Here is a 55,403-nt window from a genome sequence, read left to right as displayed (position 1 = left end):
TGGGCATGCTCGCGCAGTTGTGTCACCGACGCCTCGTTGAGGCGCCGCCCCAGGTCGGGCCGCTGCAGGTACTCATGGCGGTCGCTGGCTGCACTGTGCAGCAGCAGGCTGTCGCGGCCACGTTCGCTGAGCTGGCTGCGCAGGCCAGCATGGTCGAACGCCAGGTGCACGGCATCGCGGGCCTGGGCGTGGGCGAACTGGAAATCCAGCTGGGCAGCGGTCGGCAGGCTGGTGCCGCTACGGCCCAGGGCGATGCGCGCCGGGGTCAGGTTGCGCAGTGCCAGCCAAGGGTTGTCGGGGGTGGGCGTGTGTCGATCCATGGTCACCTCTAGGCCAGTTGCGCCAAGGCGTGGCGGAAGGCTGGCGGCAGGTTGTCGCCAAAGCGAATGCGGCCATCGGCCTGGGTGAAGATACCGGTGCGCTCCAGCCAGGCCTCGAATTCCGGCCCGGGCTTGAGGCCGAGGGTCTGGCGCGCATACAGCGCGTCGTGGAACGAGGTGGTCTGGTAGTTGAGCATGATGTCGTCAGAGCCGGGGATGCCCATGATGAAGTTGATTCCGGCGACGCCGAGCAGGGTCAGCAGGGTGTCCATGTCGTCCTGGTCGGCTTCGGCATGGTTGGTGTAGCAGATGTCGCAGCCCATCGGCACACCCAGCAGCTTGCCGCAGAAGTGGTCCTCAAGCCCGGCGCGGATGATCTGCTTGCCGTTGTAGAGGTACTCCGGGCCGATGAAACCGACCACGGTATTGACCAGAAACGGCTTGAAATGGCGGGCCACGGCATAGGCGCGGGTTTCGCAGGTCTGCTGGTCGACGCCGTGGTGGGCGTTGGCCGACAGTGCGCTGCCCTGGCCGGTCTCGAAGTACATCAGGTTCTGCCCGAGGGTGCCGCGCTTGAGCGACAGGCCGGCTTCGTAGCCTTCCTGGAGGACATTGAGGTTGATCCCGAAGCCGGCGTTGGCCGCCTCGGTGCCGGCGATCGACTGAAACACCAGGTCCAGCGGCACACCACGGTTGATCGCTTCGATCGAGGTGGTGACGTGGGTCAGCACGCAGGCCTGGGTGGGGATCTGGTAGCGCTGGAGAATCGCGTCGAGCATTTCCAGCATGGCGCAGATCGACGAGATGCTGTCGGTGGCCGGGTTGATGCCGATCATGGCGTCGCCGTTGCCGTATAGCAGGCCGTCGAGGATGCTCGCGGCGATCCCGGCCGGCTCGTCAGTCGGGTGGTTTGGTTGCAGGCGGGTCGAGAGCCGACCGCGCAAGCCCATGGTGCCGCGAAACTGAGTGACCACGCGGATCTTCTGCGCAACCAGCACCAGGTCCTGCACGCGCATGATCTTCGATACCGCAGCGGCCATTTCCGGCGTCAGGCCAGGGGCGAGGGCGCGCAGGCTGTCTTCGTTGGCCTCCTCGCCGAGCAGCCAGTCGCGCAGGCCGCCGACGGTCAGGTGGCTGACCGGGGCAAAGGCCGCGCTGTCGTGGGTGTCGATGATCAGCCGGGTAACTTCATCCTCCTCGTAGGGGATCAGCGCTTCGCTGAGAAAGTGCTTGAGCGGGATGTTGGCCAGGGCCATCTGCGCGGCGACCCGTTCACCGTCGTTGCTCGCCGCGACCCCGGCGAGAAAATCGCCCGAGCGCGCCGGGCTGGCCTTGGCCATCACCTCTTTGAGGCTGTCGAAGCGGTAGACCAGATTGCCCACCGTGTGTACGAAACTTGCCATACAGACTCTCCAGAGCGCCGCAGGGTCAGCTGCGGCGCGTAGCGGCGATCAGTGCAGGGCCTCTTCGGCCTTCTGGATCGCGGCGAATTCCTCTTCCGGCGTCCCCGCTACCAGGTGGTGGCGGCTGTAGAAAGCAAAGTAGGCAATTAATACTCCATAGATCACCGCTGCGCCAATCACCACGCGCGGATCGACCAGGAAGCCGGCAACCACCGCCAGACAGGCCAGCACCAGCGCCACGCCGGAGGTAAAGACGCCGCCAGGGGTACGGTAAGGGCGCTCCATTTTGGGGCGACGGATGCGCAGGGTGATGTGCGCGGCCATCATCAGCACGTACGACAGGGTGGCACCGAATACCGCGACCAGGATCAGCAAGTCACCCTGGCCGGTCAGCGACAGGGCGAAGCCGATGATCCCTGGGATGATCAAGGCCAGCACCGGCGCCTTGCTCTTGTTGGTCTGGGACAGTTTGCGCGGCAGGTAGCCGGCACGCGACAGGGCGAAGATCTGCCGCGAATAGGCATAGATGATCGAGAAGAAGCTGGCGATCAGGCCAGCCAGGCCGACCAGGTTGACGAAGCCGCCCATCCAGGTCGAGCCGCCGTACGCCTTGGACAGTGCCTCGACCAACGGATTGCCGGAGGCCTTGAGCGCTTCGGAGCCGGCACCGCCTGGGCCGATCACCAGGATCAGCAGGGCAAAGGCAAGCAGCACCAGCATCGCGCCGATCAGGCCGCGTGGCAGGTCGCGCTTGGGGTTCTTGGTCTCTTCGGCGGCCAGCGGCACGCCCTCGACGGCGAGGAAGAACCAGATCGCATAGGGGATCGCCGCCCACACGCCGATGTAGCCGAACGGCAGGAAGCTGCTGGCGCCGACGGCCTGGGTCGGGGCGATGTCGAACAGGTTGGCGGCATCAAAGTGGGGCACCATGCCGATCAGGAACACCACCAGCGCAATCGCGGCCACGGCGGTAATGATGAACATCAGCTTCAGTGCCTCGCCGACACCAAAGATGTGGATGCCGATGAAGATGATGTAGAAGGCCAGGTAGATCATCCAGCCGCCGATGCCGAACAGCGACTCGCAGTAGGCGCCGATGAACACCGCAATGGCCGCAGGGGCGATGGCGTATTCGATGAGGATCGCCGTGCCGGTGAGAAACCCGCCCCAAGGCCCGAAGGCACTGCGGGCGAAGCCATAGCCGCCGCCGGCGGTGGGGATCATCGACGACAGTTCGGCCAGCGAGAAGCACATGCACAGGTACATCGTGGCCATCAGCAGCGTGGCGAGGAACATGCCGCCCCAGCCGCCCTGGGCCAGGCCGAAGTTCCAGCCGGCGTAGTCGCCGGAGATCACGTAGGCCACGCCCAGGCCCACCAGCAGGACCCAGCCGGCGGCGCCTTTTTTCAGTTCACGTTGCTGGAAATAGTCCGTGCCGACTTTTTCGAAATCGACCGAGGAATTTGCCGGCGTACCGCCGGAATGATCGCTTGGCATAGGGTTCACCTGTTTTTTTTCTTGATGGCCGCAGGGACTGTCGGCCGCTTGGTGATTTGTATTGCAGGAAGCGCGCCAGAGCGGTTCTGGCCTTGGTTGTGGGGTCTGGTTTGGGTTTTGGGGTGTCAGTTGCGGCCTCTTCGCGGGGCAAGCCCGCTCCTACAGGGTTTTTGTCGATCACATGATTTGTGTACGACCCCAATCCTGCAGAGGGGTCGTGCCGATCACGAGATTTGTGTACGACCCCATTCCCGCAGGAGGGGCCATGTCGATCACGTGATTTGTGTACGACCCCATTCCCGCAGGAGGGGCCGTGTCGATCACGAGATTTGCGTACGACCCCAATCCTGTAGGAGCGGGCTTGCCCCGCGAAGAGGCCCTCAGCCTTAGAAGAAGCCCAACGGGTTGATGTCGTAGCTCACCAGCAGGTTCTTGGTCTGCTGGTAATGGTCGAGCATCATTTTGTGCGTCTCACGCCCCACCCCCGACTTCTTGTAGCCGCCAAATGCCGCATGCGCCGGGTACAGGTGATAGCAGTTGGTCCACACGCGCCCAGCTTTGATCCCACGGCCCATGCGGTATGCACGGTTGATGTCGCGGGTCCATACCCCAGCGCCGAGGCCAAACTCGGTGTCGTTGGCAATCGCCAGCGCTTCGGCTTCATCCTTGAAGGTCGTCACGCTGACCACCGGCCCGAAGATTTCCTCCTGGAACACGCGCATCTTGTTGTTGCCCTTGAGCAGGGTCGGCTGGATGTAATAGCCGGTAGCCAGGGCGCCTTCGAGTTTTTCCACCTTGCCGCCGGTAAGCAACTCGGCGCCTTCTTCCTGGGCAATATCCAGGTACGAGAGGATCTTCTCGAACTGCTGCTGGGACGCCTGCGCGCCGACCATGGTGTCGGTGTCCAGCGGGTCGCCACGCTTGATCTGCTTGACCTTCTTCAGCACCGCTTCCATGAACTGCGGATAGATCGACTCCTGGATCAGCGCACGCGACGGGCAGGTACACACTTCGCCCTGGTTGAAGAACGCCAGCACCATGCCTTCTGCCGCCTTGTCGATGAAGCTCGGCTCGGCCTGCATGATGTCTTCGAAGTAGATGTTCGGCGACTTGCCGCCCAGTTCGACAGTGGACGGGATGATGTTCTCGGCGGCGCACTTCATGATGTGCGAGCCCACCGGGGTGGAGCCGGTGAACGCGATCTTGGCGATGCGCTTGCTGGTGGCCAGTGCTTCGCCGGCCTCACGGCCATAGCCTTGCACCACGTTGAGCACGCCCGGTGGCAGCAGGTCGCCAATCAGCTCGACCAGTACCGTGATGCCCAGCGGGGTCTGCTCTGCGGGCTTGAGCACCACGCAGTTGCCGGCAGCCAGGGCCGGGGCGAGCTTCCAGGCAGCCATCAGGATCGGGAAGTTCCACGGGATGATCTGCCCGACCACGCCCAGAGGCTCGTGAATATGGTAGGCCACGGTGCCTTCGTTGATCTCGGCGGCGCCGCCTTCCTGGGCGCGGATGCAACCGGCAAAGTAGCGGAAGTGGTCGACGGCCAGCGGGATGTCGGCATTGAGGGTTTCGCGGACCGGCTTGCCGTTGTCCCAGGTCTCGCTGATGGCCAGCAGTTCGAGGTTCTGCTCGATGCGGTCGGCAATTCTCAGCAGCACATTGGAGCGGTCCTGCACGGACGTGCGGCCCCAGGCGTCGGCTGCGGCATGGGCGGCGTCGAGCGCCTTGTCGATGTCTTCGGCAGTGGAGCGGGGGAATTCGGCGATCAGCTTGCCGTTCACCGGAGACGTGTTTTCGAAGTATTGCCCTTTGACCGGAGCTACGAATTCGCCACCGATGAAGTTCCCGTAACGGCTCTTGAAGCTGATCTTCGAGCCTTCGGTACCGGGATGTGCGTAACGCATGGTGTGTCTCCTGGCTAGTTATGTTTGTTGGGGGAGTGAAAAGCGTAGAGCAAAGGTCGGGCCACTGCTTTGGGGCCCTTATAGATCAATGACTTGGCTCAATAGGAAGCAAGGGTGACAGTGCTCCCGTATCAGCCTTGGCACGGCTTGGGTGACACTTTGTACCGTTGTCGATACGTTGCAGGCCTTACGTGGCAGTGCGTCATTGCAAAGCCTTGCGCGGTGGAGGATGCTGACTTGAGGCTCTATCTGCGGAGAACAACAACACATGCAGAGCAATGCGTTCAGCCAACATGCCCATGACGTGCTCACGGTTGCCCGTGGCGAACCCAGTGGCGCGGCCAGCGACCCCTCCATCGCTCGCTCATGGTTGCGCTGCCTGGAGGACTATCACCTCGATCCGGCGCGCAGCCAGGCGCCCGTGGTGCTCGAGCATGGCCGCCTGCTGGAAACCCGCGAGCGTCTGCGCCAGGTGCTGCAGGTCGCCGGCAGCGAGATGAACAGCCTGCACCAGCAGCTGTCAGGCGCCGGTCACGCGGTGCTGCTTACCGATGCCCGTGGGGTGATCCTCAACTGCGTCACCGCGCCCACTGAGCGGCGCATCTTCGAGCGTGCCGGACTGTGGCTCGGCGCCGATTGGAGCGAGGCCAGCGAGGGTACCAATGGCATCGGCACCTGCCTGGTCGAGCGCCAGGCACTGACCATTCACCAGAACGAACACTTTCGCGGTCGGCACACTGGCCTGACCTGCTCGGCGAGCCCGGTGTTCGACCCGCACGGCGAGCTGCTGGCGGTGCTCGATGTGTCTTCAGCGCGGGCCGATGTTTCGCGGCAGAGCCAGTTCCACACCATGGCCTTGGTCAATCTGTCGGCGAAGCTGATCGAGAGCTGCTATTTCCTGCGCCATTTCGAGCACCAGTGGCTGCTGCGCTTCCACCTGCAGGCCGAATCCGTCGGGCTGTTCAGCGAAGGGCTGCTGGCGTTTGATGGCGATGGGCGGATCTGCGCAGTCAATCAGAGTGCCTTGAATCTGCTCGGCAGCATCCGCGGGGGCGTGCTGGGCAAACCGGTGGACATGTTCTTCTCCTGCAGTCATGACGCGTTGCTGGGTCGGGCCACGCCGCAAGGCAGCGCGGTCTGGCCGTTGCACACCCGTGACGGGCGCCAGGTGTTCGCCAGCCTGCGCGGCCAGGCGCATACCCCGAGCTGGACGGTGCCGGCGGCCATGCCGTTGCCAGGCAATCTACCGCAGGCGCAGGTGTGCCTGCTCGATCCCGCCTTGCAAGCTGACTTTGGCCGCGCCGTGCGTGTCTTCGAGCGTGACGTACCGCTGTTGCTGTGCGGCGAAACCGGCTGTGGCAAGGAGGCGTTTGCCCAGGCCGTGCACCAGGCCAGCCAGCGCCGGCACAAGCCGTTCGTTGCGATCAACTGCGCGTCGATCCCCGAGAGCCTGATCGAAAGCGAGCTGTTCGGCTATCGCGGTGGCAGCTTTACCGGCGCGCGCAAGGAAGGCATGCGCGGCAAGTTGCTGCAGGCCGATGGCGGCACCCTGTTGTTGGACGAAATCGGCGACATGCCACTGGCCTTGCAGACACGCCTGCTGCGCGTGCTCGAGGACCGCCAGGTGGTGCCGATCGGCGGCGAGGCGCAGGCGGTGGACGTGCGGATCATCAGCGCTACCCATCGCAATCTGCTGGAACGGGTCGAACAGGGCAGTTTCCGTGAAGACCTGTACTACCGGCTCAATGGCTTGGAGGTGCCTCTGCCGGCGGTGCGCGAGCGCAGTGACAAAGGGCAATTGCTGGACTTTCTGCTAAAGCAGGAAGCGGATGGCCTGCCCGTAGAGATCGACCCGGCAGCGCGCCAGGCGTTACTGGCGTTTGCCTGGCCGGGAAATGTGCGGCAGATGCGCAATGTGCTGCGCACCTTGCTGGCGCTGTGTGACAACCACAGCATCAAACGATCGGACTTGCCTGCCAGCATGCAGCGCACCGAGCGCCCTGTAGCAGCGGGCTTACCCCGCGAAGGCGTCGGCACAGACGACAATGTTCAACCTGCGGACGTCTTCGCGGGGCAAGCCCGCTCCTACAGCGGGCTAGCGCCTCTTGAGGACGCAGAGCGGAACACGTTGCTCGCTACGCTCGAGCAACACCGCTGGCACCTGACCAACGTCGCCAGCCACTTGGGCATCAGCCGCAATACCTTGTATCGAAAACTTCGCAAACACGGCATCGCGCGCACCGGCTGAGCGATTCAACGGGTGCGATTTCGCGCGCCCTGGGCTACCCTGCCTCGACGTTTTGCGAGGTCGATCATGCACATTCATATTCTCGGTATTTGCGGCACCTTCATGGGCTCTTTGGCAGTACTCGCCAAGGAGCTGGGCCATCGCGTCACCGGCTCCGACGCCAATGTCTACCCGCCGATGAGCACTCAGCTCGAAGCTCAGGGCATCGAGCTGACCCAGGGCTACGACCCGGCCCAGCTTGAGCCAGCGCCTGATCTGGTGGTGATCGGCAACGCCATGTCGCGGGGCAACCCGGCGGTGGAATATGTACTGAACAAAGGCCTGCCGTACGTTTCCGGCCCGCAGTGGCTGGCCGATCACGTGCTGCAAGGTCGCTGGGTCCTGGCTGTGGCCGGTACCCACGGCAAGACCACCACCAGCAGCATGCTGGCGTGGGTCCTGGAGCATGCGGGCATGAGCCCGGGCTTCCTCATCGGCGGCGTGCCGCAGAATTTCTCGGTGTCGGCGCGTCTGGGCGGTACGCCATTCTTCGTGGTCGAGGCTGACGAATACGACAGCGCCTTCTTCGACAAACGTTCGAAGTTCGTTCATTACCACCCGCGGACCGCGATTCTCAACAATCTTGAGTTCGATCATGCGGACATCTTCCCGGATCTGGCGTCTATCGAACGACAGTTCCACCATCTGGTGCGCACCATTCCGAGCGAAGGGCTGGTCATTCATCCGACCACCGAGCCAGCCCTGGAGCGGGTGATCGGCATGGGTTGCTGGACGCCAGTGCAGACCACCGGTGCAGGCGGCCAGTGGCAGGCGCGCTTGCTCAGCGCCGACGGCTCGCATTTCGAAGTGCTGTTCGACGGTGTCGCCCAAGGGGTAGTGCAGTGGGAGCTGACCGGCCAGCATAACGTCGCCAACGCCTTGGCGACCCTGGCGGCCGCGCGCCATGTCGGCGTAGTGCCGTCGATGGCCATTGATGGCCTGAGCGCGTTCAAGAGCGTCAAGCGGCGTATGGAAAAGGTCGCCGAAGTGCAGGGCGTGACCATCTACGATGACTTCGCCCACCACCCGACTGCCATTGCCACTACCCTTGATGGCCTGCGCAAGCGGGTTGGCGAAGCGCCGGTGATCGCTGTGATCGAGCCACGCTCCAACTCGATGAAGCTCGGTGCCCACCGCGATGGCCTGCCGGAGAGCGTCAATGATGCCGACCAGGTGATCTGGTACGCCCCAGCCAACCTCGGCTGGGACCTGGCGGGTACTGCCGCCCAGTGCAAGGTGCCAGCAGTGGTGGCCGACAGCCTTGAAGCAATCATCGAGCGGGTCAAAGGCCAGGCGCGTCCGGGCACCCATGTGGTGATCATGAGCAACGGCGGCTTTGGCGGCCTGCACGGCAAGCTGGCCGAGGCCCTGCAGTGAGCGGCCCGGAACGCATCACCCTGGCCATGACCGGCGCCTCAGGCGCGCAGTATGGTTTGCGCCTGCTTGACTGCCTGGTGCGCGAAGACCGCGAAGTGCACTTCTTGGTGTCCAAGGCGGCGCAATTGGTGATGGCCACCGAAACGGACGTACAACTGCCGGCCAAGCCCCAGGCGATGCAGACCTTCCTGACTGAGTACACCGGGGCTGCCGCTGGGCAGATCCGCGTGTATGGCAAGGAAGACTGGATGTCGCCGGTGGCCTCGGGCTCTGGCGCGCCGGCGGCCATGGTGGTGGTGCCGTGCTCGACGGGCAGCCTGTCGGCGATCGCCACTGGTGCGTGCAACAACCTGATCGAGCGCGCCGCGGACGTTACCCTCAAGGAACGTCGCCAATTGATCCTGGTGCCGCGCGAGGCGCCGTTTTCGACCATTCACCTGGAGAATATGCTCAAGCTGTCGCAGATGGGCGCGGTGATTCTGCCGGCGGCGCCTGGGTTTTATCACCAGCCGCAGACCATTGATGATCTGGTCGACTTTGTCGTCGCGCGCATTCTCAATCTGCTGAACATTCCCCAGGACATGCTGCCGCGTTGGGGTGAGCATCATTATGGGGTCGACGATTGAAATGGCCGCTGTTGGGGCTGCTGGTGCTGCTTCAGCTGGGTGGCTGCGCCACGGTGCGCACGCTCGATGCCAACAAGCCCGGCGCGCCGGTGGTGTATGCCGGGACGCGGCTTGATCTGTACGTGATCAATGGTGGGTGTTGTCCGGCAGACCGCTTTGGCGCTGAGGCGCCAGCGTATCCGCGACTGGACCTGCCGGGGAGTGCGCTGCTCGATACGGTGTTGCTGCCGTTGTCGCTGTTGACGGCGCTTGGGGTGGGCTTCAACGCTACGGGCGGGCTGTGAACGTGAGGCGGCTGCGGCCGGCCTCTTCGCGGTGCAAGCCCGCTCCTGCAGGAGCGGGGGCTCTGAAGATCAGCGCTGATCCTGTAGGAGCGGGCTTGCCCCGCGAAGAGGCCGGCAGATTACTACCTGCCTAACCTGCGCAACTCATCCGACTCAACCACGCGAATCCCGTCTTCCTCTTCCAACGCCAGCCGCCACAACGCCCGGGCCAGCGTGCACGCCTCGATCCCCCGGTACTTGCCCGGCATGAACCGCGCAAACGGCGCCGCCAAACGCTCACCCAAGCGCGGTTCGATCCGCTCCCCGAGCAGCAGCGACGGCCTGACGATGGTCAGTTGCGGCCAGTCCTGCGCCTGCAGCGCCTGCTCCATCTCGCCCTTGACCCGGTTGTAGAAGATCGACGACTTGGCATCGGCGCCTATCGCGCTGACCACCAGCAGATGCCGCGCGCCCATCTCCCTCGCGCGCTTGCTGAAGGCCACCACCATGTCCAGATCAACCTCGCGAAACGCCGACTCCGAGCCTGCCCGCTTGAGCGTGGTGCCCAGGCAGCAGAACGCGATGTCGACGCGCCCGCCCAGTTGCGGGAGGAACACGGCCGGGTCACCCACCGGGTTTTCCAGGTGCGGATGCTCGGCCAGGGGCCGGCGGGTCGGCGCCAGTACCCGGCTGATGGTGGGTTCGTTGAGCAGGCGGTCAAGCAGGTGTTCACCGGTAAGACCGGTGGCTCCGGCAAGCAGGACATGCTGAGGCGTCAAATACATGATGTCTCTCCCTTGTTACACACAGCTTAGCGGTTGGCCGGTTTTTTTTCCTGCCCCTGCGTGGCTGTCTGGGCTTCATTGCGCAAGGCTTCTTCGGCCTGTTGCTGGCGCAGTCGTTGCCAATGTGCCAGTACTGCCGGCGGGGCCCAGATTTGCGGTTCCGAGGCTTCGAAACCTTCCCTTGCTTCTCGTTCGGCAACGCTGGCGCGGGCCAGTTCAAACGCCTGTTTCAGGTCGTCGGTCTGGTTCAGCGCCTCGGCGAACAGGGCATCGCCAAAGTAGGTGAAATCGGCCTCTTCCGAGCAGCCGAACGAGACCCGGTCAGGCCGCGCGGCGGTCATTATCACGGTGCGCTCATCTTTCAGCGGCGCGATGTAGCCGCCCGAATAACAGGCGGAAATCACCACCACCTTGTCGCGATCTTTCAATGGCGCCAAAGCACTGGCCAATTCATCGGCGGAGAGGTCTGCCAGTTGCAGGCGGGGCTGGTCGAGCACCAGTTGATGATCGTGGCTGCCGTGGCTGGTCAGGTAGACGAATACCAGGTCTTCCGGGCCGCTGCGCTCGGCCAGGGCTTTGGCGGCGCGGGTGATGGTTTCGCGGGTGGCCATCGGCCGGTCGCTGAGGTGGTCGCGGTGGTTGACCAGAGTGACTTGGCCGCGGGCGCCAAAACGCACCTTGAGCATGTTGCTGACGTAATCGGCCTCGCGCAAGAACACGCTCTGCTGGCCATCGCCGGCCACGACCAGGCTGTACAGCTGGATGGGCGGCTGCGAATGCGGGAGCTTGGCCAGCGCGTCTTCAAGCAGCTTGCCCTGGTTGAGCAAGGCCAGGTCCAGCGGGTCGGGGAGCAGCTTGCCGTGCTCGTCACGCACGCGTACGCCCTTGACCCAATAGCCGGCCTCGATACGGCCGTTGGCCTGGATCAGGCGACCATGGCCCTGGTAGGCATCGTCGCTGAACCCACCGATGTACTGGCTGCCATCGGCCAGGTGTAGATGGCCTTCACCCGAGAAGCGCCATTCGCGAAAGCCGCCCTTGTAGCGACTGCCATCGCTGCCGAGCAGCTCACCCTGGCCATCCAGCGAGCCGTCCTTGAACTCACCGATCCACACGTCACCGTCGGCATTCTCGTAGCGGCCACGGCCTTGCAGGCGGTTGTCCTTGAACTCGCCGATGTACTGCTCGCCATCGACGCTGTCGTAGGTGCCGCTGCCCTGCAACTGGCCATCGATGAAACGGCCGCTGAACTGGTTGCCACTGGCATCGCTGCGCACCCCGGCGCCATTGGGCTTGCCCTTGGCGAACAGGCCCTGGTAGCGACTGCCGTCGATCAGCTCGAGTTGGCCGGCGCCTTCGTATTGGTCGTCCTTGAACTGGCCGCTGTAGACCTGGTCGTTCTGTTTGAGTGTGCCTTCGCCATCGCGTCGGCCATGCTTGAAGGTGCCGGCGTAATGGCTGCCGGGGGTGCTCAGGTCGCCCAGCCCGTCGAACAGGCCCCCGGCGAACTGGCCGCGATAGACTTCGCCGTTGCTGCCGTGCCACTCACCCAGGCCGTGCCATTGGCCATTGTTGAAGGTGCCGGCGTACCAGCTGCCATTGGGGTAGTCGATGCGGCCTTCGCCTTGCAGCAGGCCGTCGACCACCTGGCCCCGGTAGCGGCCGCCGTCTGGCAGGCGTGCGTCCGGTGGCGACAGCGGTTCGCCTTCGCCGCAGGCGGCGAGCAGGAGAGTGAGGGCGAGGGGCAGCAGCGGTCGCATGGCGGATCCCGGGCGATAGATCTGCCGAGTATGCCGCAGAATGCGCAGGCTGAGACAGGTGAATGGCGTTGCGATCGGTGTTGCCCCCTTCGCGGGACAAGCCCGCTCCTACAGGGGGGGTGTCGTTCGCAAAGTCCCTGAACAACACCGATCCTGTAGGTGCGGGCTTGCCCAGCGAAGAGGCCCGCTGCACCTCAAGCGGATATCAGACGAAACACAGCGACAACGGTTCGGCGATATAGGCCGGTTTCTCTTCGCCCTCGATCTCCAGCGTCGCGGTCACCTTGAGCAGCCATTGCCCAGGCTTCTTCTCGGTGGCGGCGGTCAGCTCGACCTTCAGCCGCACCTGGCTGTCGACTTTCACCGGCTGGATGAAACGCACGCTGTCCAGGCCATAGTTGACCACCATCTTCAGCCCCTCGGGCAGCACCAGGATGTCCTCCATCAGCTTGGGGATCAGCGACAAGGTCAGAAAGCCATGGGCAATGGTGCTGCCGAACGGCGTTTTGGCGGCTTTTTCAGGATCGACATGAATGAACTGAAAATCGCCAGTTGCTTCCGCGAACAGGTTGATGCGTTGCTGATCGATCTTCAGCCATTCGGAACGTCCAAGTTCCTTTCCAACGTACTGCGAAAGCGCTGCAACAGGTACATAGGGCATCGTGACTCTCCGGGTTGTCATTGCTGTTCGGGTGGTACGAATGTGCAAGATCAGCACGTCGCGGGGTTACGGTCAAGTTGCCATCTTTTCGGCGAATATCGGCTTATGGGTATCGGTAGCGTGCTTATAATGGCCGCCATGCCCGAAGGAGATGCTTATGCTGTTGCGTGGTTTGACCTGGCTGGTGTTGTTTCAGCTGCTGGGTACGGCGCTCAACCATCTGTTTGTGCCGATCCTGCCAGGGCCGATCATCGGCCTGTTACTGCTGCTGGTGTTTCTCATGGCCCGAGGCGAGGTGGGCAAGCCGCTGAACGAGGCTGCCTCCAGCCTGCTGCGCTATCTGCCGTTGCTGCTGGTACCGCCGGCGGTTGGCGTGATGGTCTATGCCAAGGATATCGCTGCAGACTTCTGGGCCATCGCTGGCGCACTGGTGCTGTCGTGCCTGGCAACGCTGGTCTTCGTCGGTGTGCTGATGCAAAAGCTCATGCATCGCCAAGGCAAGCCTGAGGAGCACTCATGAACCTCGACTGGCAAGGCGCGCTCGACGCAGTCATCCATCACCCACTGTTCGGCATCGGCATTACCCTCGGCGCCTACCAGGTGGTTCTGGCCGGCTATGAGAAGACCCGCTGGATCTTTCTCCAGCCGGTACTGGTCTCGATGTTGCTGGTCATCGGCGTCCTGCTGCTGTGCGGCATCGACTACAGCGAATACCGCAAAAGCACCGAGATCATGAACGTACTGCTGGGCCCGGCCACGGTAGCCCTGGCCGTGCCGCTGTATCTGAACCTGCGGCGCATCCGCCAGCTGTTCTGGCCGACATTTACTACGCTGGTAATCGGAGGCCTGTTCGCCACGCTGGCCTGCCTGTTGCTGGGGTGGTGGTTTGGCGCCGAGCACATGATCCTGATGACCATGGCGCCGAAGTCGGTGACCTCGCCCATTGCGATGCTGGTGGCCGAGCAGATTGGCGGCGTGGCGGCCCTGGCGGCGGTGTTCGTGCTGATCACTGGCGTAATCGGGGCAATTTTCGGCCCGGCGTTGTTGACTCGCTTCGGCGTGCACAGCCCGGAGGCGCGTGGCATGTCGCTGGGCGTGACTGCGCACGCGGTGGGCACTTCGGTGGCCCTGCAGGAAGGTGATGAATGCGGCGCTTTCGCCGCATTGGCGATGAGCTTGATGGGCGTGGCCACGGCAGTGTTCCTGCCGTTGGCGGTTAGCCTGGTGGCTTGAGGAGTTGTGATGACGCTACCGCTGTTTCCGCTCAATACCGTGCTGTTTCCAGGTTGCATGCTCGATTTGCAGATCTTCGAAGCGCGCTACCTGGACATGATCGGCCGCTGCATGAAACAGGGCGGCGGTTTTGGCGTGGTATGCATCCTTGACGGCGAGCAGGTCGGCAAGGCGCCACCGGGGGTGGCATCGCTTGGCTGCGAGGCGCTGATTCGTGATTTTGTCCAGCAGGACAACGGTTTGCTCGGCATCCGTGTCGAAGGGGTGCGCCGCTTCGAGGTCGCGCAGACCGAAGTGCAGAAGGACCAGTTGATGCTGGCCGAGGTGCGCTGGCTGGCCGACAGTGTCGACAGCGAGCTGACGGAGCACGACGATGACCTGCTGGCGCTGCTGCTCGCTTTGGGTGAGCACCCGATGGTCGCGGCGCTGGACATGCCACGGGCGTGCGATGGGCGTCAGGCGCTGGCCAACCAACTGGCCTATCTGTTGCCCTTTATGGAAGAGGACAAGCTCGAGTTGCTGGCAATCGACTCGCCGCAGGAGCGCCTGGCGGCGATTCAGAAGCTGCTGGAGCGGATTCAGGGCGAGCTGTTTGCCTGATGGCCGGCCTCATTGCGAAGAGGCCGGCACTGATCCGGCCTCAGTACTGATAACGCAGCAACGCCTGCGGCAGGGCATACAAGGCAAAAAATGCCAACAACGCGATACAGGCCGGCAACACCAGCCACCACACCCGTAACGGCAGGGCGGTCAGCGGCTGGCGGAATTGCACCAGCGTTAGTGCCAGGGCCGTTACACAGCAGGCCAGCAACGCCCCGGCGAGGATATCGGTTGGCCAGTGCGCGCCGAGGTATACCCGTGACAGGGCAATCGCCAGTGCCGGCAGGCAGCCCAGCAATATCCAGGTCAAGCGCATGCGCGGCGGTTGTCCGCGCCCGGCCAGCACGGCCATCACCAGGAAGAACGCAAACGACGCCGAGCTGTGCCCGCTGGGCATGCTGTAGGTGGTCAAGGGATCACTGAGCACCTCGGGGCGAGCCCGGGCAAACAGCCATTTCAGTGTGCCGTTGGCGCACGCTGTGCCCATCAATGCGCCGCCCGCGAACAGCGCATGCCGCCATTGCCGCGAGAGCAGCAGCAAGCCTGTCAGCAGTCCACCGAGGAACAACTGCGTGCGGAAATCACCCAGCCGAGTGACCAGCACCACGGCGCCATCGATGGCCTGGCTGCGGTGCTCCTGGACCAGTGTCATCACCCCCTGATCGAATTCATGCAGGTACGGCCAGCCGAGGAACAGTCCCGCCAGCGCCAGGAAGCACAACGCCGAGATCAGTCGCGTGCCATGGCGTTGGTCGCGAATGCTGCTGTTCAGGCTCAGGCCGACCAGCACGGCCAGGGTCCCGGCGATCACCCCGGCATCCAGCCAGAAGCCTTCGGGCAGGGGCAGGCGCATCGCTGCGCCGGTGGCCCAGCCGGGCAGCAGATACGCAATCGACCAGCCGGCACCGGCCACCAGGCTGACCGCGATGAAGCGCGGCAGGGGCATGTCGAACATGCCCGCGACCATCGGCAACATTGGTCGCAGCGGGCCGATGAAGCGCCCGACCAGCAGGCTGGCAATGCCGTAGCGCTGGAAGTAGCTCTCGGCGCTGCCGATCCACTCCGGATGATGGCGGATCAACGGCAGGCGGCGGATATTCTGGTGGAAGTATTTGCCGATGGTGTACGACAGCGCATCGCCGAGCAGGCCGCCGGCAAAGCCCAGCAGCAAGGTTTCGCCCAGGCTGAAGGTGCCACTGCCGGCCAGCACGGCCACCGCAAACAGCAGCACCGTGCCCGGCACGATGATGCCGGCGATTGCCAGGCATTCGATGCATGCCACCAGAAAAATTGCCAGGCCAAGCCACTGCGGGTTGGCGCTGAGCCAGCCGGTCAGGCTGTCGAGCCATTGGCCCATGAGTCAGCTTCCTTGTTTGAGAATGGAGAAGTCCCGACCTTCGACCTGGCCCCGACGTAGCGGGTTCCGAGTGCAATGGCGGGCGAATTGAGCATCGACGAAGCGGTACGGCAGGTGTTCGTCGCGGCCGTGAGGAATGCCCAGGCGCGCGCACTGGATTACCTCGGGCACCGCGATCGCGCAGTCTTCGACGAACAGTCGCTCTGGGTCGAAACGCTTGGCGTCCCACTGCGTCACCTTCAGGCCGAGGGCGCGACAGAGCAAGGTCTGCCCGGCGCACAGACGCTCGGCGGGGCGCAGGTTGCCACTGGCGTCGGGGTTGTTCAACTGCATTTGCGCCAGGCTGTTGGCGTCGGACACGGCGTCCTGCCAAGGGTAGGCCGACTTGATCAACACCGCGTTGCCGGGGCCGTGGGCGCTGAAATTGAGCGAGTCGCCGCCGCGGGCGTAGTACATATAGATGTGCCCGCCATCGAGGAACAGCGCCTTGCGCTTGTCGGTATAGCCGAGCGAGGCGTGGCTGCCCTTGTCGGTGAGGTAGTAGGCCTCGGTCTCGATGATTCGTGCGGCCAGCCAGAGATCGCCTTGGCGATGACGGATGACCTTGCCCAGCAGGGCCTTGGCCAGGGTCTGGGCGTCACGGTCGAAAAAACTGTCGGGCAGGGCACGGGCCGGGCAGGGTGAGGGGGCTGGCATGCTGGGCTGTTCGTGATTGAGTGGCGCGATCATAGCAATTATTCGCTTAATCGAGCCTGAACTGCCGTGTAGACCTGATTCATATGCCCGCCGCCGCTCCTACGGGTTATGCGGCGGATTTGGCGGCAAATTTCGTCAAGCAAAGTTACATCTTTCCTACCCATTCCCGTCGCCATCTTCTACCATCCGCCACCCGCCGCTGGGCGTACAGGGGCGTGCCAGTTATAATCAGCCGATTTCCCCTTTCGCCAAGACACCGAGCCCATGACTGAGTCCGTTCTTGACTACATGACCCGCCTGGGTCGCGCCGCCCGCGAGGCCTCTCGCGTGATCGCCCGTGCCAGCACTGCGCAGAAGAATCGCGCCCTGCAGGCCGCCGCCGACGCGCTGGACGCTGCCCGCGCCGAGCTTACCGCAGCCAATGAACAGGACCTGGCCGCCGGCCGTGCCAATGGCCTGGAGCCGGCCTTGCTCGACCGCCTGGCGCTGACCCCGGCGCGTATCGACGGGATGATCACCGGCCTGCGCCAAGTCGCCAGTCTGGCTGATCCGGTCGGTGCCATTCGTGACATGAGCTACCGTCCGTCGGGCATTCAGGTCGGCAAGATGCGCGTACCGTTGGGTGTGATCGGCATCATCTACGAGTCGCGGCCAAACGTGACCATCGATGCCGCGAGCCTGTGCTTGAAGTCGGGCAACGCGACGATTTTGCGTGGCGGCTCCGAAGCGATCCACTCCAACCGTGCCATCGCCACCTGCATCCAGCGTGGCCTGGCCGAGGCGGGCCTGCCTGCGGCCGTGGTGCAAGTGGTTGAGACCACTGACCGCGAAGCCGTCGGCGCGCTGATCAGCATGCCCGAGTACGTTGACGTCATCGTCCCGCGTGGCGGCCGTGGCCTGATCGAACGCATCAGTCGCGATGCCCGGGTGCCGGTGATCAAGCACCTGGACGGCATCTGCCACGTGTTCATCGACCAGCACGCCGACCTCGACAAGGGCTGGCGCGTGGCCTTCAACGCCAAGACCTACCGCTATGGCATCTGTGGCGCGATGGAAACGCTGCTGGTCGATCAGAGCGTGGCTCAGGACTTCCTGCCAGAGATGGCCCGCCGCTTCGCCGAGAAGGGCGTTGAGCTGCGCGGTTGCGAGCGCACCCGCGCGATCATCCAGGCCACGCCGGCCAGCGAAGCTGACTGGCACACCGAGTACCTGGCGGCGATCCTGTCGATTCGCGTGGTCGACGGCCTGGACCAGGCCATCGAGCACATCAATCACTATGGCTCGCACCACACCGATTCGATCATCACCGAACACCAGGGCCAGGCCCGGCGCTTCATGGCCGAGGTCGACTCGGCATCGGTGATGCTCAACACCCCGACCTGCTTCGCCGATGGCTTCGAATATGGCCTGGGCGCGGAGATCGGGATTTCCACCGACAAGTTGCACGCCCGTGGCCCGGTTGGCCTGGAAGGCCTGACGTGCGAGAAATACGTCGTCATCGGCGACGGCCAGTTGCGCGGTCAGGAGTCTTGCTGAGTTGAGCAAGGCCCAGGCAGTCCGGCGCGTCGGCATTCTCGGCGGTACTTTCGACCCGGTGCATATCGGCCACCTGCGCAGTGCGCTGGAAGTGGCCGAGTTGATGGGCCTGGACGAGCTACGCTTGCTGCCTAACGCCCGGCCGCCACACCGCGACACCCCACAGGTGTCGCCGCAACACCGCCTGGCCATGGTGCAAAGCGCTGTTCAAGGCGTCGATTGCCTGAGCGTCGATGCCCGTGAACTGGCGCGTAACACGCCGTCGTACACCATCGACACCCTGGAATCGATCCGGGCTGAGCTGGCGGACGATGACCAGCTGTTTCTGGTTCTGGGATGGGACGCGTTCTGCGGCCTGCCCGGCTGGCACCGCTGGGAAGAATTACTGCAACACTGTCACATCCTGGTACTGCAACGGCCGGACGCCGATGTCGAACCCCCTGACGAGCTGCGCAACCTGTTGGCTGCGCGCTCGGAGAGCGATCCCACCGCCATGTCTGGCCCGGCGGGGCATATTTCGTTCGTCTGGCAGACGCCGCTCGCGGTGTCTGCCACGCAAATCCGACAGCTGCTGGCCAGCGGCAAGTCGGTGCGGTTTCTGGTGCCGGACGCTGTACTGGCCTATATCGAGGCGCACGATCTGTATCGTGGGTCCAACTGACGGCGCCACTGGGCGCCTCATTCAATGAGTTGAACGAGTTTTATATGACCAAGCAAAAATCACTTATCTCGGCCGAAGAACTGGTCGAACTGGCCAAGACGGCACTGGAAGAGGTCAAGGCCCAGGACATCCAGGTCATCGACGTCAAAGAGAAGCACAGCCTGACCGACTACATGATCATCGCCACCGGTACCTCCAATCGCCAGATCAACGCGATGCTGGAAAAGGTTCGCGAGCTGGTCAAGGCCAAGGGCGTCATGCCACTGGGCGAAGAAGGCAAGGGCGAAAGCGACTGGGTGCTGCTCGACCTGAACGACGTCATCGTGCACATGATGACCGCCGCTGCCCGTCAGTTCTACGACCTCGAGCGTCTGTGGCTGGGTGCCGAGCAGAGCCGTGCTGCCGACGGCAAGCACCACAGCTCGGAAAACGGCCCGAACGAGTTCTTCGACAAGCTCAGCAACAAGCAATAAGGAAGCGCCGTGCGTCTGCGATTGATCGCGGTCGGCTCGCGCATGCCCAAGTGGGTCGAGGAAGGCTGGCATGAATATGCCAAGCGCCTCCCCTCTGAGCTGTCGCTCGAGCTGGTGGAAATCCCGCTGAACACCCGTGGCAAGAATGCCGACGTGGCCCGCCTGATCCGTCAGGAGGGCGAAGCCATGCTGGCCAAGGTGCAGCCCGGTGAACGCATCGTCACGCTCGAGGTTCATGGCAAGCCATGGAGCACCGAGCAGTTGGCGGTCGAGCTGGATCGCTGGCGCCTGGATTCGCGTACGGTGAATTTGATGGTGGGTGGGCCGGAAGGCCTGGCGCCGGAGGTGTGTGCGCGCAGCGAACAGCGCTGGTCGTTGTCGCCGCTGACCTTGCCGCACCCGTTGGTAAGGATACTGATCGGCGAACAGATCTACCGCGCCTGGACCGTGTTGTCCGGGCATCCCTACCACAAATGAGCCTCTAAGCCGCCCGATGTCGCAGCCGATTCGCCTCAAAGACCACGAGAAAGACGCCCGTCTGGTGCGCAACCGCGTCGTGGTCGGCGCTGTGGCGATCATGCTGTTGGTGTGCGTGCTGATTGCCCGGCTGTACTACCTGCAGATCATCCAGTACGACTATCACTCGACGCTGTCGGAGAACAATCGGGTGCACGTGCAGCCGATCCCGCCGACCCGCGGGCTGATCTTCGATCGCAACGGGGTGATCATCGCCGATAACCGGCCCAGCTTCAGCCTGACCATGACCCGCGAACGCGCGGGAAAATGGCAGGAGGTACTGGATACGATCGTTGAAGTGCTCGCGTTGACCCCCGATGATCGCGCGTTGTTCGAAAAGCGCATGAAGCAGGGGCGTCGGCCGTTCGAGCCGGTACCGATCCTGTTTGAGCTCAGCGAAGAGCAGATCGCCCGGGTCGCGGTGAACCAGTTCCGCCTGCCGGGCGTTGAAGTGGCTGCGCAGTTGGTACGGCACTACCCGCAGGGTGCGCACTTCGCCCATTCGGTCGGTTATGTGGGTCGGATCAACGAAAAAGAGCTGAAAATCCTCGATCCGGTCAACTACAGCGGCACCCACCATATTGGCAAGACCGGCATCGAGCGCTTCTACGAGGACGCCTTGCACGGCCAGGTCGGTTACGAGGAAGTCGAGACCAACGCCCGTGGGCGCGTGCTGCGGGTGCTCAAGCGCACCGACCCGATACCCGGCAAGGACATCGTCCTGAGCATGGATATCAAGCTGCAGGAAGCCGCCGAGATGGCCCTCGGCGGGCGGCGTGGCGCAGTGGTGGCGCTGGATCCGCGCTCCGGCGAGGTACTGGCGATGGTCAGCCAGCCGAGTTTCGATCCCAACCTGTTCGTCACCGGCATCGGCTTCAAGGCCTACGCCGAGTTGCGCGACTCGATCGACCGGCCGTTGTTCAACCGGGTGCTGCGCGGGCTGTATCCACCGGGTTCGACCATCAAACCGGCGGTGGCCATTGCCGGCCTCGACAGTGGCGTGGTCACGGCCGGCAGCCGGGTGTTCGACCCGGGCTACTACCAGTTGCCCAACTACGACCACAAATACCGCAACTGGAACCGCAGCGGCGATGGCTGGGTCGACCTCGACCTGGCGATCATGCGCTCCAATGACACCTACTTCTACGACCTGGCGCACAAGATGGGCATCGATCGCCTGTCGACCTACATGAACAAGTTCGGCCTCGGCCAGAAGGTCTCCCTGGACATGTTCGAGGAGTCCGCCGGGCTCATGCCGACCCGTGAATGGAAACGTGCCACTCGCCGCCAGGCGTGGTTCCCGGGTGAGACGCTGATTCTCGGCATTGGCCAGGGCTACATGCAGACCACGCCGTTGCAGATGGCCCAGGCCACCGCGTTGATCGCCAGCAAGGGCAAGTGGTTCCGCCCGCACCTGGCCAAGACCATCGAAGGCCAGCCACCGGTGGATGAAAACCCCATCGACGACATCGTCCTGCGCGACAAGGCCGATTGGACCCGGGTCACCCACGGCATGGAGCAGGTCATGCACAACGCCCGCGGCACCGCCCGGGCCGCTGCCGCAGGTGCCCAGTACCGGATTGCCGGCAAGAGCGGTACCGCCCAGGTGGTGGCGATCAAGCAGGGCGAGAAGTACGACCGCAACAAAGTCCAGGAGCGCCACCGCGACCACGCCTTGTTCGTCGGTTTCGCGCCCGCAGAAGATCCCAAGATCGTGGTATCGGTCATGATCGAGAACGGCGAGGCCGGTGGCCGCGTCGCCGCCCCCGTGATGCGGCAGGTGATGGACGCTTGGCTGCTCGATGAAAGCGGCCGGCTCAAGACCGAGTTCGCCCCCGCCACCGTCGCTCAGGAACTGGCACAGTGATGAATAATTTCGACCGCATGCTCTCCAGCGAGGACGTCATGCGTCGGCGCGCGAGCTTCTTGCAGCGTATCCATATCGATGGCCCGCTGCTGATCATCCTCCTGACCCTGGCCGCCGGCAGCCTGTTCGTGCTGTATTCGGCCAGCGGCAAGAACTGGGACCTGCTGATGAAGCAGGCCACCTCGTTCGGTATCGGCCTGGTCTCGATGTTCATCATCGCCCAGCTCGAGCCGCGTTTCATGGCGCGTTGGGTGCCGCTGGCGTATGTGGCCGGGGTACTGCTGCTGATCGTGGTGGACGTCATGGGCCACAACGCCATGGGCGCCACACGCTGGATCAACATCCCTGGGGTGATCCGCTTCCAGCCCTCGGAGTTCATGAAGATCATCATGCCGGCGACGCTTGCCTGGTACCTGTCCAAGCGCACCTTGCCGCCGGATCTGAAACATGTGGCAATCAGCCTGGTGTTGATCGGCGTGCCGTTCATCCTCATTGTGCGTCAGCCGGACCTCGGCACCGCGCTGCTGATTCTCGCCGGCGGGGCGTTCGTGCTGTTCATGGGTGGCTTGCGCTGGCGCTGGATCATCAGCGTGCTCGCTGCTGCCGTACCGGTGGCGGTGGCCATGTGGTTCTTTGTCATGCACGACTACCAGAAGCAGCGCGTCCTGACCTTTCTCGACCCGGAGAGTGACCCGCTCGGTACCGGTTGGAACATCATCCAGTCGAAGGCCGCGATCGGCTCGGGTGGGGTGTTCGGCAAGGGCTGGTTGCTGGGCACCCAGTCGCACCTGGACTTCCTCCCGGAAAGCCACACCGACTTCATCATCGCTGTGCTCGGCGAGGAGTTCGGCCTGGTCGGCATCTGCCTGTTGCTGATCGTCTACCTGCTGCTGATCGGCCGCGGCCTGGTGATCACGGCGCAGGCGCAGACACTGTTCGGCAAGCTGCTCGCGGGCAGCCTGACGATGACCTTCTTTGTATACGTGTTCGTCAATATCGGTATGGTCAGCGGCCTGCTCCCCGTGGTGGGTGTACCGCTGCCCTTCATTAGTTATGGCGGAACTTCGTTGGTGACGCTGCTGTCAGCGTTTGGCGTTCTGATGTCGATCCATACACACCGCAAATGGATCGCGCAGGTTTGAATAAGGTGAACAATTTCATGCAAGCAGTGCGTACCTGGCTAGCTCGTTGTGCGCCGTGGATCGGTGCGATGGGGCTGTTCGGCGCTGTCCAGCAAGCCCATGCCGGCGACTACGACGGCTCGCCTCAAGTGGCCGAGTTCGTCGGTGAGATGACCCGCGACTACGGCTTTGCCGGTGAACAGCTGATGGGCGTGTTCCGAGAGGTCCAGCGCAAGCAGTCGATCCTCGACGCGATCTCCCGGCCGGCCGAGCGGGTCAAGCCGTGGAAAGAATACCGGCCGATGTTCATCACCGATGCGCGCATCGCCCGGGGTGTCGACTTCTGGCGCCAGCACGAGGCAGTGCTCGCCCGTGCCGAGCAGGAGTACGGCGTGCCGGCCCAGGTGATCGTCTCGATCATCGGCGTGGAGACCTTCTTTGGCCGCAACACCGGCAACTACCGGGTTATCGACGCCTTGTCGACACTGGGCTTCGACTACCCGCCACGCGCCGAATTCTTCCGCAAGGAACTGCGCGAGTTCCTCCTCCTGGCGCGTGAAGAGCAGCTCGATCCGCTCACCCTCAAAGGCTCGTATGCCGGTGCCATGGGCCTGCCGCAGTTCATGCCGAGCAGCTTCCGCCACTATGCCGTGGACTTCGACGGCGACGGCCACATCAATATCTGGAACAACCCTGACGATGCCATCGGCAGCGTTGCCAGCTATTTCCAGCGCCATGGCTGGGTAGCCGGGCAGGGCGTGGTCAGCCGCGCCCAGGTGCGTGGCGAGCGCGCCGACGAAGGCCTGACGACCGGCATCGAGCCGGTCAAGACTGTCGCAGAGTTGCGAGCGCTGGGTTGGTCGAGTCATGATGCGCTGCGCGATGATCTGCCGGTTACCGCCTTCAAGCTTGAGGGCGAGAATGGTCCGGAGTACTGGATGGGCCTGAAGAACTTCTACGCAATCACGCGTTACAACCGCAGCGTGATGTACGCCATGGCTGTGCATCAGCTCTCGGAACAGCTGGTAATTGCACGGGGCGTCAAGTAATGCGCGTATTGGTTTGCTCTAACACTTTCAAGCTGCTGACCTGCGTCGCGGTAAGCCTGGTTTTGGCCAGTTGCTCGTCGAATCGGCCGGCGTCGACCCAGAAAAGCGGCAACGTAGTGCGCTCGCAGCCTGGGCTGGACATCAACCGTGCGCACAAAGACGGCGCGCCGTGGTGGGATGTGGATGTCAACAAGATCCCCGATGCTACGCCAACCGTGCACACAGGTAACTACAAGGCCAACCCGTACACAGTCCTGGGCAAGACCTACTATCCGATCCAGGATTCGCGCAACTACCGCGCCGAAGGTACCGCCTCCTGGTACGGCACCAAGTTCCACGGCCAGAACACCGCCAACGGCGAGCTCTACGACTTGTACGGCATGAGCGCGGCGCACAAGACCTTGCCGCTGCCAGCCTACGTGCGGGTGACCAACCTGGCCAACGGCCGCAGCGTGGTCCTGCGGGTCAACGACCGCGGCCCGTTCTACTCGGACCGCATCATCGACCTGTCCTACGCTGCCGCGAAGAAGCTCGGCTACGCCGAAACCGGCACGGCCCACGTTCGCGTCGAGGGCATCGACCCGCAGCAGTGGTGGGCCCAGCGCGGCCAGCCAGCGCCGCTGGTGCTCAAGGAGCCGCAAGTCGCCCAGACCCAGACCCTGCCGGCGAGCACCGGCAAGGTCGAGCAGTGGACGCCGCCGGCGCAGCAGCATGCTGCCGCGGTGGTACCGGTGCAGATCGCCAGCAACAGTGTGCCGAGCAACAGCGGCGGGATGTTCCTGCAGGTTGGCGCGTTCGCCAATCCGGATGCGGCCGAGCTGTTGCGTTCGAAGTTGAGCACCATGGTCAGCGCGCCGGTATTCATCAGCTCCATCGTGCGTAACCAGCAGACCCTGCACCGTGTGCGCCTGGGGCCGATGAGCAGCCAGGGCGAAGTGCAGCAGACCCAGGACAGCGTGCGCATGGCCAATTTGGGCCAGGCCAAGCTGGTCACGGATTGATCGACGGAACTGTCGGTTTTGTCATGAATTGGTGGGCTCTGCCATGTACAATGGCTGTTTTGCCCGGCAGGCCATAGGCCTGGACAGAGGGCCGCGTTGCGGCCCTTTCGCGACGCAAGGCCGCTCCCACAGGGCCCGAGTCGGTCAATGATTTCGCGGTGTACGCGGACATTGTGGGAGCGGCCTTGTGTCGCGAAAGGGCTGCGCAGCAGCCCCAAAAATTAGACTGACTGGGCGTTGGGCCTCGGCCCACGGAACATCAGACCATTAGCGATTTTCGAGAGACGGATGAACATCACCAACCTTGCCAAACGACTTTGCCTGCCCGTACTGCTGATGATCACTCCCGCTGCCTTCGCAGCGGAGCAGATGATGCCATCGCCGCCGCAGTTGGCAGCCAAGTCCTACGTACTCATGGACGCGTCCAGCGGCAACGTGCTGGTCGAGAACAACGGTGACGAGCGCCTGCCGCCAGCCAGCCTGACCAAGCTGATGACCGCCTACATCGCCACCCTGGATATCCGTCGTGGCCAGATCGGCGAGAACGACCCGGTCACCGTCAGCGAAAACGCCTGGCGCACCGGTGGTTCGCGCATGTTCATCAAGGTCGGCAGCCAGGTCACTGTCAGCGACCTGCTGCACGGCATCATCATCCAGTCGGGCAACGATGCTTCGGTGGCGCTCTCCGAGCACATCGCCGGTAGCGAAGACGCCTTCGCCGACATGATGAACAAGACGGCTGCCGACCTCGGCATGAGCAACAGCCACTTCATGAACCCGACCGGCCTGCCGAACCCAGAGCATTACTCGTCGGCTCATGACATGGCCTTGCTGGCCCGCGCGATCATCGACGAAGATCCGGCGCACTACGCGATCTACTCGCAAAAAGAGTTCTACTGGAACAACATCAAGCAGCCCAACCGCAACCTGCTGCTGTGGCGTGACAAGACCGTCGATGGCCTGAAGACCGGCCACACCGACGAAGCCGGCTACTGCATGGTCGCCTCCGCCGTGCGCGACGGTCAGCGTCTGATCGCCGTGGTGTTCGGCACCAACAGCGAGCAGTCCCGCGCTGCCGAAACGCAGAAGCTGCTGACCTACGGTTTCCGCTTCTTCGAAACCCAGACCTTCTACCAGAAGGGCACCGAGCTGGCTCAGGCCCCGGTCTGGAAAGGCGCCACCAGCCAAGTCAAGGCGGGCCTGGCCAACGACCTGACCATGACCATGCCTAAAGGCCAATTGAAGCGCCTGGCTGCTTCGATGACCATGAACCCGCAGCTGACCGCGCCCATCGCCAAAGGTGACGTGATCGGTAAAGTGGAAGTCAAACTGGACGAGAAAGTGGTCCACAGTGCAGACCTCATCGCCCTCGACGGCGTCGAGGAAGGTGGTTTCTTCCGCCGTATGTGGGATAGCATTCGTCTATTCTTCTACGGGTTGTTCAACTGATAACGTGACCTGCCACGCTCCCGCTCACTGACGCGGGAGCGTTGTTGTTGCCACGGCTTACGAGGCCGTTTCCGCCATGAGCGAACCTGACGTCAAGTCGCACAAGATCGAATTCCCCTGCGCCGATTATCCGATCAAGGTGATCGGCGATACCGTGGTCAATTTCCGTGACACGGTAATCGAGATCCTCAAGAAACATGCCGACGTCGACATGACGACCTTGGCCGAGCGCCAAAGCAAGGAAGGCAAGTACACCACGGTGCAACTGCACATCGTTGCCACCAGCGAAGACCAGCTACACGATATCAACAGTGCCCTGCGCGCTACCGGCATTGTGAAAATGGTGCTCTGATGCCCGCTTGCCTCGGTGTTCGCGATCTTGGCCTGCAGCCCTATGAACCGGTGCTGGAGGCTATGCGTCGCTTTACCGAGCAACGTGGCCCGGACAGCCAGGATGAAATCTGGCTGGTCGAACACCCCGCAGTGTTTACCCAGGGCCAAGCCGGCAAGGCCGAGCACTTGCTGGTACCGGGCGACATCCCGGTGGTGCAGAGCGACCGCGGCGGCCAGGTGACCTACCATGGTCCCGGGCAACTGGTGGCTTATCTGTTGCTGGATGTGCGTCGGCTTGGCTTTGGTGTGCGCGAACTGGTCAGCCGGATCGAGCGCAGCCTGATCGAGCTGCTTGCCAGCTACGACGTCCAGGCCGCGGCCAAGCCCGATGCACCCGGAGTTTATGTCGATGGGGCGAAAATCGCCTCGCTCGGCCTGCGAATCCGTCATGGCCGTTCGTTCCACGGCCTTGCCTTGAACGTGGACATGGACCTCGCGCCATTCCGCCGAATCAATCCCTGCGGGTATGCGGGGCTGGCGATGACCCAGCTGCGTGACTTGGCAGGTCCGATCGAACTCAACGAGGTCAGGACAAGGCTGCGCGGACAGCTGGTCAAGCACCTCGACTATGCTGAGCAGACGACCCTCATGGGCGGAATCGACTGAATATGACAATTGTGCAAGAAGCCGTGCCGAACCTGATCTCTACCCAGGATGTCACCCCGCGCGCTGCGCCGAAGAAGGTGGAAGCTGGGGTAAAACTGCGTGGCGCCGACAAGGTGGCGCGCATCCCGGTAAAGATCATCCCGACTGACGAACTGCCGAAGAAGCCTGACTGGATCCGCGTGCGTATCCCGGTGTCGCCGGAAGTCGACCGTATCAAGCAACTGCTGCGCAAGCACAAGCTGCACAGCGTGTGTGAAGAGGCGTCCTGCCCGAACCTGGGCGAGTGCTTCTCCGGTGGTACCGCCACCTTCATGATCATGGGCGACATCTGTACCCGTCGCTGCCCGTTCTGCGACGTCGGCCATGGCCGGCCGAAGGCGCTGGATGCCGACGAGCCGCATAACCTGGCCGTGGCCATTGCCGACCTGCGCCTGAAGTACGTGGTGATCACCTCGGTCGACCGTGACGACCTGCGCGACGGCGGTGCCCAGCACTTTGCCGACTGCCTGCGGGAAATCCGCAAGCTGTCCCCGGGTGTGCAGCTGGAAACCCTGGTGCCGGACTACCGCGGGCGCATGGACGTGGCTTTGGCGATCACCGCTCAAGAGCCGCCAGATGTGTTCAACCACAACCTGGAAACCGTGCCGCGCCTGTACAAGGCTGCGCGTCCGGGCTCGGACTACGACTGGTCGCTGGACCTGCTCGAGAAGTTCAAGCAGATGGTCCCGCACGTACCGACCAAGTCCGGCTTGATGCTGGGGCTGGGCGAGACCGACGAGGAAGTCATCGAAGTGATGCAGCGCATGCGCGAGCACAACATCGACATGCTCACCCTCGGCCAGTACCTGCAGCCGTCGCGTAGCCACCTGCCGGTGCAGCGTTTTGTCCACCCGGACACCTTCGCCTGGTTTGCCGAAGAAGGCTACAAGATGGGCTTCAAGAACGTCGCATCCGGCCCGCTGGTGCGTTCGTCCTACCATGCTGACCAGCAGGCGCACGAAGCCAAGATCAAGCTCTGAGCCTGATCTGAAGGACACATGCCGATGCGTGCCGAAAGGTGCCATCGGCATTTTTGTTTGGAGAGGGAGTTGCTTGATGGAACATCTTCAAAACCTGGCTGGAGCATTGCCCAAGCCGCTACCGGCCCATGCCTGCTTTGCCATTATCGCGCCAGCCGGGCCGGCGCGGCTTGACCCGGAAAGTGTCCGCCAGTGGTTTGCCGCGCGCGGTTACCAGTGCCGTATCTATCCCGGTGTGGCTGAGGCTCAGGGCTACCTGGCAGGTTCCGACCAACAGCGCCTGGATGACCTGCACGCGGCCTTTGCCGACCCCCAGGTAGACGCCATCCTGTGCATGCGTGGCGGTTATGGCAGCATGCGCCTGCTTGATGGGCTCGACTTCGAGCTGATCGCTCGGCACCCCAAGCCGCTGATTGGCTACAGCGACATCACCGCGCTGCATACGGCGATCAATCGGCACCTTGGTATGGTGACTTTCCATGGCGGCATGCTCAATGCCGATCTGTTAGGCGACAAGCAGGAGCCGACCCTCAGTTCGTTGTTGGCGCAGTTGAGTGGTCGGCTGGGGCAGGGCGCTGAAATCGTGCACCCAGCGGCGTACCCACTGACCACGGTAGTGCCTGGCGTTGCCAGTGGGCAGTTGGTCGGCGGCAATTTGTCCTTGCTCGGCGCGACCATCGGCACGTTGGCCGAGGTCGAGACTCAGGACAGCATCCTGTTTATCGAAGACGTCAACGAGCCGCTGTTCCGGGTCGACCGGCTGCTGACCCAGTTGCGTCTGGCCGGCAAGCTGGATGGCGTGCGCGGGGTGCTGGTAGGGGATTTTGCCGGGATTACCGTGGCAGCGATGACGCCATTGCTGCAGGACATCTTTGGCCCGTTGGACGTACCGGTGCTAGCCGGCTGGCGCAGTGGCCATTGTGATCCGAACGTATGCCTGCCGCTTGGCGCACGGGTGCGCCTGGACAGTGAAGGGCAGCGGTTGGTGCTCGAGCAAGGGTTGTTCAAAGCAGCACCAAGCCCGTAGCGCGCCGCATACCCTGTAGGAGCGGGCTTGCCCCGCGAAGAGGCCAGCCCAGCCACAGTGGCGTATGGCACCGGCTGGGCCGGTTGCCTACACGATATGCGTCATGCGGCGCCGTTACGCGCTTTGTTCTCTGCCAAGATCAACGCTGACGCAAGCCATCCAGCAGCTTGTGTGTCGGATAGCCATCGGCCGGCATCCCCTGCGCCTGCTGGGCATTGCGGATCGCCTTGCGCGTGTTGGCACCAATGATCCCGTCGGCATTACCCGCTTCATGGCCACTGGCATTGAGCAGGTTCTGCAGCTCGATGCGCTCGCTGCGACTAAGCGGCAGGTCTTCCTTGGGCCAACTGCCGGCAATGAAACCCCAGCCCGAGAAGCGGTCACCGAGCAAGCTTACCGCCAACGCGTACGACGACGAGTTGTTGTACTTGAGGATCGCGCGGAAGTTATCCAGCACCAGGAAGGCCGGGCCGCGAGCACCAGCAGGCAGCAGCAGGGCGGCGGACAGTTGATTGCTGCCGGCCGGCAGTTGCGTGCCGTTAGGCAGCTTCACGCCCAGTTGCAGCCATTCGCTGACTGTCTTGCGTTGCGCGCCATCGGCGATCCAGTAATCGAAACCGGCCGGTACCTGGACTTCGAAGCCCCACGGTTGACCGCGCTTCCAGCCCGAACTCTGCAGGTAGTGCGCAGTGGAGGCCAGGGCGTCAGCGGTGCTGTTCCAGATATCGCGGCGGCCGTCGCCATCGAAATCCACCGCGTGGGTGTTGTAGGTGGTCGGGATGAACTGGGTCTGGCCCATGGCCCCGGCCCACGAGCCGCGCATGGCCTCGGGCTGGATATCGCCGTTTTGCAGGATCTGCAACGCCGCGATCAGTTGGTCTTGGGCAAATTGTGGCCGGCGCCCTTCATAGGCCAAGGTGGCCAGCGAACGGATCACCGATTTGCTGCCCTGGAACTGGCCGAAGTTGCTTTCCATGCCCCACACCGAAACCAGCACCTGGCGGTCGACGCCATAGCGCTGTTCGAGGCGTGAAAGCAGCTCGGCATTCTGCTCGAGGAGTTTTTTGCCATTGCGCACGCGCAGTGGCGACAGGGCACCCTCAAGGTATTCCCATACCGGGCGGCTGAACTCGGGTTGGCTGCGATCGGCCTTGATCACGTCCATGTCTGGCGTGACGCCAACAAACGCGCGGTCGAACAGGCTGGCGCTGATCCCGGCTTGCAGGGCTTGTTGACGGAAACCCGCCTGCCATTGGGCGAAGGTCTGCAGGGGCTGGATTTCAGTGCTGACGTCGGGCGTGCTGACCGGCAGGGTCACAACCGGAGCGGGCTGGGCAGGCGCCAGCGGCAGGGCGTCGGCAGCGGTGGGTTTTTCCGCGCAGGCGACAAGCAGGATGAGGCTGGAGGCCGCGATCAGCTGGCGGGGTTGCCAGCGTGGGAACAGACTGAAGAGCATGCACAGATCCAGGAATTACAGGTCAGATGCCGACCATACCATGCCTGCGCTTTTGTTGCTTTCATGCGGCCAAAAAGTAAGAAGCCTCCCAATCTCTCGATTGGAAGGCTTCGCGGCGGTAGCTGCCTTTGCCCTTGTCTGGCTGTTCCTGGCGGCTGCGGAACAAGGGCTGGGCGACAATCGACTTGGCCTTGTTGGGGCCGTGCTTTTTCGGCTTTTTGCTCATGCTGGGATTCCCGTTGGGGTGGCTGGGTAACGGGGCGCACTGTAAGACCAGGCTCGGGTGAGGGCCAATTGATTGTGTGTATCGCAAGAGCGACACAAGGGAACGGTTTACGCCGAACTACTGTGGGAGCGGCCTTGTGTCGCGAAAGGGGTGCGAAGCGCCCCCAATCTTTCAGCCCTACTGCGAGGGCAATGCCAAGCGCTGCCCAGCCATCAACAACGCCAACCGCGCCAGGCTGGTCCACGGCGAGCCTTCGGCCTGGCCCTTGATCTGCGCATCGATCCGCTGGGCATCCTGGAGCAACTGCGCCCAGCGTTGTGCCGAGAGCCGTTGCAGGGCTTTACTGACCAGCGGCCTACGCTTGTCCCACACCGGCGGCCGCGCCTGGCTGAACGCTTTGTCCAACGGAATGCCCTGGCTGAACTGCTGGGCAATCCCCGCCAGCAAACGCAGCTCCCGGGCCAGCGCCCAGAGGATCACCGGTGGCTCGACACCTTCGCCGCGCAGCCCTTCGAGCATGCGCAGCGCATGTGCCGCTTCACCCTTGAGGATCGCATCGACCAGGCCGAACACGTCGAAGCGGGCGCTGTCGGCCACCGCCCCCTGTACCGTCTCGACGGTGATCTGATTACCTTCGGCAAGCAGCTTGAGCTTTTCGATTTCCTGGGCAGCCGCCAGCAGGTTGCCCTCGACCCGAGCAGCAATCAGATCGACTGCATCACGCTGGGCCGACAGCCCTGCCTGGGCCAGGCGCTGGTTGATCCACTGCGGCAATTGCTGGGCATCGACCGGCCAGATCTGGATGAACTGACAGTGACTGCCTTCGACCAGCGCCTTGCCCCACTTGGTTTTCTGCGCGCTGCCATCGAGCTTGGGCAGGCTGATCAACAACAGGGTGTCTTCAGCGGGCTTGGCACAGTATTCGATCAGCGCCGCCGCGCCCTTGTCGCCCGGCTTGCCCGAAGGCAGGCGCAGCTCAAGCAGACGCCGCTGGGCGAACAGCGACAGGCTGGCACCGGCCTGGAGCAGGCTGCCCCAGTCGAAATTGGCATCGGCACTGAACACCTGGCGCTCATCGAAGCCCTGTTGGCGGGCAGCAGCGCGAATGGCGTCGGCAGCTTCCTGACACAGTAGCGGGTCATCACCGCTGACCACGTAGACGGGTGCCAGAGCGCCTTGCAGGTGCTTGTTGAGTTGGGCGGGAGCGAGCTTCATGAGAAGAGGCGGGGCACCGTCGCGGTGCCCCGACCGGGCTTACTGGCCCGGTACTTCCATAGGCGATTGCTGAGGGGTTTCGTCGCGATAGCGCTGGGCCGCTTCAGCCGCTTGGGCTTCAGCCTTGGCACGCTGCTCGGCCTTGCTCTGCAGCTCATCAAGCTGTGCCGGGCTGAGCATCTGCAGGCGCACGACCATGCCCTGAACCAGTTCGCGGCGCAGCTCTTCGCGAACCTGCAGGCCGTTCTGGTCGGAGCCGGTCATGTTGCCACCGTCTTGCACGTAGGTTTTGCGCACTTCCAGCTTGTCGCTGAGCAGTGGCAAGTCGTTCAAGCCGAGGATGCTGTAGTTGAGCACCGTGGTCAGCTCATACTCGGCCGAGCGGCTGCCACCGGTGTAGGTCGCGGCGCGCGAGTTTTCTTGCTCGTTGGTCAGCACCAGGCGGTACGGCGCACCGCTGTGCACATCGACGCCGCTGTTCTGCAGGACGTCGCGCAGCTGGATGACGGTCTGGCCATAGGCATTACGCGCGCTGACATCCAGTTCCTTGATGCTCAACTCGGTGGTGCCGGTGCCGCGCAACTGGAAACCGCAGGCGCTGAGCATGACGGCCAGGCCCATTACCAGCAGATTGCGTTTGATCATGTTGTAGCTCCCTTGTGGGCCGATTCCGCCCGCCCGCAGTGGCTGCGGGCGGGCGTTGCCATCAGTTGGCGACGATGTTGACCAGTTTGCCCGGTACCACGATGACCTTGCGAATGGTCAGGCCGTCGGTAAAGCGCAGGACATTGTCGTTGTTGCGGGCCGCGGCCTCGATCTCTTCGCGGCTGGCGGCGGCCGGCATGTCGACCTGGCCACGCAGCTTGCCGTTGACCTGCACCACCAGCGTGACGGTGTCTTGCACCAGGGCGCTTTCATCAACGCTCGGCCAGTTGGCATCGATCACTGGCTGAGTGTGGCCCAGCGCGTTCCACAGCGCGTGGCTGATGTGCGGGGTGATCGGTGCCAGCAGCAGGGTGACCGCTTCCAGGCCTTCCTGGAGCAGGGCACGGTCTTGTGCGGTGGCCTGCGGGGCCTTCTCCAGCACGTTCATCACGGTCATCACCTGGGCGATGGCGGTGTTGAACTTGTGATGCTGGCCGACATCGGTGCTGGCCTGCTTGATGGCCGCGTGGATGGCGCGACGAATGACTTTTTGCGCGTCATCCAGCGCAGCGACATCCAGTGTGCCCGGCAGGCCCTGGCTGACGTGAGCCTGAGCCAGGCGCCAGACGCGGCGCAGGAAGCGGCTCGCACCCTCGACGCCGGAGTCGGACCACTCCAGGCTCATGTCGGGCGGCGAGGCAAACATCATGAACAGGCGGCAGGTGTCAGCGCCGTAGGCATTGATCATCGACTGTGGGTCGACGCCGTTGTTCTTCGACTTGGACATCTTCTCGGTGCCGCCGATTTCCACCGGCAGGCCGTCGGTCTTCAGGCGTGCGCCAATGATCTTGGCCTTGGCATCACGCTCGATCTCGACATCGGCCGGGTTGAACCAGTCCTTGCCGCCATTGCTGGCAACCCGGTAGTAGGTCTCGGCAACGACCATGCCCTGGGTCAGCAGGTTCTTGAACGGCTCGTTCGAGGTGACCAGGCCTTCGTCGCGCATCAGCTTGTGGAAGAAGCGCGCATACAGCAGGTGCAGGATCGCGTGCTCGATGCCGCCGATGTACTGATCGACCGGCAGCCAGTGGTTGGCCGCTTTCGGATCGACCAGACCCTTGTCGTAGTTTGGCGAGGCATAGCGGGCGAAGTACCAGGACGATTCGACAAAGGTGTCCATGGTGTCGGTTTCGCGCTTGGCCGCAGTGCCGCATTTCGGGCAGGTGCACTCATAGAACTCGGGCATCCGCGCCAGGGGCGAGCCAGCACCATCCGGCACGACGTTTTCGGGCAGGGTGACCGGCAGTTGGTCTTCCGGTACCGGCACGTCGCCGCAGGACGGGCAGTGGATGATCGGGATCGGGCAGCCCCAGTAGCGCTGGCGGCTGATGCCCCAGTCGCGCAGGCGGAACTGGGTACGCGACTTGCCGAGCTCTTTGCGGATCAGCGCGGCTTCGATGGCGTCGAACGCGCCCTGGAAGTCCAGACCGTCGAACTCACCGGAGTTGATCAGTTGGCCATGCTCGCCGTAGGCAGCCTGCCATTCGCTGCTGACGTCGTCGCCGGCGCTGGTGCGCACCACGGCTTTGACGGGCAGGTTGTATTTGTGGGCGAACTCGAAATCGCGCTCGTCGTGGGCCGGAACTGCCATGACCGCGCCGTCGCCGTAATGCATCAACACGTAGTTGGCGACCCAGACTGGCAGTTTTTCGCCCGTCAGCGGGTGCTCGACAAACAAGGAAGTGGCCAGGCCTTTCTTCTCTTGAGTGGCCATGTCGGCCTCGGCAACGCTACCGCCCTTGCATTCGTCGATGAACGCTTGCAGCGCAGGATTACCCTGGGCAGCCTGGGTGGCCAGCGGGTGCTCGGCGGCTACCGCGACATAGGTGGCGCCCATCAGCGTGTCGGGACGGGTGGTGAAGACCTTCAGTGCGCCTTCATGACCAATGCTCGCCTGGTCGTAGGGGAACTGCACTTCCATGCCGCGCGACTTGCCGATCCAGTTGCGCTGCATGGTCTTGACCTGTTCAGGCCAGCCCGGCAACTCGTCGAGGCTTTCCAGCAGCTCGTCGGCGTAGTCGGTGATGCGGAAGTAGTACATCGGGATTTCGCGCTTCTCGATCAGCGCGCCCGAACGCCAGCCGCGGCCATCGATGACCTGCTCGTTGGCCAGGACAGTCTGGTCAGCCGGGTCCCAGTTGACCGTACCGTTCTTGCGGTAGATCACGCCTTTTTCGAACAGGCGGGTGAACAGCCACTGTTCCCAGCGGTAGTAGTCCGGCTTGCAGGTGGTGACTTCACGCGACCAGTCGATGGCCAGGCCCAGGCTCTTGAGCTGGGTCTTCATGTAGTCGATGTTTTCGTAGGTCCACTTGGCCGGGGCGACGTTGTTTTTCATCGCCGCGTTTTCTGCCGGCATGCCGAAGGCATCCCAACCCATGGGCTGCAGGACGTTCTTGCCGAGCATGCGCTGGTAGCGGGCAATCACGTCGCCAATGGTGTAGTTGCGCACGTGGCCCATGTGTAGCTTGCCGCTCGGGTACGGGAACATCGATAGGCAATAGAAGGTGTCTTTGCCTGGCTGTTCGGTAACAGCGAACGATTGTTGCTCGTCCCAGGATTTCTGGGCGGCGGCTTCTATGTCACGGGGCGTGTATTGTTCGTGCATGGCTACTTTTGGCTGAGAGAGAAGAGACCTTGTTCCCGGCAGCGGAACCTCGCTGCGTCCGGCACTCCGGTGTCGGTGAGAGTGAACGCCGTAGCATACATGAGCGCCGCGCGTCGTGGGAAACCGTATTGCGCCAAGGCGCCTTGCGGGCCGTTGGTCGCAGCGCTTAGCTGCTTTTCGCAGTGCCGCTAAGCTCAGGTGTGGGGGAGATATTCTTATCTTCGATGAGGTGAACGGATGGGAGAATCGCAGCTTTCTGCTAATAAACCGGAGCTCTACGAACGCCTGATCGATCGCCTTGGCCTGGCACTTGAAGCCGCCAGGACCTCGGTCAGACTGCGCGACGAGATGCCAGCCGAACTGGAGTTGCGCGGCCTCAGCCATGCAGAGTTCGAAGTGATCAAGGCTTACCTGGAATCCCTCCCGGAGAGCCGCAACGCCTGCGCCGCTGCCCACCCGCAGCCGGAGCCGTCGTCAGCAAAGATCGTCTGGCTAAAGGACAAGAAACGCCCCGCCACGCGGGCGAGATCCAGGACGCTGCCGTTGCGATAGCCGTTCAGGATTCCAGGCGCGGCTCGTCCCGCGCCGGCTCTACTCCTACACATCCCATGATCGGCGCCCGCTGCAGGCTTGTTGCCAGGCGCCGATCCTTTTAGTCTGCACGCCTTCACAGGAGGTGTGCGTCGTGCCGATTCGATACTTCATCAAACAATGGCTGATGCCGCCGGGGCTGCTCTTCCTGCTGTTGCTGGCTGCCTGGTGGTTGCGCACGCGCCGGCCGCGGTTGGCCCTGGCCTGCTTCGTGATGGGGCTGGGCGGGTTGTGGTTGATGAGCCTGCCGTTGGTGGTGGAGCGGGTCGCACGCCAGTTGGAAACCGAGGCGCCGCTGACCCAGGAGCAATGGTCGGGTCTGGCCGGGCGGGCCGATGCGATCGTGGTGCTTGGCGCTGGCCGTGAACGCGGTGACCTCGCCTGGGGTGGGCAGGACCAGCCGACCGGTACCGCGCTGGAGCGCATGCGCTATGCCGCGCAGTTGGCCAAGGCCTCAGGGTTGCCGGTGCTGACCAGTGGCGGGTTGCACTACGGCACGCCGCCGAGCGAGGCGCAGTTGATGGCCGATCGGTTGCGCGCGGACTTTGGCGTGCAGGTGAAGTGGCAGGAAGAGGCCAGCCGGACCACCTGGGAGAACGCCCAGCTTAGTGCCGAGCTGCTGCAGCCCCTGGGTATTCGGCGGGTGGTCGTGGTGACCCAGGCGTGGCACATGCAGCGTTCGCGTTGGAGCTTCGAGCGCGCCGGGTTTGAGGTCGTGGCGGCGCCGGTGGGGTTTCTCGGGCAGGATCATGCGCGGCCGTTTGCCGGATTGTTGCCCGATAGCCGGGCGGTCTGGCAGAGCGGGCAGTTGATGAATGAATTAGTGGGGTTGGTCGGCTATCGGCTGTTCTACTGAAGTTCTTTGCAGGTCATGCCGGCCTCTTCGCGGGGCAAGCCCGCTCCTACAGGGGTACCGCCAATCCTGTAGGAGCGGGCTTGCCCCGCGAAGAGGCCGGTGTGAACGCCACCGTCAAACGGTCTTGGCAATCCGCCCCGCCAGCAACGCCCACCCCATCAACAGCACACAGACAATCGCCAGCGGCCACGAACGCCATTGCAGGTACGGCGTCAGCTGCTGCATAGGCACCACCTCGCCATACAAGATCGCCTGCTGAAACTGAGGGATCTGTGCCGTAATCCGGCCAAACGGATCGATCAGCGCAGTGACGCCATTGTTGGTCGAGCGGATCATCCAGCGGCCGGCTTCCAGTGCGCGCATCTGCGCCATCTGCAAGTGCTGCAGCGGGCCGATCGAGGTGCCGAACCAGGTGTCGTTACTTATGGTCAGCAGCAGGTCACTGCGCGCGGCCAGGCTGGCGGCAAACTCCGGGTAGACCACCTCGTAGCAGATGTACGGGGCAATCTGATAACCCTTGGCCTGCAGCAGGGGCTGGTCTTGCGGGCCGCGGGCGAAGTCCGACATCGGCAGGTTGAAGAACTCGATCGCGCCGCGCAGCATGTCCTGCAACGGCACGTACTCGCCGAACGGCACCAGCTTCTGCTTGAGGTAGGTGCCATCGCCTTCACCGGCCACGGTGATGCCATTGTAGTAACGCCGCTGATGGTGCACCACTTCGCGCACGGGTACCCCGGTAATCAACGCCGAATGCCGCTCAGCAGCGAATCCGCCCATCATGCTGATGTAGCCCTGGGCCTGATCCTTGAGCACGGGCACGGCAGTCTCTGGCCAGATCAGCAGGTCGACCGGCTTGGAGCTGAAACTCATGTCGCGGTACAGGGCGAGCTGTGCATTGACGTGGGCCGGGTCCCATTTCAGATCCTGCTCGACGTTGCCTTGCACCGCCGCAACCGTCAGCGGATCGCCCGCCGGGCGGGTCCAGGCGTGGTTTTTCAGGGCCATGCCGATGATCCACGGCGCCACCAGCAGCACGGCTGCCACAGCCAGAAACGAAGGCCGCGCGCGCAGGCGGTGCAGGTTGCACAGCAGTGCGGCGCTGAGCGCCAGGGCAAAGGAAATCAGCCAGACGCCACCCAGCGGTGCCAGCCCGGCCAACGGGCCGTCGAGCTGGCTGTAGCCAGAATAGAGCCAGGGGAAGCCGGTCAGGAACCAGCCGCGGAACGCTTCCTGCAGCAGCCACAGCGCGGCGAAGCACAAGGCGTCGGCCAGCGGCGCCTCATTGCGGCGCAGCCAGCGCGCCCAGAGCCAGGCGGGCAGGGCGAAGAACCAGGCAATCGCGGCAAAGAACGCCACCAGCAGCACGATCGCCAGCAGCGGCGAGGCGCCGCCGTAGGTGTTCATGCTGACGTAGATCCAACTGGTGCCGGCGCCGTACAGGCCGAAACCGTAGCACCAGCCACGGCCCATGGCCTGGCGTGGGCTCAGCTCGCGCAGGCCGCTGTAGAACAGGCCCAGGGCGAGCAGGGCCAGCGGCCAGAAGTCGAACGGCGACAGGGCCAGCAGGGTAGACGCGCCGGCCGCCATGGCCAGCAGGTTACCGGGCCAGCCGGGGCGGGTGATCCAGCGCATGGTTTTCCTTAACGGGTAATCGGGGTCAGGCGCAGCAGGTGTACACGCCGGCTGTCGGCGTTGAGAATGCGGAACCGGTAAGCGCCGATCTCGGTGGTTTCGTTGCGCTTGGGCAGGTGGCCGAAGGCACTCATCACCAGCCCGCCAACGGTGTCGAACTCATCGTCGGAAAACTCGCTGTCGAAGAACTCGTTGAAGTTCTCGATAGGCGTCAGCGCCTTGACCAGGAAGTCGCCGCTGGGCAGTGGCTTGATGTAGCTGTCTTCTTCGACGTCGTGTTCGTCTTCGATGTCGCCGACGATCTGTTCAAGCACGTCTTCGATGGTCACCAGGCCGGCAACGCCGCCGTACTCATCGATAACCACGGCCATGTGGTTGTGGTTGGCGCGGAACTCGCGCAGCAACACATTGAGCCGCTTGGATTCGGGCACGAAGGTCGCCGGACGGAGCAGGTCCTTGATGTTGAAGCTGTCGCCGTTCTCCTTGAGGATCAACGGCAGCAGGTCCTTGGCCAGCAGGATCCCGAGCACATCATCGTGGCTTTCACCGATCACCGGATAGCGCGAGTGGGCGGCGTCGATCACCGACGGCAGGAACTCACGGGGCGACTGGCTGGCCTTGATGCTGATCATCTGCGAGCGCGGCACCATGATGTCGCGCACCTGCAGGTCAGCGACCTGGATGGCGCCTTCGACGATGGTCAGCGCTTCGCTGTCGAGCAGCTTGTTCTGATGGGCTTCGCGCAGCAGCTCGAGGAGCTCCTGGCGGTTTTTCGGCTCATGGGCAAAAGCCTGGGTCAGTTTCCCCAGCCAGGACTTTTGCCCGTTGCTCGATCGGTCTTCGCTCATGGCGGTTACTCGTGTTCCTTGCAGTTATCGGTGTGAGGGAGTTCGTCGTCGGCGTACGGGTCGGGATGACCCAGTTCTGCCAGCAATGTTCGTTCCAGGGCTTCCATTTCTTCGGCTTCGTCATCTTCGATGTGATCGTAGCCGAGCAGGTGCAGGCAGCCATGCATGACCAGGTGCGCCCAGTGTGCTTCGAGCGATTTGCCCTGTTCGGCCGCTTCGCGCTCGACCACCGGCACGCAGATCACCAGGTCGCCCAGCAGCGGAATGTCGAGCAGCTCGTCGGGAACGTCGGCAGGGAAGGAGAGCACATTGGTCGCGTAATCTTTGTGACGATAGGTGTGATTGAGCTCACGTCCTTCGGTTTCGTCGACCAGGCGAATGGTCATTTCCGAGTCCGCCGTGCGCTGGCGCAGGGCAAGTTCGCACCAGCGGCGGAAGGCGGCATCATCGGGGGCAGCGGCGTCCGTGGCCCGTTGCAGGTCGAGTTCAAGCATCGCGGGCAGGTGCCTCGGGCTTGGCCTGGCGGTTCTCGAAGCGGTCGTAGGCCTCGACGATGCGCTGCACCAGTGGGTGGCGCACGACGTCCTTGGGCTGGAAGTGGGTGAAGCTGATGCCCGGCACGTCCTTGAGCACCTCGATCACGTGTGCCAGACCCGACTTGGTGCCGCGCGGCAGGTCGACCTGGGTGATGTCGCCGGTGATCACTGCGGTCGAGCCGAAGCCGATCCGGGTGAGGAACATCTTCATCTGCTCGAGGGTGGTGTTCTGGCTTTCGTCGAGAATGATGAAGCTGTTGTTCAAGGTGCGACCGCGCATGTAGGCCAGCGGGGCGATCTCGATCACTTGGCGCTCGATCAGCTTGGCGACGTGTTCGAAGCCGAGCATCTCGTACAGGGCGTCATACAGCGGACGCAGGTACGGGTCGATCTTCTGGGCCAGGTCGCCGGGCAGGAAGCCGAGTTTTTCACCCGCCTCGACCGCCGGGCGCACCAGCAGGATGCGCCGCACCTGTTCACGCTCCAGGGCGTCAACGGCGCAGGCCACGGCCAGGTAGGTCTTGCCGGTACCGGCCGGGCCAACACCGAAGTTGATGTCGTTGGCCAGGATCTCTTTGACGTAACGCTGCTGGTTGACGCCGCGCGGGGTGATTTTGCCCTTGCGCGTGCGCAGCGAAACGCTGACCTCGTTGACGGCCGGGTTGTCGATGTTCTCGACGGCCGACTCCTGCAGGTAGAGGTGGACCGTTTCCGGCGACAGCTCGGTGGCCTTGGTCTCGCGATAGAGACGGCGCAGCAGCTGTTCAGCGGCGGAGGTGGTCTTGGAATCGCCGATCAGTTCGAACTGATTGCCGCGGTTGCGGATCTCGATGGCCAGGCGCTGCTCGATCAGACGCAGGTGCTCGTCGAACTGGCCGCACAAGTTGGCGAAACGGTGGGCCTCGAAAGGTTCGAGGATGAAACGATGGGGTTGTATGGGTGCGTTCAAGGTGGTTTAAGGCCGCTCGCCGGCAATAGAGGTGAACTCAAGAATAACCCTTGATTGCCAGTGGCGAAAGCACTGAAACGATCAAGGGTCGCAGCACGGCGTGAGGGGGGCGCTGCTATTGCCGACGCAAGGCCGCTGGCACAGGAATCGCACCGGGGTGCGCTCTGTTATGATGCGGGCCATTTTCAACCGTATGTGCCCAACGCCGATCATGAGCAAACGCGAACCCGCCATCTACAAGGTGATCTTCCTCAATCAGGGGCAGGTCTTTGAAATGTACGCCAAGCAGATCTACCAGAGTGACCTGTGGGGTTTTCTCGAGGTCGAGGAGTTTGTCTTCGGCGAGCGCACGCAAATGGTCGTCGACCCGAGCGAAGAGAAACTAAAGGCACAGTTCGAAGGGGTTATCCGCAGCTTTGTGCCGATGCACTCGATCGTGCGTATCGATGAAGTGGAGCGCTTGGGCACGGCGAAGATCAGCGAGGCCAAGGTAACCGGCAATGTGATGCCGTTTCCGATGCCGATGCCGGACAAGTAAGCGTCAGGGGAGCGGGGCGAAGGGGCTGCGGCCTTCGGCGCTCTGCAGCTCCAGCAGGTATTTGCGGAAGATCTGGCCCAGTACCTGGGTAGCGTGCTCGAGTTCGTCGCGGGGCATCTGCTCGGTGACTTCGTCGGCCAGGTCGAGGGCATCCTCGGCGCCGTTGACGGCGGCCATCTTCAGCAGGATGTAAGCCTGCACGTTGTTGGCCTTGACCCCCTCGCCGTGAAAGAACATCGAGCCGAGGCGGTACTGCGCCTGGGCGTGACCTTGCAGCGAGGCTTTCTGGAACCAGTTGAGGGCTTTGTCGAGGTTGCGCGGTGTCTGATCGCCATTGCCGGTGTAGAAGAACTCGCCCAGCTCGAACTGCGCCTGGGCATCACCAGACTCGGCTGTTTGCTCGCACGCCTTGAGGGCGCTCTGCTGGTCTTCTGGCTGAACGTTGAGAGTGCAGCGTCCCGTCGCCGGAATAAGCAACGAGTTACCGCCCTCCGCCGAGGCCAGCAAGGGCTGAAGAAGCAACAGGCAGCCCAGGGTCAGGGCGCGGCCGGTGCGGTTCATGGGGATCGACTTACCTCTGCAAAGCTGCGTCCGATGTCTCTGGTGGCACATTATGGGATAAGCAGCGCCAACCTTACAAAGTTTTTCCTGTACCGGCCTCTTCGCGGCGCAAGCCTGCGTCTGCAAGGGCGCGCTTGCGCCATGAAGAGGCTAGTACAGAGGTCACTTTACTTCAGCTTGGCAAACGCCCGCTCAGCCGCATCCAGGGTGATCTTCAGCTCGGTGTCACCATGCACGATGGAGGTGAAGCCCGCCTCGTAGGCGCTCGGCGCCAGGTAAACGCCACCTTCCAGCATCAGGTGGAAGAATTGCTTGAAGCGCTCGATATCGCTGGCCATCACGTCTTCGAAGGTGACGATGTCGTCGGCACCGGTGAAGTACAGGCCGAACATCGCCCCGGCCTGGGTGGTGACGAACGGCACGCCCGCGGCATCGGCGCGCTGCTGCAGGCCATCGAGCAGACGGCTGGTGAAGGCCGTCAGCTCGTCGTGGAAGCCTGGGCGGCTGATCAGCTTGAGGGTAGTCAGGCCGGCGGCCATTGCCAGCGGGTTACCCGACAGGGTGCCGGCCTGGTAGACCGGGCCGAGCGGGGCGATGCATTCCATGATCGCGCGCTTGCCGCCGAAGCAGCCGACCGGCATGCCGCCGCCGACGATCTTGCCGAAGGTCGACAGGTCAGGGGTGATCCCGTAGTAGCCTTGGGCGCCGCCCAGCGAGACGCGGAAACCGGTCATCACTTCGTCGAAGATCAACACCACGCCATGTTTGTCGCACTGCTCGCGCAGGCCTTCGAGGAAGCCCGGCGCCGGCGGTACGCAGTTCATGTTGCCGGCCACCGGCTCGACGATGATGCAAGCGACGCTGTCACCGACGTCGGCCAGGGTCTTTTCGACGGCGGCGATGTCGTTGAACGGCAGGGTCAGGGTGTGCTTGGCGAAGTCGGCGGGGACGCCAGCCGAGCTCGGTACGCCCTGGGTCAGCAAGCCGGAGCCGGCCTTGACCAGCAGGCTGTCGGAGTGGCCGTGGTAGCAGCCTTCGAACTTGATGATGGCATCGCGGCCGGTGTAGCCACGGGCCAGGCGAATCGCGCTCATGGTGGCTTCGGTGCCGGAGCTGACCATGCGCACCATTTCCATCGACGGCACCAGCGAGCAGACCAGGTCGGCCATCTCGGTTTCCATGGCGGTTGGCGCGCCGTAGGAGAGGCCGTGCTCGAGCTGCTTGCGCACCGACGCCAAGACGTCCGGGTGGCTGTGGCCGAGGATCATCGGGCCCCAGGAACCGACGTAGTCGACATAGCGCTTGTCGTCTTCATCAATGACGTAGGCGCCTTCGGCGTGCTTGAAGAACAGGGGGGTGCCGCCAACGCTCTTGAAGGCACGGACCGGCGAGTTGACGCCACCTGGGATGTGCTTCTGGGCTTGGGCAAACAGCAGTTCGGAACGGGACATGGGGCTTTCTCTCGAAATCAGGAAGCGAACAGGGCGTTGAAGGCGCGGGCGCGGCGGGTGACTTCCCGCCGGTCATCGGTGCCAAACAGGCCATGGATCACCGCCAGCAGGTCGGCGCCGTGGGCGACCAGTGGGGCGGCGTTGTCGAGGGTGATGCCACCGATCACGGCGATCGGCAGCTTGACCTGGGCGCGGGCCTGCTCCAGCAGCTCGAGGCTGGCGGCGGGCGCGCCGGGTTTGGTCACGGAATTGAAGAAACGGCCGAAGGCCACGTAGCTGGCGCCTTCGGCGGCGGCTTGCCGAGCCAGCTCCAGCTGAGCGTGGCAGGTCGAGCCGATGATGGCGTTGCGGCCGAGCAGGGCCCGCGCCGGGGTCAGCGGGCCGTCGGTCTGGCCGAGGTGCACGCCAACACCCAGGCGCGCGGCCAGCTCGGCGTCATCGTTGATGATCAGTTGAGTGCCGTAGCGCTCGCAGAGGCTTTTCAGCGCCTCGGCTTCACGCAGACGCTGGGCCTCATCGTTGCTTTTGTCGCGATACTGCAAAAGGCGTACACCGCCTTCCAGGGCCGCTTCGACATGCGACAGGAAACGGCCGGCAAGCAGCTGGCTGTCGGTGATGGCGTACAGACCGCGTAGCTTCATTTCAAGCCTCGTGTGCGTCAATCAGGAACAGAAGTCCAGGGGCAGCCGGCGCGGGACGAACTGGCCGCGGCCCAGTTGCTCGGCGTCACGCAGGGTTCGCCAGGTGTAGTCGAGGGCGCTGCGCACGGCGCTTTGCAATTGCTCGCCAAGCGCCAGGCGACCGGCCAGGGCGCTGGCCAGGGTGCAGCCGGAGCCGTGATAGCTGCCCGGCAGGCGCTGGCAGGTCCAGGTCTGGCTGCTGCCATCGCGGCTGTACAGGCGGTTGTGGATTTGCTCTTCGTCGCCGTGACCGCCGGTGATCAGCAGGTGTCTACAAAATGGCAGGAGTTTCTCGGCGCATTCGTCGGCAGTTCCTTGCGGCAGTTCGGCAAGGATCCGGGCTTCGGGCAGGTTCGGCGTGGCGATGGTCGCCAGGGGCAACAGGCGTTCGCGCACGGCGTAGCCCACTTCGTCCTTGCCCAGGCGGCCGCCACCGCCGGCGCGCAGCACCGGGTCGCAGACCAGCGGCAGGTGCGGGTGGGCTGCGAGCAGTTCGGCGACGGTGTCGACCATCTCGATCGAACCGAGCATGCCCAGCTTGACCGCGGCGACTGTGGAGTCGGTGAGCACGGCATTGGCCTGGGCCAGTACCCACTCGCGGTCGAGCACACGGAAGTCGGAAACATTGACGGTATCCTGCACGGTCAGGGCGGTCACGGCGGGTGCGGCGTGACAGCCTTGAGCGATCAGGGCTTCGATATCTGCCTGCAGGCCGGCGCCGCCACTGGGGTCGTGGCCGGAGAGACAGAGGACAACGGGGCGGGAGCTGTAGGTATTCATGGTCGGCGAGCTTACCACCAAACCTGTTTGTGCGAATCGGCCCCCGCGGGGATATTGCTGATCAAGCGGTCAGGAAACGTCTTGCTGTTGCTCTGAAAGACCTGAATTAGAGCTGTTTATTCAAAAAAGCAAGTGGCTGCTAGTAAGCCCCGGAGGCTATGCTAGAGTGCACGGATAACTCGATAACGAGCTCTGCCGGATCACGTCGTCTCAAAAGGAAGGGAGGCCAATGCGACGCGACCGGACAGACAAGCTGGGGCTGTATGCGCTATTTGCTGATTGTGCTTCTGGGCTGCTGGTCCATGCTCGCCGGGGCGGTCGATTTCGACGACGCCACCCGGCGCCTGCCGTTGGGCAACGTCATGCAGGTGTTCGAAGATCGCAGTGGCAGCGCCAGCATCGCCGAGGTGAGTTCGCCCGCATTCGCCTCGCGCTTTCGCCAACACCATGACGACGTACTCAACGCCGGTTACTCAAATTCGGTGTTCTGGTTACGCATCGACCTGCGCTACCTGGCCCCCGCAACGTCCGCTGCCCGCCCCTGGCTGCTGGAGCTGGCCTATCCCCCGCTCGATCACCTGGAGCTGTACCTGGCTGACGGCCGCGGCAGCTATCGTCTGGCCCAGCGTACCGGTGATGCCCTGCCGTATGCCAGCCGACAGATCCAGCAGAACAACTACCTGTTTGAATTGGCCCTGCAACCGGGCCAGTCGAGCACGGTCTACCTGCGCCTGCACAGCCAGGGCTCGGTGCAGGCGCCGCTGACCTTGTGGTCGGTCAATGCCTACATGGAAGACCAGCCCACGCGTCTGTATGTGCTGGGGATGATCTACGGCGTGCTGCTGGTGATGCTGGTCTACAACCTGTTCATCTATATCAGCGTGCGCGACGTCAGTTACCTCTACTACATCCTCTACATCGCCTCGTTCGGCCTGTACCAGGTGTCGGTCAATGGCGCGGGGGTGGCCTATTTCTGGCCGCAAAGCCCTTGGTGGGCGAACGCCTCGACGCCATTGTTCATCGGTGCCGCCGGCCTGTTTGGCTGCCAGTTCGCCCGCCACTTCCTGCGTCTGGGCCAGCTCAATCGTGGCTTCGACCGGCTGTTGCAGGTGCTCATGCTCGGCGGCGCGCTGGTGATGATCCTGGCGGTGACCCTGCGCTACGGCGTCGCCCTGCGCATGGCCACCGTGTTGGCGCTGCTGTTCACCGTGAGCATCTTCACCGCCGGGTTGTACGCCTGGTCGCGGGGGCTGCGGGTGGCGCGCTGGTTCATCATTGCCTGGTCGGCGTTTCTGCTGGGCGGGCTGGTCAATACGCTGATGGTGCTGGGGTATTTGCCCAATGTGTTTCTCACCATGTATGCCAGCCAGTTGGGCTCGGCGCTCGAGGTGGCCTTGCTCTCGCTGGCGCTGGCCGATCGCATCAACAGCCTGCGTGAGGAGCAGGCGCAAGCGTTGCGCGAAAGCGGGCGAACCCTGGAGCACCTGAACCAGCAGCTGGCCCGTAGCAATCGCCTGAAGGACGAGTTCCTCGCGACCGTGACCCACGAACTGCGCACGCCGATGAACGGCGTGATCGGTTCACTGCAACTGATGCACACGTTGCCCATGAGCGCCGAACACGCCCAGTACCATCGCACGGCCGCCGGCTCCGCGCAGGACATGATGGCCATGGTCGACGACATCCTGGTGCTCACCGAACTGCAGGCCGGGCGCTTGCGCAGCCACGCAGCGCCGTTCAGCTTGCGCGCTGAATTGCAGGCCCTGCGAGCCGGGTTTGCCGGCCAGGCATTAGGCAAGGGCCTGTACCTGAGTCTGGATATCCCGGCCGATCTGCCTGACCAACTGCTCGGTGATGCGCAAAAGCTGATGCGCTGCCTGGCCTGCCTGGTCGATAACGGCCTCAAGTTCACCCACCAAGGTGGGGTCATGATCCAGGTCCGGGGGCGCCGGGTGCGGCCCGACGGTGTCGCGTTGTCGTTCATCGTCAGTGACAGCGGTATCGGCTTCGAGGATCTCGATCAGGCCATCCTCTACCAGCGCTTCTTCCAGGTGGATGGCTCGATGACCCGCCGCTATGGCGGGCTTGGTATCGGCCTGTCGATTTGTCGGCAGTTGGGTGAACTGATCGAGGGCAAGTTGTCTCACGAATCGACCCGAGGCTTGGGCAGTCGCTTCGAGTTGACCCTCAACCTGGCGCTGGCCGAGGTACAGGCCCCGCCGAGTCAGGCGGCGCGGTTCTAGGGTGACACGGCTGCACGGTAGCCCCGATTCGGCTCATTCATAGGCATTTTTGTCACTTTGACTGACTGCCCAGGGGTGCTTCACTGGAGTTTTCAGGCCCGCACGGATCCAGGAGCACCGCGATGAACCTGCACCAGTACGCTGAAACCCATGAAGTGACCAACCAGCCACCTTCGCTGGAAGGCGCCAACCTGTATCGCCTTGATCAGCCCTTGCAAGCGTGGTCGCGGCGCTTTGGGGCTGGCTGGGCCGAGTCGCGCATCGACGCCTATGGCGCCCTGGCGGGCGGGCCCCTGATGGCTGCGGGCTTTCTGGCCAACGCACACAAACCCACGTTCAGCAGCCACGACCGCTATGGCCACCGGATCGACCTGGTCGAGTTTCATCCCGCCTACCACGAGCTGATGCGCACCGCCGTCGAGCATGGCCTGCCGTCGTTGCCCTGGGCCGAGCCGCGCGCCGGTGCCCATGTGGCCCGGGCCGCCATGACCTACCTGCATACCCAGGCCGAGGCCGGCAGCGGCTGTCCGCTGACCATGACCTTCGCCGCCGTGCCGACCCTGCGCCTGCAACCGGAACTGGGCCAGTACTGGCTGCCCAAGGTGCTGGCGCGCGAATACGATCCGCGCAATGTCGGCGACCGGCACAAAGCCGGCGTCACCCTCGGCATGGCCATGACCGAGAAGCAGGGCGGCACCGATGTGCGCGCCAACACTACCCGTGCCTATCCAGTCGGCTCGCCGGGGCCGGGCCAAGCCTATGAACTGGTCGGGCACAAGTGGTTCTGCTCGGCGCCGATGTGCGATGCCTTCCTTACCCTGGCGCAGACCGACAAAGGCCTGAGCTGCTTCCTGTTGCCGCGTCATCGCCCGGACGACAGCCGCAACCAGTTCTACATCCAGCGCCTGAAGAACAAACTGGGCAACTGCTCCAATGCTTCCAGCGAAGTCGAATTTCGCGGTGCCCTGGCCTGGATGGTCGGTGAAGAAGGCCGGGGTGTGCCGACCATCATCGAAATGGTCGGCATGACCCGCTTCGACTGCATGGTTGGCTCCAGCGCACTGATGCGCCAGGCACTGACCCAGGCCGCGCATCACTGCGCCTACCGCAAGGTCGGCGGCCGAGTGTTGAGCGAGCAACCGTTGATGCAGAACGTGCTCGCCGACCTGGCGCTGGAGAGCGAGGCGGCGTTGGCCCTGAGCCTGCGCATGGGCCAGGCGCTGGACCAGCTTGACGACCCACAGCAAGCGCACTTTGCCCGGCTGATGACGGCGGTGGGCAAGTACTGGATCTGCAAGCGTGCGCCGGCGATGATCAACGAGGCGGCGGAATGCATGGGTGGCGCCGGTTATGTCGAAGACTGCATCCTGCCGCGCTTGTATCGCGAGGCACCGGTCAACTCAACCTGGGAGGGATCGGGCAACGTGCAGTGCCTGGATGTGCTGAGGGCGTTGTCCAAGGAGCCTGGGGTGCTCGATGCACTGTTCGCCGAGTTGGGGGATGGCCATGGTGATCCGCGCTTGGCGGCGCATATCGGCAACCTCAAGGCGGCGTTTGCCGATACCGGCGATATTCAGTATCGGGCCCGGCAGCTGACCGAAGATATTGCCCTCGCGGTGCAGGCCAAGTTGTTGCTGGAGGCGGGTAATAGCGTGGTCAGTGATGCTTTCATTGGCAGCCGCCTCGGTGGCGGAGGACGCGTTTATGGCGCGTTGCCGCGGGGGATCGATGCCGAGGCGTTGGTGGCGCGGGCGACGCCAGTCTGGAGCGCCTGAGGCGATCCCTTCACAGGTACCGTATTGGCCTCCGGGGCACCGCGATACCTGTAGGAGCGGGCTTGCCCCGCGAAGAGGCCGGTCCTGCCACCGTGGTGCATGGCACCGGCGCTGCCGGTTTCGCGGGCAAGCCCGCTCCTACAGGGTTCTGCTGAATTAGTTCCATGAGGCGGGCGGAACAGAACTACGGGGATGTAATTGCCCGCGAAGGCAGGCAAGATGCAAGGCATGCAGTCAGAAGACAGGAAGCCCAGCGTGAGCCAAGCCTTTGTAGTCGTTGATACCCCCGAACAAGCCGTCGACCGTCTGGCGGCTTTGCATGAACAGGCCACCGGGGCCCTCAGCCAGGCCCTCAAGCGCTACCTGAAGGATCGAACCGAACCCGATGCCGACGAGCGCGCAGTGTACCGCTACCCAGCGCTGCGCCTGACCTACTACAGCCACGGCGAAGTCGCCGCGACCACCCGGGCCTATGCCAAGGTCCAGGTCGCCGGCACCTACAGCGTGACCATCACCCAGCCCGACGCGTTTCGTGGTTATCTGCTCGAGCAGCTGCGGCCCTTGATGCATGACTACACGGTGACTGTGGAAGTCGGCGTCAGCGAACAGAACATCCCGTACCCCTACGTGGTCGAGCAGGGCGACGAACTGGCCGGCACCGGCATCACCGCCGCCGCCCTGGCGCGGGTGTTCCCCAGCACCGACCTGTCGGCAGCCACCGACAACATCGCCGATGGCCTGTGGGACTGGGGTAACGCCGAGACCCTGCCGCTGGCGCTGTTCGACGCCGCCCGGGTGGACTTCTCGCTACGCCGCCTGGTGCACTACACCGGCAGCGACTGGCGCCATGTGCAGCCGTGGATCCTGCTGACCAACTACCACCGTTATGTCGACCAGTTCATCGGCCACGGCCTGGAGCTGTTGCGCCAAGACCCGCGTTTCGTGCGCATGGTCTTGCCCGGCAACGTGGTAATCGAAAAAGGCATGGACGATGGCGAGACCCAGGCCCTGGTGGCCAGCGTGGTCTGGCACCGCTTCCAGATGCCGGCGTACCACCTGATCGCCGCCGACGGCGACGGCGTGACCCTGGTCAACATTGGTGTCGGCCCGTCCAACGCCAAGAACATCACCGACCACCTCGCTGTGCTGCGTCCGCACTGCTGGCTGATGATCGGTCACTGCGGCGGCCTGCGTCAGTCGCAGACCATCGGCGACTACGTGCTGGCCCACGCTTACATGCGTCGCGACGGTATTCTCGATCGGGTGGTGCCGCCGAACATCCCGATCCCGGCCCTGGCCGAAGTGCAGCTGGCGCTGCAGGAAGCCGCCGCGCAGGTGACTGGCGAGCGCGGCGACGAGCTCAAGAAGCGCCTGCGTACTGGCACCGTGCTGACCTACGATGACCGTAACTGGGAGCTGCGCTGGGCCCAGGAGCGGCCGCTGATCAACCTTTCGCGCGCCGTCGCGGTAGACATGGAAAGCGGCACCATCGCGGCCCAGGGCTACCGTTTGCGGGTTCCATACGGCACCTTGCTGTGTGTCTCCGACAAGCCCTTGCACAGCGAAATCAAGCTGCCGGGCTCGGCCAATGCCTTCTACAACCGGGCGGTCAGCCAGCACCTGAAGATCGGCATCGCTGCCCTCGACCTGTTGCGTACCGAGCTCAATTCGTTGCACTCGCGTAAACTGCGCAGCTTCGATGAGCCGCCGTTCCGCTGAGGATCCATGCCCCTGCCACCCCGTTCCAAGCCGCGCCGCCCTCAGGCGCGGCCTGCCGGCCCCCACCGCCAGCCCAAGCCGGCGCCGGCCGAGCCACGCCTGATCCTGTTCAACAAGCCGTTCGACGTGCTGACCCAGTTCAGCGACGGCGAGGGGCGGGCGACGCTCAAGGACTTTATCGACATCCCCGGCATTTATCCGGCTGGACGCCTGGACCGTGACAGCGAAGGTTTGCTGTTGCTGACCAATGACGGGCGCCTGCAGGCACGTATCGCCGACCCCAAGCACAAACTGGCCAAGACGTATTGGGTTCAGGTGGAGGGGGAGGCGAGCGAGGAGCAGTTGCAGCGCTTGCGCAAGGGCGTCGAGCTCAATGACGGCATGACCCTGCCGGCTGAGGCGCGACTGCTGGACGAGCCGCACCTGTGGCCACGCGATCCGCCGGTGCGGTTTCGCAAGAGTGTGCCGACCAGTTGGTTGGAACTGGTGATTCGCGAGGGGCGCAATCGCCAGGTCAGGCGCATGACCGCTGCGGTGGGCTTGCCGACCTTGCGCCTGGTGCGGGTGCGGATTGGTGACTGGACGCTGGACGGGCTGGATCAGGGGTGCTGGCGTGACGCGGCGCCGACCCTTTGATGAGGAGGCACCGCGGGTCTTCACAGGTCGGAGGGTTTCACGATACCTGTTGGAGCGGGCTTGACCGGCGAAGGGCGCAACGCAAATCCCCGCTCAGACCCCTTCGAGCATCCCCACCACCACGCTCTTGATGATGAACGCGAGCACGCCCAGCCCGAGCACGGCAAACAGGATCAAGGTACCGAAGCGCCCGGCCTTGGACTTTTTCGCCAAGTCCCAGACGATGAAACCCATGAAGCCGATCAGGATGGTGACCAGGCTGATCATCATCCACTCTTCGAATTTTGCAGGATCCATCGGTGCGCTCCGGGCAGGCTCAAGCGGCGGATTATACGCCCGCCGTCAGGGCCTGTTAACGCAGGTGGGTCAATGGCAGCTCGGTACTGGCCAGGACCTGGTTGAGGACGAAGCTCGAACGCACGCTGGTCACGCCTTCGATGCGGGTCAGGCTGCCCAGTAGCAGCTTTTGGTAGTGGTCCATGTCTGCTACCACCACTTTCAATTGATAGTCCGCATCCATGCCGGTGACCAGGCTGCATTCGAGCACCTGCGGCAAGTCGCGAATGGCCGCCTCGAAGGTTTCGAACCGCTCAGGGGTATGCCGGTCCATGCCGATCAGCACATAGGCGGTCAGGCTCAGGCCGAGCTTCTTGCGGTCGAGCAGTGCCACCTGGCGCGAGATGTAGCCGTCGTCTTCGAGCTGCTTGACCCGACGCGAGCAGGGCGAGGGCGACAGGCCGATGCGTTCTGCGAGCTCCTGGTTGGAAATGCGCGCATCGCGCTGCAGTTCGGCAAGGATGCTCAGGTCGTAGCGGTCGAGCTTGCTCATGGAGGGGGCCTTTTCTGTTCGGATTGCGGCGAATTATCGATCCAGGGTTAAAAATTGCGCAAGTGCTATTTATCTGAGCAATCTTCGCAATCCTCTGCCGGAGCGTGACCTGTATCGTTATCAACAGAATCACTGCCCGGACATCAGTCCACGGCGACCGGCCCAAGAAGGCGGTCGCGGCCCGCGATCCAACAGGATCAGCCGGCCCCCGGGCTACACCCTGTTTACCAGACAAGGTGAGGTGAGCCAGCGCCACAAGTGCTGAGCACGGACGACAATTCTTGAAGGGAGGCCATTGGCCTCCCTTTTTTCATGGCTGGAATTTCATCTGCATGATTCCGGTGCGCGGTAGACTGCCTAGCATTGCAGTGCGGTTAATCGAGAGGAACGCCATGGGGTCGCGCATCAGGCAGTTGGCCGGGGTTGGTTTGCTGGGCATGGGCCTCAGCCTGGGGGCGTTGGCCCAAGGGCCGGGCGAGGGCCATGGCGGGCACGGTCCACAGGACCCTAACGCGGGCGGCGGCTCGCCGCTGAACTCGCGCGACGAAGTGCGCCAGACCCAGCCGCCGCGCCAGGGCTACTACCAGGACATCCCCCGGCGCAATGGCGACAACCGCCAGTATCAGGCCGGCGGGCCGGGGCAGCGGCCTGGGGATAGCTGGCCGGGGCGTCCGGATGGGCATGGCAATGGCTGGGGGCCGGGGCCGCAGTATCGGCCTGGGCACGCGGTCGAGCGCTTCCCGGACCGCTACTGGAAGGTGCCTTACCGCGGTCAGGACTACTTCTATTCTGGCGGTTACTGGTACCGCCCGAATGGGCCAGGCTACGTCGTGGTGCGACCGCCCTATGGCGTTCGCGTGAACTACCTGCCGTCGTATGCGCGGGAGGTCTGGCTGAGCGGCGCGTTGTTCTTCCTGGCTGCGGATACCTACTACCAGTACCAGGCCGACAGTCGCGAGTACGTGGTGGTCAACCCGCCCACAACCGCTCCGATTCAAGCACCGCAGGCCACGGCAGGCTACGACGTGATCGCTTATCCGGCGTATGGACAGACGCCGCAGCAGCAGGATCAGGACCGTTATCAGTGTCATCGTTGGGCAGTAGAGCAGACCGGCTTTGACCCGGCGCAGGCGAGCTATGCGCCGCCGGCCAATGTCGCGGATAACTACCGCCGGGCGATGGGCGCTTGCTTGAGCGGGCGGGGTTACAGCATCAACTGAGGTGTGCCAGTGCCGCCCCTACGCACATTCTGTAGGAGCGGGCTTGCCCCGCGAAGAGGCCGGCACCTCCAACGCAGCTCCCGACCTCTTACACCGGATCCGCATGCACCAGCACATCCGCCTGTGGATAACGCTGCCGAATCACCGCCGACGCCTGCTCACACAACTCATGCGCCTCATGCAGCGCCAACGCCCCCGGTAATTCCAGGTGCAACTGCACGAACCAGTAACTGCCCGACACCCGCGTGCGTAAATCATGTACCCCCTGCACCCCAGGGATCGCACTGACCAACTCAAGCATCCGCTCACCGACATCCGCCGGCAGCTCCTTGTCCATGAGGATCGCGGTACTCTCCCGAGCGATCTGCACTGCACTCCACAGGATATAAAACGCGATGCCCAGGCCAAACAGCGCATCCAGCTGCGGCCAGCCAAACCGAGCGAGTAACAGGGCGAGCAGAATGCTGCCATTGAGCAGCAGGTCGGAGCGGTAATGCAGCGAGTCGGCGCGCACCGCCGTAGAACCGGTGGCGCGGATCACCTTGCGCTGCAAGGCCAGCAGCGCCACGGTCAGCACCAGCGACAACAGCATCACCGCGATGCCGGCCGCCGTATCGCCAAGCGGCTCCGGTGAGCGCAGGCGCTGAACGGCCTGTACGCCGATCAGCACGGCACTGACCCCGATGAACAGCGCCTGGGCCATGCCCGCCAGTGCCTCGGCCTTGCCGTGGCCGAAGCGATGATCGTCGTCGGCCGGACGCAGCGCGTAATGCACGGCAAGCAGGTTGAGAAACGATGCCACGGCGTCCAGGGCCGAGTCGGTCAGCCCCGCCAGCAGGCTGACCGAACCACTCAGCCACCAGCCCAGCGCCTTGCTGACGACCAGGATACTGGCCACCGCCAGCGAGGCGCGTGTGGCCAGGCGCAGCAGGCGTTGCTGTTCTGCCGTTGGGGTGGTCATGCCGCGGGTATCGTCCTTGGTCGGGTCAGGCAGCCGGTACCAGGCTGTAGGCGGCCAACTGCTCGACACTGCCGCGATGCTGGATCAGGCGCGGGTCGTTCAGCGGCAGGCGCTGGCCCAGTTCGCTTTCGAGGATAGCCTGCAGCTTGGCGTTGTCGACCGTGCCATCGGCATTGATCGCCGGCTTGAGCGTGGCTGGATCGACCTGGGCGGTGGTGCCGCCGGGGTAGTAGATAGCGCCGGTGGCGAAGTCGATACCGAACGCGATCAGCCCAGGAATCACGTAGAACAGGATGCCGACGGCGTCGAGGGCAGCGACCACCGGGTCGATCTTGCCTTCGATCTGGCCGCGACGGTCTGGATAGAACAGCGTGCCGCAGGCCGTCAGCTGGGTCAGCAGGGTGGCGACCATTACGCCACCGATGACGCGGGATTGGATGCGCATGTAAATCTCCGAAGGTAAGTCGCAACGATACAGGCAATCAGCCTGTAGCAAATACTATGACCATGATTGGCCGTGGCCGGTTCGCCGTTATACTCGCCGGCCAGTTCGAGGACCACCATGATTTCATTACCGATCGATGCCGTACTGCCCGCGCTGCGTCAGGCCCTGAGCGAGCGCCACGAAGCCGTGCTGGAGGCGCCACCCGGTGCCGGCAAGACCACCCGCGTGCCACTGGCCCTGCTCGACCAGCCGTGGCTGGCCGGGCAGCGTATCGTCATGCTCGAACCGCGCCGGCTGGCTGCGCGCGCGGCGGCCGAGCGGCTGGCCAGCGAGCTGGGCGAGCAGGTCGGTGAAACGGTCGGTTATCGCATTCGGCTGGACAGCAAGGTCGGCCCCAACACGCGCATCGAAGTGGTCACCGAAGGTATTCTCACCCGCCGCTTGCAGGCTGAC

At 63.6% G+C, this 55,403-nt stretch carries 55 protein-coding genes (2 of these 55 only partly in view); 29 read left to right on the top strand and 26 right to left on the bottom strand.

Features of this window, described 5'->3' with window-relative positions; translation table 11 throughout:
* The 4 genes from eutC to J3B00_RS25920 all read right to left on the bottom strand — a co-directional run.
* A protein-coding gene (eutC, locus tag J3B00_RS25935; protein ID WP_209874244.1) for an ethanolamine ammonia-lyase subunit EutC crosses the window boundary here: on the bottom strand, window positions 1-320 show its 5' end (the start). The gene continues 499 nt to the left of window position 1, outside the view; the window shows 320 of its 819 coding nt (coding positions 1-320); the start codon lies at window positions 318-320; its stop codon lies off the left edge, out of view.
* An 8-nt stretch (window positions 321-328) separates the two neighbouring features.
* On the bottom strand, window positions 329-1,723 hold the full coding sequence (locus J3B00_RS25930) for an ethanolamine ammonia-lyase subunit EutB (RefSeq protein WP_209874241.1): 1,395 nt from the start codon (window positions 1,721-1,723) through the stop codon (window positions 329-331).
* A 48-nt stretch (window positions 1,724-1,771) separates the two neighbouring features.
* Window positions 1,772-3,220, bottom strand: a complete 1,449-nt coding sequence (gene eat, locus J3B00_RS25925) for an ethanolamine permease (RefSeq protein WP_209874238.1) — start codon at window positions 3,218-3,220, stop codon at window positions 1,772-1,774.
* A gap of 386 nt (window positions 3,221-3,606) precedes the next feature.
* Window positions 3,607-5,127, bottom strand: coding sequence for an aldehyde dehydrogenase family protein (locus tag J3B00_RS25920; RefSeq protein WP_209874235.1), 1,521 nt, complete (start codon window positions 5,125-5,127; stop codon window positions 3,607-3,609).
* A gap of 268 nt (window positions 5,128-5,395) precedes the next feature.
* On the opposite strand from J3B00_RS25920, the gene J3B00_RS25915 reads away from it, so the two are divergent.
* The 4 genes from J3B00_RS25915 to J3B00_RS25900 all read left to right on the top strand — a co-directional run bounded on the left by J3B00_RS25915 (window position 5,396) and on the right by J3B00_RS25900 (window position 9,701).
* Window positions 5,396-7,375, top strand: coding sequence for a sigma-54-dependent Fis family transcriptional regulator (locus J3B00_RS25915; protein ID WP_209874232.1), 1,980 nt, complete (start codon window positions 5,396-5,398; stop codon window positions 7,373-7,375).
* Window positions 7,376-7,441: 66 nt separating this feature from the next.
* Window positions 7,442-8,791, top strand: coding sequence for a UDP-N-acetylmuramate:L-alanyl-gamma-D-glutamyl-meso-diaminopimelate ligase (gene mpl / locus J3B00_RS25910; RefSeq protein ID WP_209874228.1), 1,350 nt, complete (start codon window positions 7,442-7,444; stop codon window positions 8,789-8,791).
* A complete protein-coding gene (gene ubiX, locus J3B00_RS25905; RefSeq protein ID WP_209874224.1) occupies window positions 8,788-9,417 on the top strand; it encodes a flavin prenyltransferase UbiX in 630 nt (209 codons plus the stop codon). Before mpl ends, ubiX begins: the two co-directional genes overlap by 4 nt.
* A complete protein-coding gene (locus J3B00_RS25900) occupies window positions 9,414-9,701 on the top strand; it encodes a YceK/YidQ family lipoprotein (protein WP_209874221.1) in 288 nt (95 codons plus the stop codon). The genes ubiX and J3B00_RS25900 overlap by 4 nt, the downstream gene beginning before the upstream one ends.
* A gap of 122 nt (window positions 9,702-9,823) precedes the next feature.
* On the opposite strand, the gene J3B00_RS25895 is transcribed toward J3B00_RS25900, so the two are convergent.
* From J3B00_RS25895 to J3B00_RS25885, 3 genes are all read right to left on the bottom strand, one after another.
* Window positions 9,824-10,465 carry an oxidoreductase gene (locus J3B00_RS25895; protein ID WP_209874218.1) on the bottom strand — a complete coding sequence of 214 codons (642 nt, stop codon included), beginning with the start codon at window positions 10,463-10,465 and terminating at the stop codon, window positions 9,824-9,826.
* Window positions 10,466-10,491: 26 nt separating this feature from the next.
* Window positions 10,492-12,225, bottom strand: coding sequence for a C13 family peptidase (locus J3B00_RS25890; RefSeq protein WP_209874215.1), 1,734 nt, complete (start codon window positions 12,223-12,225; stop codon window positions 10,492-10,494).
* Window positions 12,226-12,430: 205 nt separating this feature from the next.
* A complete protein-coding gene (locus J3B00_RS25885; RefSeq protein WP_209874212.1) occupies window positions 12,431-12,886 on the bottom strand; it encodes a MaoC family dehydratase in 456 nt (151 codons plus the stop codon).
* A gap of 157 nt (window positions 12,887-13,043) precedes the next feature.
* Here J3B00_RS25885 and J3B00_RS25880 point away from each other — a divergent pair, with 157 nt between their 5' ends.
* From J3B00_RS25880 to J3B00_RS25870, 3 genes are read left to right on the top strand one after another with little or no spacing between them, the layout of a single operon-like run.
* Window positions 13,044-13,406 (top strand): CidA/LrgA family protein, encoded by a 363-nt coding sequence (locus J3B00_RS25880; RefSeq protein WP_209874209.1) that lies wholly within the window; start codon window positions 13,044-13,046, stop codon window positions 13,404-13,406.
* Entirely contained in the window at window positions 13,403-14,119 is a 717-nt protein-coding gene (locus J3B00_RS25875; protein WP_209874207.1) for an LrgB family protein, read from the top strand. Before J3B00_RS25880 ends, J3B00_RS25875 begins: the two co-directional genes overlap by 4 nt.
* Before the next feature lie 9 nt (window positions 14,120-14,128).
* Window positions 14,129-14,719 (top strand): LON peptidase substrate-binding domain-containing protein, encoded by a 591-nt coding sequence (locus J3B00_RS25870; RefSeq protein WP_209874204.1) that lies wholly within the window; start codon window positions 14,129-14,131, stop codon window positions 14,717-14,719.
* A gap of 40 nt (window positions 14,720-14,759) precedes the next feature.
* Here the strand turns inward: J3B00_RS25870 and J3B00_RS25865 are convergent, their stop codons facing one another.
* Window positions 14,760-16,076, bottom strand: coding sequence for a bifunctional DedA family/phosphatase PAP2 family protein (locus J3B00_RS25865; RefSeq protein ID WP_209874201.1), 1,317 nt, complete (start codon window positions 16,074-16,076; stop codon window positions 14,760-14,762).
* 3 nt (window positions 16,077-16,079) lie between these two features.
* Window positions 16,080-16,772 (bottom strand): DNA-3-methyladenine glycosylase, encoded by a 693-nt coding sequence (locus J3B00_RS25860; RefSeq protein WP_209874198.1) that lies wholly within the window; start codon window positions 16,770-16,772, stop codon window positions 16,080-16,082.
* A 264-nt stretch (window positions 16,773-17,036) separates the two neighbouring features.
* Here J3B00_RS25860 and J3B00_RS25855 point away from each other — a divergent pair, with 264 nt between their 5' ends.
* The 13 genes from J3B00_RS25855 (at window position 17,037) to J3B00_RS25795 (ending at window position 29,490) form a co-directional block, all read left to right on the top strand.
* Complete coding sequence (locus J3B00_RS25855) at window positions 17,037-18,308, top strand: glutamate-5-semialdehyde dehydrogenase (RefSeq protein WP_209874195.1); 1,272 nt, start codon at window positions 17,037-17,039, stop codon at window positions 18,306-18,308.
* A 1-nt stretch (window position 18,309) separates the two neighbouring features.
* Complete coding sequence (gene nadD, locus J3B00_RS25850) at window positions 18,310-18,969, top strand: nicotinate-nucleotide adenylyltransferase (protein WP_209874191.1); 660 nt, start codon at window positions 18,310-18,312, stop codon at window positions 18,967-18,969.
* Between the two features lie 44 nt (window positions 18,970-19,013).
* On the top strand, window positions 19,014-19,442 hold the full coding sequence (rsfS, locus tag J3B00_RS25845; RefSeq protein ID WP_209874188.1) for a ribosome silencing factor: 429 nt from the start codon (window positions 19,014-19,016) through the stop codon (window positions 19,440-19,442).
* Window positions 19,443-19,451: 9 nt separating this feature from the next.
* The gene (rlmH, locus tag J3B00_RS25840) at window positions 19,452-19,919 is read left to right on the top strand and encodes a 23S rRNA (pseudouridine(1915)-N(3))-methyltransferase RlmH (RefSeq protein ID WP_009397919.1); all 468 of its coding nucleotides are present in this window, start codon (window positions 19,452-19,454) and stop codon (window positions 19,917-19,919) included.
* A 16-nt stretch (window positions 19,920-19,935) separates the two neighbouring features.
* Window positions 19,936-21,825, top strand: coding sequence for a penicillin-binding protein 2 (gene mrdA, locus J3B00_RS25835; protein ID WP_209874185.1), 1,890 nt, complete (start codon window positions 19,936-19,938; stop codon window positions 21,823-21,825).
* Window positions 21,826-21,863: 38 nt separating this feature from the next.
* Window positions 21,864-22,967 carry a rod shape-determining protein RodA gene (gene rodA / locus J3B00_RS25830; protein ID WP_209875172.1) on the top strand — a complete coding sequence of 368 codons (1,104 nt, stop codon included), beginning with the start codon at window positions 21,864-21,866 and terminating at the stop codon, window positions 22,965-22,967.
* A gap of 17 nt (window positions 22,968-22,984) precedes the next feature.
* Complete coding sequence (gene mltB, locus J3B00_RS25825; protein WP_209874182.1) at window positions 22,985-23,995, top strand: lytic murein transglycosylase B; 1,011 nt, start codon at window positions 22,985-22,987, stop codon at window positions 23,993-23,995.
* Window positions 23,995-24,996 (top strand): septal ring lytic transglycosylase RlpA family protein, encoded by a 1,002-nt coding sequence (locus tag J3B00_RS25820; RefSeq protein ID WP_209874178.1) that lies wholly within the window; start codon window positions 23,995-23,997, stop codon window positions 24,994-24,996. Before mltB ends, J3B00_RS25820 begins: the two co-directional genes overlap by 1 nt.
* A gap of 288 nt (window positions 24,997-25,284) precedes the next feature.
* Window positions 25,285-26,445 (top strand): D-alanyl-D-alanine carboxypeptidase family protein, encoded by a 1,161-nt coding sequence (locus tag J3B00_RS25815; protein WP_209874175.1) that lies wholly within the window; start codon window positions 25,285-25,287, stop codon window positions 26,443-26,445.
* Between the two features lie 76 nt (window positions 26,446-26,521).
* Entirely contained in the window at window positions 26,522-26,797 is a 276-nt protein-coding gene (locus J3B00_RS25810; protein WP_209874172.1) for a DUF493 domain-containing protein, read from the top strand.
* Window positions 26,797-27,444 (top strand): lipoyl(octanoyl) transferase LipB, encoded by a 648-nt coding sequence (lipB, locus tag J3B00_RS25805; RefSeq protein WP_209874169.1) that lies wholly within the window; start codon window positions 26,797-26,799, stop codon window positions 27,442-27,444. Before J3B00_RS25810 ends, lipB begins: the two co-directional genes overlap by 1 nt.
* Before the next feature lie 2 nt (window positions 27,445-27,446).
* Complete coding sequence (gene lipA / locus J3B00_RS25800) at window positions 27,447-28,463, top strand: lipoyl synthase (RefSeq protein ID WP_245362630.1); 1,017 nt, start codon at window positions 27,447-27,449, stop codon at window positions 28,461-28,463.
* Window positions 28,464-28,539: 76 nt separating this feature from the next.
* Window positions 28,540-29,490 carry an LD-carboxypeptidase gene (locus J3B00_RS25795; protein ID WP_209874165.1) on the top strand — a complete coding sequence of 317 codons (951 nt, stop codon included), beginning with the start codon at window positions 28,540-28,542 and terminating at the stop codon, window positions 29,488-29,490.
* Between the two features lie 139 nt (window positions 29,491-29,629).
* Here the strand turns inward: J3B00_RS25795 and J3B00_RS25790 are convergent, their stop codons facing one another.
* From J3B00_RS25790 to leuS, 5 genes are all read right to left on the bottom strand, one after another.
* Entirely contained in the window at window positions 29,630-30,946 is a 1,317-nt protein-coding gene (locus tag J3B00_RS25790) for a lytic murein transglycosylase (protein WP_209874162.1), read from the bottom strand.
* A 61-nt stretch (window positions 30,947-31,007) separates the two neighbouring features.
* A complete protein-coding gene (arfA, locus tag J3B00_RS25785) occupies window positions 31,008-31,172 on the bottom strand; it encodes an alternative ribosome rescue factor ArfA (protein ID WP_209874158.1) in 165 nt (54 codons plus the stop codon).
* 177 nt (window positions 31,173-31,349) lie between these two features.
* On the bottom strand, window positions 31,350-32,387 hold the full coding sequence (holA, locus tag J3B00_RS25780) for a DNA polymerase III subunit delta (RefSeq protein WP_209874155.1): 1,038 nt from the start codon (window positions 32,385-32,387) through the stop codon (window positions 31,350-31,352).
* Between the two features lie 39 nt (window positions 32,388-32,426).
* Complete coding sequence (gene lptE, locus J3B00_RS25775) at window positions 32,427-33,032, bottom strand: LPS assembly lipoprotein LptE (RefSeq protein WP_209874152.1); 606 nt, start codon at window positions 33,030-33,032, stop codon at window positions 32,427-32,429.
* 61 nt (window positions 33,033-33,093) lie between these two features.
* On the bottom strand, window positions 33,094-35,700 hold the full coding sequence (gene leuS / locus J3B00_RS25770) for a leucine--tRNA ligase (RefSeq protein ID WP_209874149.1): 2,607 nt from the start codon (window positions 35,698-35,700) through the stop codon (window positions 33,094-33,096).
* A 237-nt stretch (window positions 35,701-35,937) separates the two neighbouring features.
* On the opposite strand from leuS, the gene J3B00_RS25765 reads away from it, so the two are divergent.
* Window positions 35,938-36,252 carry a hypothetical protein gene (locus J3B00_RS25765; RefSeq protein ID WP_209874146.1) on the top strand — a complete coding sequence of 105 codons (315 nt, stop codon included), beginning with the start codon at window positions 35,938-35,940 and terminating at the stop codon, window positions 36,250-36,252.
* Window positions 36,253-36,385: 133 nt separating this feature from the next.
* Window positions 36,386-37,147 (top strand): YdcF family protein, encoded by a 762-nt coding sequence (locus tag J3B00_RS25760; protein ID WP_209874143.1) that lies wholly within the window; start codon window positions 36,386-36,388, stop codon window positions 37,145-37,147.
* Between the two features lie 114 nt (window positions 37,148-37,261).
* On the opposite strand, the gene lnt is transcribed toward J3B00_RS25760, so the two are convergent.
* Genes lnt through J3B00_RS25740 form a run of 4 tightly spaced genes read right to left on the bottom strand, consistent with a single transcriptional unit; the run spans window position 37,262 to window position 41,112 of the window.
* A complete protein-coding gene (gene lnt / locus J3B00_RS25755) occupies window positions 37,262-38,779 on the bottom strand; it encodes an apolipoprotein N-acyltransferase (protein WP_209874139.1) in 1,518 nt (505 codons plus the stop codon).
* Window positions 38,780-38,787: 8 nt separating this feature from the next.
* Window positions 38,788-39,627 (bottom strand): HlyC/CorC family transporter, encoded by an 840-nt coding sequence (locus J3B00_RS25750; RefSeq protein ID WP_186556679.1) that lies wholly within the window; start codon window positions 39,625-39,627, stop codon window positions 38,788-38,790.
* 5 nt (window positions 39,628-39,632) lie between these two features.
* On the bottom strand, window positions 39,633-40,121 hold the full coding sequence (gene ybeY, locus J3B00_RS25745) for an rRNA maturation RNase YbeY (RefSeq protein WP_209874136.1): 489 nt from the start codon (window positions 40,119-40,121) through the stop codon (window positions 39,633-39,635).
* On the bottom strand, window positions 40,114-41,112 hold the full coding sequence (locus J3B00_RS25740; protein WP_209874133.1) for a PhoH family protein: 999 nt from the start codon (window positions 41,110-41,112) through the stop codon (window positions 40,114-40,116). Before J3B00_RS25740 ends, ybeY begins: the two co-directional genes overlap by 8 nt.
* Before the next feature lie 211 nt (window positions 41,113-41,323).
* Here J3B00_RS25740 and J3B00_RS25735 point away from each other — a divergent pair, with 211 nt between their 5' ends.
* Complete coding sequence (locus J3B00_RS25735) at window positions 41,324-41,650, top strand: DUF1820 family protein (RefSeq protein ID WP_209874130.1); 327 nt, start codon at window positions 41,324-41,326, stop codon at window positions 41,648-41,650.
* 3 nt (window positions 41,651-41,653) lie between these two features.
* Here J3B00_RS25735 and J3B00_RS25730 read toward each other — a convergent pair whose 3' ends face one another.
* The 4 genes from J3B00_RS25730 to J3B00_RS25715 all read right to left on the bottom strand — a co-directional run bounded on the left by J3B00_RS25730 (window position 41,654) and on the right by J3B00_RS25715 (window position 45,122).
* Window positions 41,654-42,211 (bottom strand): tetratricopeptide repeat protein, encoded by a 558-nt coding sequence (locus tag J3B00_RS25730; protein WP_209874127.1) that lies wholly within the window; start codon window positions 42,209-42,211, stop codon window positions 41,654-41,656.
* 167 nt (window positions 42,212-42,378) lie between these two features.
* A complete protein-coding gene (gene hemL, locus J3B00_RS25725) occupies window positions 42,379-43,662 on the bottom strand; it encodes a glutamate-1-semialdehyde 2,1-aminomutase (RefSeq protein WP_209874124.1) in 1,284 nt (427 codons plus the stop codon).
* Between the two features lie 17 nt (window positions 43,663-43,679).
* On the bottom strand, window positions 43,680-44,303 hold the full coding sequence (thiE, locus tag J3B00_RS25720; RefSeq protein ID WP_209874121.1) for a thiamine phosphate synthase: 624 nt from the start codon (window positions 44,301-44,303) through the stop codon (window positions 43,680-43,682).
* 21 nt (window positions 44,304-44,324) lie between these two features.
* Window positions 44,325-45,122: a hydroxymethylpyrimidine/phosphomethylpyrimidine kinase gene (locus J3B00_RS25715; RefSeq protein ID WP_209874118.1), complete on the bottom strand. Its 798-nt coding sequence runs from the start codon at window positions 45,120-45,122 to the stop codon at window positions 44,325-44,327.
* Between the two features lie 263 nt (window positions 45,123-45,385).
* Between J3B00_RS25715 and J3B00_RS25710 the strand changes: the two genes are divergently transcribed.
* The 4 genes from J3B00_RS25710 to J3B00_RS25695 all read left to right on the top strand — a co-directional run bounded on the left by J3B00_RS25710 (window position 45,386) and on the right by J3B00_RS25695 (window position 51,495).
* Entirely contained in the window at window positions 45,386-47,365 is a 1,980-nt protein-coding gene (locus tag J3B00_RS25710; RefSeq protein ID WP_209874115.1) for a hybrid sensor histidine kinase/response regulator, read from the top strand.
* A 122-nt stretch (window positions 47,366-47,487) separates the two neighbouring features.
* Complete coding sequence (locus J3B00_RS25705) at window positions 47,488-49,140, top strand: acyl-CoA dehydrogenase family protein (protein ID WP_209874112.1); 1,653 nt, start codon at window positions 47,488-47,490, stop codon at window positions 49,138-49,140.
* A gap of 228 nt (window positions 49,141-49,368) precedes the next feature.
* Window positions 49,369-50,859, top strand: a complete 1,491-nt coding sequence (amn, locus tag J3B00_RS25700; RefSeq protein WP_209874110.1) for an AMP nucleosidase — start codon at window positions 49,369-49,371, stop codon at window positions 50,857-50,859.
* Window positions 50,860-50,865: 6 nt separating this feature from the next.
* A complete protein-coding gene (locus J3B00_RS25695; protein ID WP_245362629.1) occupies window positions 50,866-51,495 on the top strand; it encodes a pseudouridine synthase in 630 nt (209 codons plus the stop codon).
* Window positions 51,496-51,588: 93 nt separating this feature from the next.
* Here J3B00_RS25695 and J3B00_RS25690 read toward each other — a convergent pair whose 3' ends face one another.
* Together J3B00_RS25690 and J3B00_RS25685 are read right to left on the bottom strand one after the other, a co-directional pair.
* The gene (locus tag J3B00_RS25690) at window positions 51,589-51,792 is read right to left on the bottom strand and encodes a DUF2788 domain-containing protein (protein ID WP_209874107.1); all 204 of its coding nucleotides are present in this window, start codon (window positions 51,790-51,792) and stop codon (window positions 51,589-51,591) included.
* Between the two features lie 55 nt (window positions 51,793-51,847).
* Window positions 51,848-52,324 (bottom strand): Lrp/AsnC family transcriptional regulator, encoded by a 477-nt coding sequence (locus J3B00_RS25685; RefSeq protein ID WP_209874103.1) that lies wholly within the window; start codon window positions 52,322-52,324, stop codon window positions 51,848-51,850.
* 392 nt (window positions 52,325-52,716) lie between these two features.
* Here J3B00_RS25685 and J3B00_RS25680 point away from each other — a divergent pair, with 392 nt between their 5' ends.
* Window positions 52,717-53,544 carry a DUF6515 family protein gene (locus J3B00_RS25680; RefSeq protein ID WP_209874101.1) on the top strand — a complete coding sequence of 276 codons (828 nt, stop codon included), beginning with the start codon at window positions 52,717-52,719 and terminating at the stop codon, window positions 53,542-53,544.
* Window positions 53,545-53,632: 88 nt separating this feature from the next.
* Here J3B00_RS25680 and J3B00_RS25675 read toward each other — a convergent pair whose 3' ends face one another.
* Complete coding sequence (locus J3B00_RS25675; protein ID WP_209875163.1) at window positions 53,633-54,505, bottom strand: cation diffusion facilitator family transporter; 873 nt, start codon at window positions 54,503-54,505, stop codon at window positions 53,633-53,635.
* Window positions 54,506-54,530: 25 nt separating this feature from the next.
* Window positions 54,531-54,950: a polyribonucleotide nucleotidyltransferase gene (locus tag J3B00_RS25670; protein ID WP_209874098.1), complete on the bottom strand. Its 420-nt coding sequence runs from the start codon at window positions 54,948-54,950 to the stop codon at window positions 54,531-54,533.
* 117 nt (window positions 54,951-55,067) lie between these two features.
* On the opposite strand from J3B00_RS25670, the gene hrpB reads away from it, so the two are divergent.
* A protein-coding gene (hrpB, locus tag J3B00_RS25665) for an ATP-dependent helicase HrpB (RefSeq protein WP_209874095.1) crosses the window boundary here: on the top strand, window positions 55,068-55,403 show its 5' end (the start). It continues 2,193 nt past the right edge of the window; only the first 336 of its 2,529 coding nucleotides appear in the window; the start codon lies at window positions 55,068-55,070; the stop codon falls past the right edge of the window.

Origin of the sequence: Pseudomonas sp. BP8 (assembly GCF_017875955.1) — a bacterium.
Taxonomy (GTDB): Bacteria; Pseudomonadota; Gammaproteobacteria; order Pseudomonadales; family Pseudomonadaceae; genus Aquipseudomonas.
Note: the sequence above shows the minus strand (reverse complement) of the source record. Positions and strands in the feature narration are given on the sequence as shown.

Bases quoted from the DNA above. Each gene is read 5' to 3' on its own strand.
- J3B00_RS25930 (WP_209874241.1), bottom strand. From the start codon at position 1,723: ATGGCAAGTTTCGTACACACGGTGGGCAATCTGGTCTACCGCTTCGAC.
- eat (WP_209874238.1), bottom strand. From the start codon at position 3,220: ATGCCAAGCGATCATTCCGGCGGTACGCCGGCAAATTCCTCGGTCGAT.
- J3B00_RS25920 (WP_209874235.1), bottom strand. From the start codon at position 5,127: ATGCGTTACGCACATCCCGGTACCGAAGGCTCGAAGATCAGCTTCAAG.
- J3B00_RS25915 (WP_209874232.1), top strand. From the start codon at position 5,396: ATGCAGAGCAATGCGTTCAGCCAACATGCCCATGACGTGCTCACGGTT.
- mpl (WP_209874228.1), top strand. From the start codon at position 7,442: ATGCACATTCATATTCTCGGTATTTGCGGCACCTTCATGGGCTCTTTG.
- J3B00_RS25895 (WP_209874218.1), bottom strand. From the start codon at position 10,465: ATGTATTTGACGCCTCAGCATGTCCTGCTTGCCGGAGCCACCGGTCTT.
- J3B00_RS25890 (WP_209874215.1), bottom strand. From the start codon at position 12,225: ATGCGACCGCTGCTGCCCCTCGCCCTCACTCTCCTGCTCGCCGCCTGC.
- J3B00_RS25885 (WP_209874212.1), bottom strand. From the start codon at position 12,886: ATGCCCTATGTACCTGTTGCAGCGCTTTCGCAGTACGTTGGAAAGGAA.
- J3B00_RS25880 (WP_209874209.1), top strand. From the start codon at position 13,044: ATGCTGTTGCGTGGTTTGACCTGGCTGGTGTTGTTTCAGCTGCTGGGT.
- J3B00_RS25875 (WP_209874207.1), top strand. From the start codon at position 13,403: ATGAACCTCGACTGGCAAGGCGCGCTCGACGCAGTCATCCATCACCCA.
- J3B00_RS25870 (WP_209874204.1), top strand. From the start codon at position 14,129: ATGACGCTACCGCTGTTTCCGCTCAATACCGTGCTGTTTCCAGGTTGC.
- J3B00_RS25865 (WP_209874201.1), bottom strand. From the start codon at position 16,076: ATGGGCCAATGGCTCGACAGCCTGACCGGCTGGCTCAGCGCCAACCCG.
- J3B00_RS25860 (WP_209874198.1), bottom strand. From the start codon at position 16,772: ATGCCAGCCCCCTCACCCTGCCCGGCCCGTGCCCTGCCCGACAGTTTT.
- J3B00_RS25855 (WP_209874195.1), top strand. From the start codon at position 17,037: ATGACTGAGTCCGTTCTTGACTACATGACCCGCCTGGGTCGCGCCGCC.
- rsfS (WP_209874188.1), top strand. From the start codon at position 19,014: ATGACCAAGCAAAAATCACTTATCTCGGCCGAAGAACTGGTCGAACTG.
- mrdA (WP_209874185.1), top strand. From the start codon at position 19,936: ATGTCGCAGCCGATTCGCCTCAAAGACCACGAGAAAGACGCCCGTCTG.
- rodA (WP_209875172.1), top strand. From the start codon at position 21,864: ATGCGTCGGCGCGCGAGCTTCTTGCAGCGTATCCATATCGATGGCCCG.
- mltB (WP_209874182.1), top strand. From the start codon at position 22,985: ATGCAAGCAGTGCGTACCTGGCTAGCTCGTTGTGCGCCGTGGATCGGT.
- J3B00_RS25820 (WP_209874178.1), top strand. From the start codon at position 23,995: ATGCGCGTATTGGTTTGCTCTAACACTTTCAAGCTGCTGACCTGCGTC.
- J3B00_RS25815 (WP_209874175.1), top strand. From the start codon at position 25,285: ATGAACATCACCAACCTTGCCAAACGACTTTGCCTGCCCGTACTGCTG.
- J3B00_RS25810 (WP_209874172.1), top strand. From the start codon at position 26,522: ATGAGCGAACCTGACGTCAAGTCGCACAAGATCGAATTCCCCTGCGCC.
- lipB (WP_209874169.1), top strand. From the start codon at position 26,797: ATGCCCGCTTGCCTCGGTGTTCGCGATCTTGGCCTGCAGCCCTATGAA.
- lipA (WP_245362630.1), top strand. From the start codon at position 27,447: ATGACAATTGTGCAAGAAGCCGTGCCGAACCTGATCTCTACCCAGGAT.
- J3B00_RS25795 (WP_209874165.1), top strand. From the start codon at position 28,540: ATGGAACATCTTCAAAACCTGGCTGGAGCATTGCCCAAGCCGCTACCG.
- J3B00_RS25790 (WP_209874162.1), bottom strand. From the start codon at position 30,946: ATGCTCTTCAGTCTGTTCCCACGCTGGCAACCCCGCCAGCTGATCGCG.
- arfA (WP_209874158.1), bottom strand. From the start codon at position 31,172: ATGAGCAAAAAGCCGAAAAAGCACGGCCCCAACAAGGCCAAGTCGATT.
- holA (WP_209874155.1), bottom strand. From the start codon at position 32,387: ATGAAGCTCGCTCCCGCCCAACTCAACAAGCACCTGCAAGGCGCTCTG.
- lptE (WP_209874152.1), bottom strand. From the start codon at position 33,032: ATGATCAAACGCAATCTGCTGGTAATGGGCCTGGCCGTCATGCTCAGC.
- leuS (WP_209874149.1), bottom strand. From the start codon at position 35,700: ATGCACGAACAATACACGCCCCGTGACATAGAAGCCGCCGCCCAGAAA.
- J3B00_RS25765 (WP_209874146.1), top strand. From the start codon at position 35,938: ATGGGAGAATCGCAGCTTTCTGCTAATAAACCGGAGCTCTACGAACGC.
- lnt (WP_209874139.1), bottom strand. From the start codon at position 38,779: ATGCGCTGGATCACCCGCCCCGGCTGGCCCGGTAACCTGCTGGCCATG.
- J3B00_RS25750 (WP_186556679.1), bottom strand. From the start codon at position 39,627: ATGAGCGAAGACCGATCGAGCAACGGGCAAAAGTCCTGGCTGGGGAAA.
- ybeY (WP_209874136.1), bottom strand. From the start codon at position 40,121: ATGCTTGAACTCGACCTGCAACGGGCCACGGACGCCGCTGCCCCCGAT.
- J3B00_RS25735 (WP_209874130.1), top strand. From the start codon at position 41,324: ATGAGCAAACGCGAACCCGCCATCTACAAGGTGATCTTCCTCAATCAG.
- J3B00_RS25730 (WP_209874127.1), bottom strand. From the start codon at position 42,211: ATGAACCGCACCGGCCGCGCCCTGACCCTGGGCTGCCTGTTGCTTCTT.
- hemL (WP_209874124.1), bottom strand. From the start codon at position 43,662: ATGTCCCGTTCCGAACTGCTGTTTGCCCAAGCCCAGAAGCACATCCCA.
- thiE (WP_209874121.1), bottom strand. From the start codon at position 44,303: ATGAAGCTACGCGGTCTGTACGCCATCACCGACAGCCAGCTGCTTGCC.
- J3B00_RS25715 (WP_209874118.1), bottom strand. From the start codon at position 45,122: ATGAATACCTACAGCTCCCGCCCCGTTGTCCTCTGTCTCTCCGGCCAC.
- J3B00_RS25710 (WP_209874115.1), top strand. From the start codon at position 45,386: ATGCGCTATTTGCTGATTGTGCTTCTGGGCTGCTGGTCCATGCTCGCC.
- J3B00_RS25705 (WP_209874112.1), top strand. From the start codon at position 47,488: ATGAACCTGCACCAGTACGCTGAAACCCATGAAGTGACCAACCAGCCA.
- amn (WP_209874110.1), top strand. From the start codon at position 49,369: ATGCAGTCAGAAGACAGGAAGCCCAGCGTGAGCCAAGCCTTTGTAGTC.
- J3B00_RS25695 (WP_245362629.1), top strand. From the start codon at position 50,866: ATGCCCCTGCCACCCCGTTCCAAGCCGCGCCGCCCTCAGGCGCGGCCT.
- J3B00_RS25690 (WP_209874107.1), bottom strand. From the start codon at position 51,792: ATGGATCCTGCAAAATTCGAAGAGTGGATGATGATCAGCCTGGTCACC.
- J3B00_RS25685 (WP_209874103.1), bottom strand. From the start codon at position 52,324: ATGAGCAAGCTCGACCGCTACGACCTGAGCATCCTTGCCGAACTGCAG.
- J3B00_RS25680 (WP_209874101.1), top strand. From the start codon at position 52,717: ATGGGGTCGCGCATCAGGCAGTTGGCCGGGGTTGGTTTGCTGGGCATG.
- J3B00_RS25675 (WP_209875163.1), bottom strand. From the start codon at position 54,505: ATGACCACCCCAACGGCAGAACAGCAACGCCTGCTGCGCCTGGCCACA.
- J3B00_RS25670 (WP_209874098.1), bottom strand. From the start codon at position 54,950: ATGCGCATCCAATCCCGCGTCATCGGTGGCGTAATGGTCGCCACCCTG.